Origin of the sequence: Polaromonas sp. YR568 (assembly GCF_943369675.1) — a bacterium.
Lineage (GTDB): Bacteria > Pseudomonadota > Gammaproteobacteria > Burkholderiales > Burkholderiaceae_C > Polaromonas.
The window spans coordinates 1-54,811 of sequence record NZ_CALROB020000029.1; the positions used below are offsets into that span (position 1 = coordinate 1).

Here is a 54,811-nt window from a genome sequence, read left to right on the forward strand (position 1 = left end):
GCTCACAATAAAACAGGTCAAGGACGGATTTCGGTAGAATACCGGCTTGCCTCTGTGCCTTTTGGATATATCGGGAAGCTCAAAGACCCGCTTTCCATCTTAATTTTGGGTAATACCCACTGATCCACAGATCACCCACAAGTTGTCCAGAGACAAGCAGTTTAAAATTGTGAATAAGTTGTGCATAAGATTCCTGTTGCTAGCCTGCAACGACAAAAATATGGCGATTTCGGGACTGTTCGGCTCTGGCTTTTTGCCTACAATGAAGTTCCAACTATCGCAGTTGCCATAGATTGTTGGTTCAGGGCGCGTCGCAATCGACGCGCCCTTTTTTATGGCCCCTCGCGAATTGAGTCCAATCTCTTCGCAATACTTTCAAGTACTTAGGCGTTCTCGTTGATGAATCACATCAGAAATTTTTCGATCATTGCGCACATCGATCACGGCAAGTCCACCTTGGCCGATCGGCTCATCCAGCGCTGCGGCGGTTTGCAGGACCGCGAGATGAGCGCGCAGGTTCTGGATTCGATGGATATCGAAAAAGAACGTGGGATAACCATCAAGGCGCAGACCGCCGCGCTTAAATACAAGGCACTCAACGGCGAGGTTTACAACCTCAACCTGATCGACACGCCGGGCCACGTCGACTTCTCTTATGAAGTGAGCCGCTCGCTGTCCGCATGCGAGGGCGCGCTGCTGGTGGTGGACGCGAGCCAGGGCGTGGAAGCGCAGACCGTCGCCAACTGCTACACCGCGCTGGACCTCGGCGTCGAAGTCGTGCCGGTGCTCAACAAGATGGATTTGCCGCAAGCCGACCCGGAGAACGCCAAGCAGGAAATCGAGGAAGTGATCGGCATCGACGCGACCGACGCGATTCCCTGCAGCGCCAAGACCGGCATGGGCATCGACGAAATCCTGGAGGCCGTCGTCGCCAGGATTCCGCCGCCCAAGGGCAACCCCGACGGCCCGCTGCGCGCCATGATCATCGACAGCTGGTACGACGCCTATGTGGGCGTGGTCATGCTGGTGCGCGTGGTGGACGGCCGGCTCGCCAGGGGCGACCGCATCAAGCTGATGGCCAGCGAGGCCATGTACAACGCCGAACAGCTGGGGGTCTTCACGCCGCACACCGAGCCGCGCCAGGCGCTGGAGTCTGGCGAAGTGGGCTTTGTGATTGCCGGCATCAAGGAGCTGCAGGCCGCCCGTGTGGGCGACACCGTCACGCTGATCAAGGCCGGCACGGGCGGCGCGGCTTTCACCGCCACCGAGGCGCTGCCCGGCTTCAAGGAAATTCAGCCCGCGGTCTTTGCCGGCCTGTATCCGTCCGAAGCCAGCGAATACGAATCCCTGCGCGACGCGTTGGAAAAACTCAAGCTCAACGACGCTTCGCTGCATTACGAGCCGGAAGTCAGCGAAGCGCTGGGCTTCGGCTTTCGCTGCGGTTTCCTGGGATTGCTGCATATGGAGATCGTCCAGGAGCGGCTGGAGCGGGAGTTCGACCAGGATCTGATCACGACGGCGCCCAGCGTGGTGTATGAAGTGCTTCAGTCCGACGGCCAGACCATCAAGGTCGAGAACCCGTCCAAAATTCCGGACGGTGGAAAAGTCAACGAGATCCGCGAGCCCATCGTCACCGTGCATCTCTATATGCCGCAGGACTATGTCGGCGCCGTCATGACGCTGGCCAACCAGAAGCGCGGCGTCCAGCTGAACATGGCCTACCACGGCAAGCAGGTCATGCTGACCTACGAGATGCCGCTGGGCGAGATCGTGCTGGACTTCTTCGACAAGCTCAAGTCCGTCTCGCGCGGCTACGCGTCCATGGACTACGAATTCAAGGAATTCCGGGCCTCCGACGTGGTGAAGGTCGACATCCTGCTCAACGGCGAGAAGGTGGACGCGCTGTCCATCATTGTCCACCGCAGCCAGTCGGCCTACCGCGGGCGGGCCGTGGTGGCCAAAATGCGCGAAATCATCTCGCGCCAGCAGTTCGACGTCGCGATCCAGGCGGCCATCGGAGCCAACATTATTGCGCGTGAGACAATCAAGGCCCTCCGCAAAAACGTGATCGCCAAGTGCTACGGCGGCGACATTTCACGCAAGCGCAAGCTCCTAGAGAAACAAAAAGCGGGTAAAAAACGCATGAAACAAATCGGTTCCGTTGAAGTACCCCAGGAAGCCTTCCTGGCCATTTTGCAGGTGGAAGACTGATGCGCGGCGCAATGGGCACGATCACGGCCGCAGTGCTGGCGGCATTTGTGGGCTACGGCGCCGCCTGGTATTTCGGCGCCGTCGAAGGCAACTTCTCCCTGCTGCTGTTCCTGGCCTCCGTAGTCACCGGCATCTATTGGCTGGCAGAACGCTTTTATTTCCTGCCGCAGCGCTACAAGGCCGCCGCGACGCTTGAACAAAACGCCGCCAGCCGGAAGGCGGAGCTGTCCAAAATGGGCATAGACCAGGTCGACAACGAAAGCAATCTGGTCGAAGCCAGGACCCGGCTCATCATGCAGCCCTGGTGGCTGGACTGGACCGCCGGCCTCTTTCCGGTGATCGTAGTGGTCTTCCTGCTGCGCTCCTTCCTGTTTGAGCCCTTCAAGATTCCCTCGGGCTCCATGATCCCGACCCTGCTGATCAACGACCTGATCCTGGTCAATAAATTCCACTACGGCGTGCGCCTGCCGGTGCTGAACATCAAGGTGATCGACAACCAGAGCCCGCAGCGCGGCGACGTGATGGTGTTCCGCTACCCGCCCAAGCCCAGCCTGGACTACATCAAGCGTGTGGTCGGCGTGCCCGGGGACGAGGTGGCCTACGTCAACAAGAAGCTGACCGTCAACGGCAAGCCCTTGCCCAAGACGCCGCTGCCGGACTTTTTCGACGAGGACGTGCTGCGTTACGCCAAGCAGTTCGAAGAGGTCAACGGCGGCAAAAAGTACCGCCTGCTCAATGACGACACACGGCGCGCCGGGGTGGACGAACGTGAGGTGCTGGACTTCCCCTTCAAGCAAAATTGCCGTTACAGTAGCGAGGGCATGGTCTGCAAGGTGCCCGAGGGGCAGTACTTCATGATGGGCGACAACCGTGACAATTCGCTGGACTCCCGGTATTGGGGATTTGTCCCCGAGAAAAACATCGTGGGCAAGGCCTTTTTTGTCTGGATGAATTTCGGCAACCTCAAACGTATCGGCTCTTTCGAATAACCGGCGCGGGCGGCAACGCGGCCCAGGCCGGAAGCCGTCATACTTTCTAATCAGAGCAGGAGAAAAAATGAAACGTCAGCAACGCGGTATTTCCTTCATCGGCCTTCTGTTTGTGTGCGTCTTCCTGGTCTGCGCCGGCATTCTGGCCGCCCAGGTCCTGCCGACATTGATTGAACTCCAGAACATCACCAAGGCTGTCAACAGGGCCAAGGAAGGCAGCACCGTGGTCGAGGTCAGAACCCTTTTCGACAAGTCGGCGCAGATTGACGACATCAAGTCGATCACCGGCAAAGACCTGGAAATCACCAAGGAAGGCGACAAAACCGTGGTGGCGTTCGCTTACACCCGTGAAATCCACATGGCCGGCCCCGCCTTTTTGCTGCTCAAGTACAACGGCAAATCCAAATAAGTGCGAGCCAGCGCCCCATCAAGCCCAGGCCTGCCGGCGTTGCAAAAGCGCCTGGAGCATGAGTTCTCCAACCCCAAGCTGCTGCAGCAGGCGCTGACGCACCGCAGCTTTTCGTCCGACCACAACGAGCGCATCGAATTCCTGGGCGATTCCGTCCTGAACCTGGCGGTCGCCGGTTTGCTCTATGAGCAACTGAGTGAGTTGCCCGAGGGCGATCTTTCACGCGTGCGCGCCAACCTGGTCAAGCAGGACACCCTGCACAAGCTTGCGGTGGTGCTGGGCTTGCCCGACATGGTGCGGCTGGGCGAGGGCGAGGCCAAGTCCGGCGGTCAAAAGCGGCCGTCCATCCTGGCCGATGCGCTGGAAGCCGTCATAGGCGCGGTCTACCTCGACGCGGGCTTTGAAACGGCCGCCCGGCTGGTGCACCGCCTCTTCAAGGACGTGGAGATCAACCCCCAGATGCAGGCCATCGGCAAGGATCCCAAGACCGAATTGCAGGAGTGGTTGCAAGGGCGCAAAATGAACCTGCCCATCTACCGCGTGGTGGGCACCATGGGCGCCGCCCACAAGCAGACCTTCGACGTGGAATGCGAAATCGCCGAATACGGGCGGGCCGAGCGCGGCATAGGCGGCTCTCGCCGTGCCGGAGAGCAGGCTGCCGCGGCGGCCATGCTGATGTTTGTCAAGACGCTGGATTCCTGACTCCGCGCCGGCGGCCGCCCAGGGGCTGCGGGCCAACACACCAAGATTATGAGTACAGGTAAAAAAGAACCCCAAAAGCCGGCGACCGCCGCAGCAGCAGCCACACCCGCGGCTGCGCCTAAAAAGCGCCAGCCCAAAGCCCTGGAGGCCGTCCAGCCGCCCGATGCCCTGGAAGCCATGCTGGCGCAGGCGCTGTCTTCGCGCGGCGCGGCCGTGCCCGCCCCCGACGCAGCTCCCGCGCCTCTCGCCGGCGAGCAGCGCTGCGGCCTGATCGCCATCGTCGGCAAGCCCAACGTGGGCAAGTCCACGCTGCTCAACGCACTCGTGGGGCAAAAAATCAGCATCACCTCGCGCAAGGCCCAGACCACGCGCCACCGCATCACTGGCATGCGCACCGTCAAGGCCACGCAATATGTGTTCGTGGACACGCCGGGCTTCCAGACACGGCATGGCAATGCGCTGAACCGCTCGCTGAACCGCACCGTGGTCGGCGCCGTCAACGACGTGGATTTAATCGTTTTTGTGGTCGAGGCCGGCCAGTTCAACCAGGCCGATGCCAAGGTGCTGGCGCTGCTGCCCGAAAATACCCCCGCGATCCTGCTGGCCAACAAGTTCGACCTGATACACCGGCGCGCCGAGATCGCGCCCTGGCTCAAGGAGATGCAGGAGCGGCACAATTTCGCCGAGTTCGTGCCCATGTCGGCCAACAACGCCAAGGACATCGAACGCCTGTTCGGCATCTGCGAAAAATACCTGCCGGTCCAGCCCTGGATGTACGGCGCCGACGAACTGACTGACCGCAGCGACCGCTTCATGGCCGCCGAGATCATCCGTGAAAAGCTGTTCCGCCTCACCGGCGATGAACTGCCTTACACCTCCACCGTCATCATCGACCAGTACGAGGAAGAGGGCTCCCTGCGCAAGATTGCCGCAACCATCGTGGTCGAGCGCGACGGCCACAAGGGCATGATCATTGGCGAGAAGGGCGAAAAGCTCAAACGCATAGGCACAGAGGCCCGGCATGAGCTCGAGACCCTCACGGGCGGCAAGGTGTTCCTGGAGATCTGGGTCAAGGTGCGCTCGGGCTGGGCGGACGATGAGGCCAGAGTCAAGACATTCGGGTATGAATAGAGCCCCCACGCTTTTCACTTCGCCTTCGGCTACGTGTAATGCGCTGCCCCCCGAGGGGGCGCTGCGCCTGCGGCCCGGCAAAGCCGGTTCCGCAGCCCTTGCTTGCCTTGGTTCGCTGACGTGACGAAGAGTTGTTGGTTTTTTTTCTGACGTCCCGTCATGGCTACTAAACGTATAGGCGATGAACCCGCCTACGTCCTGCACCGCTACGACTGGAGCGAGTCCAGCCTGATCCTGGAGGTGTTCACCCGCAAGTACGGTCGGGTAGCGCTGGTGGCGCGGGGCGCGAAAAAGCCCAGTTCCAGTTTCCGGCCTATCTTGCTGCCTTTGCAGCCGCTGCACATCGCTTTCGGCGGCGATGCGGAAATCCGCACCCTCAAGAGCGCCGAATGGCAGGGCGGCCATGTGATGCCGACCGGCGATGCGTTGCTGTCGGGGTATTACCTCAACGAATTGCTCATGCGCCTGATGGCGCGGGACGACCCGCACCCGGTGCTGTTCGACGCCTACGCCGCCACGGTGCAACTGATCGCCGCGCAGAGCGCCGAGACACTGCAGCTGGCCTTGCGCGCCTTTGAGCTGCGCTTGCTGCGCGACATTGGCCTCTTGCCCCTGCTGGACGCCGAAACAGCCACGCTGGCGCCGCTGGACCCGGAGACCCTCTATGTGCTGGTGCCCGAGGCGGGCCTGCGGCAGGCGCATGACGACGACCGCGTCAGCCTGCCCGGCGGGCAATGGCAGGCCTTGCAGCAGGCGCTGGGCGACGAGGCCTTGTTTTCCGACACCGTGCGGGCCTGTATCCCCGGCTTCAATGAGCTTAAAACCCAGTTGCGCGCCTTGCTGCACTACCATTGCGGCGTGAAGGTCCTGAAAACCCGGCAGATGATGATGGACCTGCAAGCTTTTTAACGAGCCACCGCCATGAAACTCCTTTCACCCGCTCCCCTCGTTCCCAACGCATTCCACAAGACGGCTTTGTCGGTCAACGTCAACAAGGTCGCGCTGCTGCGCAACACCCGCCACCTGGATATTCCCAGCGTGCGCCGCGCCGCCGAGCTGTGCCTGGAGGCCGGCGCCCAGGGCATCACGGTGCACCCTCGGCCCGACGAACGGCACATCCGCCCCGACGACGTCTTTGAACTCGCGGCGCTGATGAAGGACTGGCCGGATCGCGAATTCAACATTGAAGGCAATCCTTTCCAGAACCTCATGGGTTTTGTACACGACCTGGCGGCCCGCGGCCTGCCGCTGCACCAGTGCACCTTCGTGCCCGACAGTGAAGACCAGTTCACCAGCGACCACGGCTGGAACTTTCCCGAGGATGCCGAGCGCCTGCGGCCCCTGATCCAGCAGGTGCATGACCGCCGTGTGCGCGTCAGCCTCTTCATGGACCCGGTCCCGGAAGCGATGGCGGCCGCCAAAGCCGTGGGCGCCGACCGCGTGGAGTTCTATACGGAAACCTATGCGCGCGCCTGGGCGGGCCCCGACAAGGCCGAGGTGCTGGCCCGCTTCACCCGCGCGGGGCAGGCGGCCGCTGCAGCCGGCCTGGGCATCAATGCCGGCCACGACCTGAACCGCGACAACCTCACCGAGTTTGTGCGCGAGGTGCCCGGCGTGCTGGAAGTGTCCATAGGCCATGCGCTGATTGCCGACGCGCTGGAGCTGGGCTACGCCGCCACCGTCAGGAGCTACCTGAGTTGCATAGACCGGGCGTTCGCACCCGCATGATCTACGGTATCGGTACTGATATTTGCGACATACGCCGCATCCGCGCCAGCCTGGAAAAGCACGGTGAGCGGTTTGCCAGAAAAATCCTGGCTGACGGTGAACTCGCCACCTGGAAAGAACGCAGCGCGCGCTGGCCCGACCGCGGCGTCAGCTACCTGGCCACCCGTTTTTCCGCCAAGGAGGCCTTCAGCAAGGCGATCGGCATGGGCATGCGCATGCCCATGACCTGGCGCTCCTGTGAAATCGCCAAGGCCGCCAGCGGCAAGCCCGAAATCGTTCTGCACGGCGCCCTCAAAGCCTGGTTCGAGGCGCGCCAGCTCACCGCCCACGTCACCGTGACCGACGAGACCGATTACGCCGCCAGTTTCTGCGTGGTGGAAAAGCTCTCCTGATCCCAACTTCCCGGATTTCCTTATGACCCAGCACGCCCCCCTCATCATCGACATCGACGGTTTCTCGCTCACCAAGGCCGACCGCCGGCGTTTGAAACACCCGCTGACCGGCGGCATCATCCTGTTCGCCCGCAACTGGAAAGACCGCCGGCAACTGTCCGACCTGTGCGCCGAGATCAAGGACATCCGCGAGGACTTGCTGATCTGCGTGGACCACGAAGGCGGGCGCGTGCAGCGCTTTAAAACCGACGGCTTCACCCACCTGCCGCCCATGCGCGAGCTGGGCCTGTTGTGGATGAAAGACCAACTGGCCGCCACCAATGCCGCGACTGCCTGCGGCTATGTGCTGGGTGCTGAACTGCGCGCTTGCGGCGTCGATTTCAGCTTCACGCCTGTGCTGGATCTGGACTACGGCGAAAGCGGCGTGATCGGTGACCGCGCCTTCGGCCGCGACCCGCGCGTCGTCACGCTGCTGGCCAAAAGCCTGATGCACGGCTTGCTGCAAGCCGGCGTCGCCAACTGCGGCAAACACTTTCCCGGCCACGGTTTTGTCAAAGCCGATTCCCACACCGACATCCCCATCGACAAGCGAAGCCTCAAAGCCATCCTGGCCGACGACGCCGCGCCCTACGGCTGGCTCAACACCACGCTCACCAGCGTCATGCCCGCCCATGTGATTTACCCCAAGGTCGACGCCAGGCCGGCCGGTTTCTCCAGCCAGTGGCTGAACTTCATCCTGCGCAGCCAGCTAGGCTTTGGCGGCGCGATTTTCAGCGACGACCTCAGCATGGCCGGCGCCCGCCTGATCGATGGCCAGGAAGTCAGCTACACCGAGGCGGCCGTCACCGCGCTGAATGCCGGCTGCGACATGGTGCTGCTGTGCAACCAGTCGGTGGGCGAGGGCCAGCCGGTCGACGAACTGCTGGACGGCATGTCCGAAGCACTGCTCAAGGGCCAGTGGGAAGCCATGGAAGCCAGCGAGCTGCGGCGGCTGGCGCTGCTGCCGCAGGGCAGGGCGTTTGGCTGGGATGAGTTGATGGTGCAGCCGGCGTATATGCATGCGGTGGGGTTGATTCCCTGATGCCGCAGCCTGCGGGCTCCTGAACCTCAGGCCGCCTGGCTTCCAGGCCAGGCCAGCTTGCCCACCACGTCCACGTGCGTGAGGTAGACCCGCAGGTCAAACTCATACTGGTGATACTGCGGCTCCATGTGCGTGCACAGCTGGTAGAAAGCCTTGTCGTGGGCTTTCTCCTTGATGTGGGCCAGCTCATGGACCGTGATCATGCGCAGGAACTCCACGGGCACGTCCTTGAACAGCGTGGCGACGCGGATCTCGCGTTTGGCCTTGAGCTTGTTGCCCTGTACGCGTGACACTGTCGTGTGCGTGCCCAGCGCGTGTGCGATCACGTGGAGCTTGCTGTCGAAGGCCACCTTGGACAGGGGCTCGGAACTGCGCAGGAAATCGCTCTTGAGCGCCATGACGTAGTCGTACAGCGCCCTGTCGGTTCGCACGCCGTGGCCCTGGGGGTATTTGGCGAGCAGCACCTCGCCCAGCCGTCTCTGATCCAGCAATTGCTGCACCTGGGTCCGCAGGTTTTCGGGGTACCCGGCGAGGTATTTCAGGGGGAAGGCATCGGCCATCAGGAATTCAGGCCAGACGCCCTACCGCTTGCGCTTCAGGCCTCGCGGCGGAGGGCGGGGAACAAGATCACGTCGCGAATGCTAGGGCTGTCGGTCAGCAGCATCATCAGGCGGTCAATGCCCACGCCGCAGCCGCCGGTGGGCGGCATGCCGTATTCGAGGGCGCGCACGAAGTCGTGGTCGTAGAACATGGCTTCGTCGTCGCCGCTGTCCTTGGCCGCGACCTGGGCGTTGAAGCGGGCGGCCTGCTCTTCGGCGTCGTTGAGTTCGCTGAAGCCGTTGCCGAATTCGCGGCCGGTGATGTAGAGCTCAAAACGCTCGGTCACCTCGGGCCGGCTGTCGTTGGCGCGCGCCAGCGGGGAGATTTCCGTAGGGTGCTCCATGATGAAGGTCGGCTGCCAGAGTTTTTCTTCGACCAGTTCTTCGAAGTACAGCACCTGCAGGCTGGCCAGCGAGCGGGCCCCGAGGCGGTCTTTTTCCTCGTTCATGCCGAGCTTGCGCAGCGCGTTGGTCAGCCACGCGGTGTCGTCCACGTGCTCGCCGGCTTCGGTGTGCTTGACGATGGCCTCGCGGATGGTCAGGCGCTCAAAAGGCTGGCTGAGGTCCACGGGTTTTTCGCCGTAGGTCAGCTGTAGCGAGCCGGTGACCTTCTGGGCCACGTCGCGAATCAGCGCTTCGGTGAACGTCATCAGGTCCGAGTAGTTCCACCACGCGGCGTAGAACTCCATCATGGTGAACTCGGGGTTGTGGCGAACGCTGATGCCTTCGTTGCGGTAGCTGCGGTTGATTTCGAACACGCGCTCGAAGCCGCCGACGATGAGGCGCTTGAGGTAAAGCTCGGGCGCGATGCGCAAAAACATTTCCTGGTCGAGCGCGTTGTGGTGCGTCTTGAAGGGTTTGGCGTTGGCGCCGCCCGGGATGGGGTGCAGCATCGGCGTCTCGACTTCGAGGAACTCGTTGGCGATCATGAATTCACGGATGCTGCTGACGGCCTTGCTGCGCGATATAAAGCGCTTGCGCGCTTCCGGGTCCATGATCAGGTCCACATAACGCTGGCGGTACTTGACCTCCTGGTCGGCCATGCCGTGAAACTTGTCGGGCAGTGGGCGCAGGCTTTTTGTGACCAGCCGGATGCCGTCGGCATTGACCGAGAGTTCGCCGGTCTTGGTACGGAACAGCGTGCCGGTGGCCTCGATGATGTCGCCCAGGTCCCAGTGCTTGAAGGCGCCGTGCACTTCCTCGCCCACGCCTTCGTTGTTGATGTAGAGCTGGATGCGGCCGTTCGAAGCGCCCAGCGACGCGTCCTGGATGGTGGCGAAGCTGGCCTTGCCCATCACGCGCTTGAGCATCATGCGGCCCGCGACGTGTACCTTGAGCGCCAGTTCGTCGAGTTCTTCCTTGGTCTTGCCGTCGTATTGCTCGAACAGCGCGCCGGCGCGATGCGTCGGCTTGACGTCGTTGGGAAAAGCCACGCCCTTGCCGTCCGCCTGGTTCTTGCGCAGGGCTTTGAGCTTTTCGCGGCGCTCGATGATCAACTGGTTTTCATCTTGTGGGGCGGGTGCGGCGCTGCCGGTGGCGGGCGAAGTCGGCTGGATGGACATAAGGTCGGTGTTTCCGGAAAAGAGATCAAAAGGTGTCGGGCGCCCCGCCTTGGGTGGAAGGCCTGAAAAGCGCCGAATCGCTGATTTTAAGTTTTTACGGGGGCGTTTTGACGCGGCCGCCCGAAAAGGCGTGTTTGGCAGCGCTTACAGCGCAATACCGGTGCGCTCGAGGATGTCGCTCACCAGCTCCAGCCGCATCAAGGGGTTGTCGAGCTGCATCAGGCGTTGCTTGAGTTCCACCGGCATAGGCAGCAATTCGCACCAGCGGTTGGCGACCCAGCCGCAGTCGTCCAGGCGGTAAGGCGACAGCAGCGGCATCTGTGGCTGCGGCACCTCGCGTTGCTGCAGGCTTTTGATCAGCTTGCCCAGCGCATCGGATGTGCCCTGCAGGTCAGGCGGGATACTCACGGGCTGGTCGTCTTCCAGCCGGGTAACGTCGGCGATCCACAGTCCGTGCTTGAGTTTTTCACGGCGCGAGATTTCAAAGCGCTGCGCGCCCACGCAGCGTATGACCATGAGGCCCGGCTGCGGTATGGAAAATTCGGTGATGGTGGCCAGGGTGCCGATGCTGTTGAAAGCCTCGTGCGCGAAGCCGTCGCCCGTGGGACCAGTATCGGCGGGGCGGCGCACTTCCGAGCCTTCCGTGAGCGACACCACGCCAAAAGGGGCGCCCGCCTTGTGGCACTTGCCGATCATGTCGAGGTAGCGCACTTCAAAAATGCGCAGCGGTAAAACACCGCCTGGAAACAGCACCGCGCCCAGCGGGAAAAGGGGAAGGGAACTCAGCGTCAGGGCTTCGGGCATGGTCTCATCGCGCTTGGATTGCAGTGAGCCACATCATCCCACGCTCCCCGGGCCGCGAATATTTCATGCGCCTAATACGCCGGGCTCAAGGGGTTTTCGGGGAGGCTTGACGCCGCAAATGCAAGAGGACTGCGGCGTCCTTAGCTGACGGCGTCCGCCGGCTGCCTGAGCAGCATGGCCAGAGAGTTGGCGACGGTTTTGCGCAGTTCGCGGCGGTCGCAGATGAAGTCGATCGCGCCCTTGGTCTGCAGGAATTCGGCGCGCTGGAAGCCTTCCGGCAGCGTCACGCGCACGGTGGATTCAATGACGCGCGGGCCGGCAAAACCGATCAGGGCTTTGGGCTCGGCGATGACCACGTCACCGACAAAAGCGAAGCCGGCACTCACCCCGCCCATGGTCGGGTCGGTCAGCACGCTGATGTAAGGCAGGCCTTTTTTGGCCAGGCGGGTCAGGGCGGCATTGGTTTTGGCCATTTGCATGAGGCTCAAAAGGCCTTCCTGCATGCGCGCGCCGCCGGTGGCGGTAAAGCAGATGAAGGGCACTTTTTGCTCGATAGCCGCATGCACGCCGCGCACAAAGCGCTCGCCCACCACGCTGCCCATGCTGCCGCCCATGAAGTCGAATTCAAAGCAGGCCACGACCACGCCTATGCTGTGCACCGCGCCGCCCATGACGATCAGCGCGTCGGTTTCCTGGGTGTTTTCCAGGGCTTCCTTCAGGCGCTCGGGGTATTTGCGGCTGTCCTTGAACTTGAGGGCATCGACCGGCAGCACTTCCTGGCCGAGTTCGTAGCGGCCTTCCGGGTCCAGGAAGGCGTCCAGCCGGGCGCGCGCGCCTATGCGGTGGTGGTGGCTGCACTGCGGGCAGACGTTCTGGTTCTTTTCCAGGTCGGTCTTGTAGAGCACCGCTTCGCAGCTGGGGCATTTGATCCACAGGCCCTCGGGCACCTGGCGGCGTTCCGTCGGGTCGGTGGGGCTGATTTTGGGGGGGAGAAGTTTTTCTAGCCAAGACATGAAGTCAGTCCTTGTGGTGTCGGGCAGCGCCTGAGGCCTTGCCGGGCGAAAAGCGCAATTATGCGCCGGTTTGCCCGGTGTTCCGCCGGGCGCCGGCCCGCTTGAAAGTCAGTCCAAAGCAGTACGGATTTCCCGCAAAAATGCCTGGGCCACGGCCGCGACCTGGTCCCGCGGCTGGTTTTCGATCAGCTGGATGATCTTGCTGCCTATGACCACGGCATCGGCCACCTTGCCGATGGCCTTTGCCGTGGCCGCGTCGCGGATGCCGAAGCCCACGCCCACAGGCACATTCACATGTTTGCGAATGCGCGGCAGCATGGCCTCGACGGCGTCCACGTCCAGCGTGCCGGCGCCCGTCACGCCCTTGAGCGAGACGTAGTAGACATAGCCGCTGGCCACTTCGGCGACCTGGGCCATGCGCGCGTCGGTGCTGGTGGGTGCCAGCAGAAAGATCAGGTCCATGCCGTGGGCGCGCAGCCGCGCGGCAAATTCCACGCATTCCTCGGGCGGGTAGTCAACGATCAGCACGCCGTCCACACCGGCCTGCGCGGCATCACGGATGAAGGCGCTTTCGGTCTTGCTGCCGCCGTGCTTGATGTCGTAGCGCTCCACCGGGTTGGCATAGCCCATCAACACAACAGGCGTGGCGCTGTCCTTGGCGCGGAACTGGCGCACCATCTCCAGCACCTGGGCCAGGCCGGTGCCGAAGGACAGGGCTTTGTCGCCAGCCTTCTGGATTACCGGGCCGTCGGCGCTGGGGTCGGAAAACGGCACGCCCAGCTCGATCACGTCGGCGCCGCCGGCCACCATGGCGTGCATCAGCTCGGGCGTCACGTCGGCGAACGGGAAGCCTGCGGTGACGTAGGGGATCAAGGCCTTGCGGCCCTGGCTTTTGAGGGTGGAGAAAGTGGAGGCGATGCGGCTCATGATTGCACCCCGCTGCCCTTGGCGCCGCTGGCGTCGAAGGACGCCGCCAATGCCGCGCCGCCGCCCTTGACGGACAGGCCTCGCATCGACGGCCGGTCGTAGAAATCGGCGCCTGACAGGTCGGCCACCGTGCCGATGTCCTTGTCGCCCCGCCCCGAGAGGTTGACGAGCAGGCTCTGGTCGCTGCGCATGCTGCGCGCCATTTTCATGGCGCAGGCCACGGCGTGGCTGGATTCGAGCGCGGGAATGATGCCTTCGGTGCGGCACAGGTAGTGGAAGGCCTCCAGCGCTTCCTTGTCGGTGATGCCCACGTATTCGGCGCGGCCTATGTCCTTGAGGAAGGCGTGTTCCGGGCCGACGCCGGGGTAGTCGAGCCCGGCGCTGATGCTGTGCGTCTCGGTGACCTGGCCGTCCTCGTTTTGCAGCACGTAGGTGCGGTTGCCGTGCAGCACGCCGGGCAGGCCGCGTTGCAGCGAGGCCGAGTGCTTGCCGCTTTCCAGGCCTTCGCCGGCCGCTTCGACGCCTATCAGGCGGGTTTTGGCGTGCTGGATGTAGGGGTGGAAGATGCCCATGGCATTGCTGCCACCGCCCACGCAGGCGATCACCGCGTCGGGTTGCTTGTTGCCGATGAATTCCGGCATTTGCTGCAGGCATTCGGCGCCGATCACGCTCTGGAAGTCGCGGACCATCATGGGGTAGGGGTGCGGGCCGGCCACGGTGCCGATGATGTAGAAGGTGTTGTCCACGTTGGCGACCCAGTCGCGCATGGCCTCGTTGAGCGCGTCCTTGAGCGTCTTGCTGCCGCTTTCAACCGGCACCACGGTGGCGCCCAGCAGGTTCATGCGGTAGACGTTGGGGCTCTGGCGCTTGACGTCTTCGCTGCCCATGTAGACCACGCACTCCAGGCCGTAGCGCGCGCAGATCGTGGCGGTGGCCACGCCGTGCTGGCCGGCGCCGGTTTCGGCGATGACGCGCGGCTTGCCCATGCGGCGCGCCAGCATGGCCTGGCCTATGGTGTTGTTGATCTTGTGCGCGCCGGTGTGGTTGAGGTCCTCGCGCTTGAGGTAGATCTGTGCGCCGCCTTGCTCGCGGCTCATGCGCGCGGCGTGGTAGATCGGCGAGGGGCGGCCGACGAAATGCTTCAGCTCGGAATGGAATTCGGCGATGAACTCGGGGTCGTGCTGGTATTTCGCGTAGGCGTCTTTGAGCTCGTTGATCGCATGGGTCAGCGTTTCCGAAACAAAACTGCCGCCGTAAATTCCGAAATGGCCTGAAACGTCAGGCTGGTGGTACTCGTACATGATGGGGACTCTTTGCAAGTAACTCGTCGGCGGCACGAACGGCCGCGACGAACTGGTTGATTTTGTCGGCGCTTTTGATTCCTTTTGAAATCTCGACGCCGGAACTGACATCAACGGCCAGCGTTGTGCAACGCGGCCTGACTTGCGAAATGCCATCGATCACGTTTGCAGGCGTCAATCCACCAGACAAAACGAGGTGAGCGCTGACGTTTGGAGGAAGAAGTGACCAATTGAATGTTTTCCCGCCGCCGCCGTATCCCTCGACATGGGCGTCGAGCAGGATGGCTTGTGCGGCCTTGAAGTCCTGGGCGTATTTTACGAGATCAAAGCCGCCTGGGAAGCCCGGGGTGGTTTCGTCTGCTTTTTCACCCAGAGGAATGCGCGCCGCGCGCATGAAGGGCCGGCCGGCAGCCAGACAGGTCTCGGGGGTCTCGTCCCCATGGAATTGCAGCAAAGCGTTGGGGATGAGGGCGCAGGCGGCGCTGATTTTCTCGGCCGGCGCGTTGACGAAGAGCAGCACCGGCGTGATGAAAGGCGGCAGGCGGCGGGCCAGTTCCGCGGCCCGTTCGGCCGTGACATAACGCTGGCTGGCCTCGTACATCACAAAGCCGACAGCATCCACGCCGGCCGCCACGGCGGCGTCCACGTCTTCTTCGCGGGTCAGGCCGCAGATCTTGATGCGGGTGCGGATGCTGGGGGCTGGCGTCATGGCAACCAATCATAGGCCGCGGTGCGGCTTGGGAGGCCATAGTGGTCTTCATAGACCGGCCCCAGAAAATACAGGCCGTCTGGTGAGAAAGTGGGCGCGGCGGCATCGCGGCTGCGTGCGGCCATCACGCCTGCCAGCCAGTCCGGCGGGTAGTTTCCCTGGCCTATGGCCACCAGGCAGCCCATGATGTTACGGATCATGTGGTGCAAAAAGGCGTTGGCTTCAAACTCGAAGCGCCAGTAGCGCGCGCCCGGTACGCCACGCTGCGAAATCTCGATACGTTTGATGGTTTTGACCGGGGATTTGGCCTGGCACTGGGCGGCGCGGAAGGAACTGAAATCGTGCTCGCCCAGCAGGTGCGTGATGGCCTGCCGCATGGCCGATTCGTCCAGCGGCCGGTAGACCCAGCCGACGCGCCCGGCTTCCACGCTGGGGCGCACCGGCGACTCCAGCACCACATAGGCATAGCGGCGCGCGATGGCGCTGCCGCGGCAATGGAATTCGTCAGGAACCTCGCGCGCCCATTGCACCGCGATATCAGGTGGCAAAAAGGCATTGGTGCCGCGCACCCAGGAGGCGATGTCGCGCTGCAGGAGGGTGTCAAAGTGCACGACCTGCATCAGTCCATGCACGCCGGCGTCGGTACGGCCGGCGCACAGGGTGCGGATGGGCTGGGCGGCGAATTTACCGAGCGCCAGTTCCAGCTTGTCCTGCACCGTGTTGCCCGAAAGCTGGCTCTGCCAGCCTTCGTAGCCGCTGCCGCTGTAGCTGATGCCGAGTGCAATCCTCACAGGCGGGCACGCAGTGAACGCAGCGCGTTCAGGCTGCGCTCACGACAGGGCGTTCAGGAAGGCCTGCGCCTTGACCTTCAGCGGGCCCTTGGCTTCGGCCATGACCTCTTCGGCCAGGGACCTTGCGCCATCGGAATCGCCCAAAGAACGGAATTCTTCGGCCAGCAGGAATTTGGTTTCCAGCGGGTCGTCGGACGAAACTTCCAGCGGGAGAGCCGGGCTTTCCGTGGTCGGGCCGTTCAGGTCCAGCGATAGCGAACCGAGGTCGAACTCCAGCATGCCGCTGTCGGCCACGGCGGGCGTGGGAGCCGCCGCCACTTTCACCGGGGCCGGTTTGGGGGCGGGCGTGAAGGGTTCCGGCGTGAAGTTCAGGCCTTCGGACAGGAAGTCTTCGGGCGCAGGCGCAACCGCAACCGGCCTGGCTGCCGGCGCCGTGGGCAAGGCCACGGTGGCACTGCTGAAATCCATGTTCAGGGGGGCTGGTTCCGGCTTGACGGCCACCACCGGCGGGGCAGGTGGTGGTGGGGGCGGCGGGGCCGAGATCACCGCAGGTGTGGTGGCAGCCGTATCAGGCTCGTCATCCAGCGAGAAGTCCAGGTCGAGGTCGATATCCGTCGCAGGCGCGGGCGCCGGCGCATGAACCGGCTGCGCCACCATGGCAACGGTGCCGCCCGGGCTGAATGCCGAGGTGCCGCCGGCTTTGGCGGCGCCGCCGGGCTGGCCGCCGGGTTGGTACATCGGGTTGGCAGGATCCAGCTCACGGCCCATCTCGGTGATGTAGGCCCATTCGGGGCCGTTGCCGTGTGTCAGGTTGAAGGCTTCGATGGCGACCGTCTCAAAGGCCTTGCTGTCCCGGCGCTTGGCGTAGATTTCCATCAGCTTGGCATGGATGGCTACGCGCGTCGGGCTGGTGCGCATGGCCTCCTTCAGGATTTCTTCGGCCTGCAGGTCGCGTCCATACGCGAGGTATACATCGGCTTCGGCTACGGGGTCGACGTCGCCAGCGGCATCCAATTGACTGGGCGAATACACCAGGGACGAGCCCGTGGCGTTGCCTTCATTCGTGTCAATTCTTTGGCCGCCGCTGGCGCCGAAAAAAGAATCTGGCTGCAGCCTGCTTTCGAGGAATGAGCTGTCAACCTGGGCCCCGCCGCCGCGCTGGCGGTAGCGGTAAAAACCGAAACCGGCCAGCAACAACAGCAAACCACCGGCGATCGGCAATACCAGCGGATTCTCGAGCAATTCGTCGATCAGGCTGGGTTCAGGCGGGGGTGGTGGGACAACCACGGCCTTTTTGGGGGCTACTACGGGGGCGGCGACCACTGCACTGGCGGCGGGCGCGGGTTCGGCGGCCGCAACTGCCGGCGCCGGGCCGGCGGAAACGTCGGAGGCCGCCATCGCCGGGGAAACGGATGCCGGCAGGCTGCTGCCGGCGGCGCTGGCCGTCTGCGTCGTGGCGGGTGCCGTTGCTGCGGGGGCTGCTGTCACCGCAGGCGTCGCCGCGGCTACCGGTGCGGCGGGTGCCGGCACGGGGGCTGGGAGGACTGCGGGCGCGGGAACGGCAACAGCGGGCGCCTTGGCTGCCGGTGCCGCCGCGGGGGCTCCGCCCAGCTTGCTCAGGTCGTTGATGTTTTTGGACAGCTCCGCCACGCGGGTGGACGCTTCCTTGGCCTGGCGTTCCTTGGCGATCTTTTCTTCGGCCGCCGTGGCCGCCTTGCCCTGGACGGCGCCCTTGGAGAGCGTCAGCTTGTCGGGCGTGGTGCTGGCAGGCGCGCGGTCTTCGACCTTGGCTTGCACCTTGCCGCCGGCCTGGCGGTCGGCGCTGGCCACTTGCGTGGCCGGCACACCTTCGGCGAGCTTGCGGCGGAAGCTGTTGAAGTCCTTGCTTTGCGCCACGATGGTCTGGGTGGCTTCGGCGGCGGAAATCGCGCCGGCCGTGTCCGCGCTCGGGATATCCAGCACGGCGCCCGATTTCACGCGGTTGACGTTGCCGCCTATGAATGCGTCCGGGTTGCTGCGCAGCAGGGCCACCAGCATCTGGTCCAGCGACACGCTGGCCGGCTTGTTCTGGGCGGCGATCTTGCCGGCGGTGTCACCGGTCTTGACGGTGACCTGTTTGTCGCCGCCGGCGGGTATTTTTTCCAGAGGCGCAGCAGGGGCCTTGGCGACCGGCGCGGGCCGGGTAGCGGGGCTGGGGCCTGCTGGCGGTGAATAGGGGATGGAGGCCATGCCCCTGGCCGGTGGCGCCGCAGGGCGGGACGACAGGACGGGCGCCGTGGGGGCGATCGCTGCGCCCGAACCTGCCGAGCGCATGGCCGGCGGGTCGAACAGCATGGTGTAGTCGCGCGTAATGCGTCCGTTGGCCCAGCTGGCTTCCAGGATCAGGTCGACGAAAGGCTCGGTGACGGGCCGGTTGCTGCTCAGGCGAAGGAAGGAGCGTCCGTCGGCCCTGCGTTGCAGGCTGACTTCGACGCCGGCCGCCACACTGCCGTATTCCAGGCCGGCGGCCTTGAAGGTGTCGGGCGGTGCCACGCCGGCCTTGAGGCTTGAGGCCTCATCGGGCCGGATGTCGGCGATCTCGATTTCGGCGCGTAAGGGTTCCCCTAACGCTGATTGAACCGTGATCCGGCCCAGCGCGAGCGCATGGGCTTCCAGACTTGCCAGGCTACCCAAAAGTGCAATGGCACTTGCCAGGGCGCCGATACGCCAACGACCGCGTTTATTCATGGGGTTGTGAGCCTCCAGTGCTCGGTCTGCATGTAACTTTATTCTGCTTATGCGCACAAAAACCTCGATGCGAATTTTCGAAAAACAACCTTAACATCAAGGCATTAGGCTGACAAGCTAAGACACCACTTAAGTTTTGACACAGCGAGTTAGCAGCAACTTACAAGTTTCGGATGTTGTCTGACGACAACGTCCTGTGACATGTAGTTACGGATGCGCGGTCGTATGTTGGCAGCCGCTCACCTCCATTAGTTCAGGCCTGCAGCAGGATGCGCAGCATGCGGCGCAACGGCTCCGCCGCGCCCCACAACAGCTGGTCGCCCACGGTGAAGGCGCCCAGGTAGTCCGGCCCCATGGCCAGCTTGCGCAGGCGGCCCACGGGAATCTGCATGGTGCCGGTGACGGCCACAGGGGTGAGGTCCTTGACGGAGGCTTCGCGTGTGTTGGGCACAACTTTGACCCATTCGTTGTCCGCCGCGATCAGGGCCTCGATGTCGGCCAACGGCACGTCCTTCTTGAGTTTGAAGGTCAGCGCCTGGCTGTGGCAGCGCATGGCGCCTATGCGCACGCAGAAGCCGTCGACCGGGGTTTCGGCCGTGCCGAAGCTGGCGCCCTGGCCCAGGATCTTGTTGGTCTCTGCGCCGCCCTTCCACTCTTCCTTGCTCATGCCGTTGCCCAGGTCTTTGTCGATCCAGGGGATCAGCGAGCCGCCCAGCGGAACGCCGAAGTTGGCCGTTTCGCCGGCGCTGAGGGACTGCTGTTTGGCCAGGATGCGGCGGTCGATTTCGAGGATGGCGGATTTCGGGTCGTCCAGCAGCGTGCGGACTTCGCTGTTCAGCGTGCCGAACTGCGTGAGCAGCTCGCGCATGTGCTGCGCGCCGCCGCCGGAGGCCGCCTGGTAGGTCATGCTGGTCATCCACTCGACCAGGCCGGCCTTGTACAGCGCGCCCACGCCCATCAGCATGCAGCTGACCGTGCAGTTGCCGCCTATCCAGTTGGTGCCGCCCTTGGCCAGGGCGTTCTGGATGACGGGCAGGTTGACCGGGTCCAGGATGATGACGGCGTCGTCGTTCATGCGCAGCGTGGAGGCCGCGTCGATCCAGTGGCCCTTCCAGCCGGCCGCGCGCAGCTTGGGGAAGACTTCGGAGGTGTAGTCGCCGCCCTGGGCGGTGATGATGACGTCGCACTTCTTGAGCGCTTCAATGTCAAAGGCGTCTTTCAGCGTGGTCTCGTTCTTCGCCTGGGCGGGGGCTTTGCCGCCCGCGTTGGAGGTCGAGAAGAACACCGGCTCGATCAGGTCGAAGTCGCCTTCGGCCTGCATGCGGTCGATCAGGACCGAGCCGACCATGCCGCGCCAGCCGACGAGCCCTGTGAGATTGCCTTTGAGTTTCATTGGAACTGCCCCTTCAAAAAGTACATAAAAATGGCTTTTTGGCCCGGCTCATCGAGCCGGCGGGGCACGACGAACCAGGCTTGCTAGCCTTTAATGGTGGTCGTCTTGGTGATCTGGGCAAAAACCGGCGCCGCACGTCCCGCGCGCAGGGCGGCGGGGCAGTGGGTGAAAGCGGGGCTTTTGCGCATAGGTGTCGATTGTAGCCAGGCTTGGCTTTGCCGAGGCTGACAGCGGCCCCAAACCATAGGCAAAACCGTGGTTTGAAGCGCTTTGCGGCGAAAAAACGTCAGCCAAGCGCCTTCACGACGGCATCGCCCATCTGCACCGTGCCGACTTTGGTCGTGCCTTCGCTGTAGATGTCGGGCGTGCGCAGGCCCTGGCTCAGCACGGCGTCGACGGCTTTTTCGATGCGGGCGGCGGCTTCGGGCTGGTTCAGGCTGAAGCGCAGCATCATGGCCGCGCTCAGGATGGTGGCCAGCGGATTGGCCACACCCTTGCCGGCGATGTCCGGCGCGCTGCCGTGGCTGGGTTCGTACAGGCCCTGGTTTTTGTCGTTGAGGCTGGCCGAAGGCAGCATGCCGATGGAGCCCGTCAGCATGGCGGCGGCGTCGCTCAGGATGTCGCCGAACATATTGCCGGTGACGACCACGTCAAACTTCTTGGGCGCTTTCACCAGCTGCATGGCGGCGTTGTCCACATACATATGGTCCAGGGCGACGTCGGGGTATTCCTTGCCGACTTCGGTGACCACGTCTTTCCAGAGCTGGAAGGTTTCCAGCACGTTGGCCTTGTCGACGCTGGTCACGCGTTTGTCGCGTTTGCGGGCCGCCTGGAAGGCGACGTGGGCGATGCGCTCGATCTCGGGGCGCGAATAGCGCATGGTGTCAAAAGCCTCTTCCGAGCCGGGGAAGTGGCCGTCGGGCGAGACGCGGCGGCCGCGCGGCTGGCCGAAGTAGATGTCGCCGGTCAGCTCGCGGATGATCAGGATGTCCAGGCCGGACACCAGTTCGCGCTTGAGGCTGGAGGCGTCCACCAGCTGCGCATAGCAGATCGCCGGGCGGAAGTTGGCGAACAGCCCCAGGTTCTTGCGCAGGCCCAGGATGGCCTGCTCGGGGCGCAGCGGCCGGTCCAGCTTGTCGTATTTCCAGTCACCGACCGCGCCGAACAGCACGGCGTCGGCGTCTTTGGCGAGCTTGAGCGTGGCCTCGGGCAGCGGATGGCCGTGGGCCTCATAGGCGGCGCCGCCTACCAATGCGCTTTCGGTTTCAAACTTCAGGTCAAGCGCCTTCAAGACCTTGACGGCCTCCGCGACGATTTCGGTGCCAATGCCGTCACCCGGCAGGATTGCGATTTTCATTTTTGCTGTCTTTGTGAGGGCCGCGGCCCGTGTTGGCGGGCCGCGGCGGATGCGGGATAGGCGTTCAGCCGGCGACGGTGTGGTTCAGCCAGGGCTTGGTGGCCAGGCGCTCGGCTTCAAAAGCCTTGATCTTGTCGCTCTGGCGCAAGGTCAGGCCGATGTCGTCCAGGCCGTTGACCAGGCAGTACTTGCGGAAGGCCTGCACGTCGAAGGGGAGTTCCTCGCCCTGCGGCTTGACGATGACCTGGCGCTCCAGGTCCACCGTCAGCTGGTAGCCGGGGAAGGCCAGCGCTTCGTCGAACAGCGCGGCAACTTGCGCTTCGGGCAGCACGATGGGCAGCAGGCCGTTCTTGAAGCTGTTGTTGAAGAAGATGTCGGCATAGCTGGGCGCGATGATGGCGCGAAAGCCGTATTGGTCCAGGGCCCAGGGCGCGTGTTCGCGCGAGGAGCCGCAACCGAAGTTCTTGCGCGCCAGCAGGACGGACGCACCGGCGTAGCGCGGCTGGTTCAGCACGAAGTCGGGATTCGGCTTGCGCGAGGCCGGGTCCTGGCCTGGGAAGCCCGGGTCCAGGTAGCGCCATGCGTCAAACAGGTTGGGGCCGAAGCCCGTCTTGCGGATGGATTTGAGGAACTGCTTGGGGATGATGGCGTCGGTGTCGACGTTCTCGCGGTCCATGGGGGCGACGAGGCCCTTGTGTACGGTGAATTTTTGCATTTACTTCTTTGCGGCGTTTTCAATGGCCGAACCGGCCTTTTGCACATCCTGTCCCATGCCCTTGACGGTATTGCAACCGGCAAGGAAGAAGCCCAGGCCCATCAGGGCAAACACAGTGGCGATTTTTTTCATCAATGTTCTCCTCGGGTGTTTTGGAGTTCGCGTTGGAATTCAGGAAAATTTCCGGATATCGACAAAGTGGCCGTGCACGGCGGCAGCGGCCGCCATCGCGGGGCTGACCAGGTGGGTGCGCCCGCCCGCGCCCTGGCGGCCTTCGAAGTTGCGGTTGCTGGTGGAGGCGCAGCGCTCGCCCGGCTCCAGCCGGTCGGCGTTCATGGCCAGGCACATGGAGCAGCCCGGCTCGCGCCACTCGAAACCGGCGGCCACAAAAATCTTGTCCAGCCCTTCGCGCTCGGCCTGTTCCTTGACCAGGCCCGAGCCCGGCACGACCAGCGCGAGCTTGACGTTTTTGGCGACCTTCTGGCCAATCTTCTTGATCACGGCCGCGGCTTCGCGCATGTCTTCGATGCGGCTGTTGGTGCAGGAGCCTATGAACACCTTGTCGACGTAGAGGTCGTTGAGCGCCTTGCCGGGCTCCAGGCCCATGTACTTCAGGGCGCGCTCGATGGCGTCGCGCTTGTTGGCGTCTTTTTCCTTGTCGGGATCGGGCACGCGGTCGTCGATGGACAGCACCATTTCGGGCGAGGTGCCCCAGGTGACCTGCGGCCGGATCTGGCTCGCGTCGAGCTCAACCACCGCATCGAATTTCGCGTCGGCATCGGACTGCAGCGTGTTCCAGTACTTGGCGGCCATGTCCCATTCCACGCCGGTGGGCGACAGCAGCCGGCCTTTCACGTAGTCGATGGTCTTCTGGTCCACCGCGACCAGGCCGGCGCGCGCGCCCGCTTCAATCGCCATGTTGCAGACCGTCATGCGGCCTTCCATGCTGAGCGCGCGTATCGCCGAGCCGCCGAATTCAATCGTGTAGCCGGTGCCTCCCGCTGTTCCGATTTTTCCAATGATCGCCAGCACGATGTCCTTGCCGGTGAGGCCGGGCGCGAGTTTGCCTTCGACCTTCACGAGCATGTTCCTGGCCTTCTTGGCCAGCAGGGTCTGCGTGGCCATCACGTGCTCGACCTCGCTGGTGCCTATGCCGTGCGCCAGCGCGCCAAAGGCGCCGTGGGTGGAGGTGTGCGAGTCGCCGCAGACCACCGTCATGCCGGGCAGGGTCGCGCCGCTTTCGGGGCCGATGACGTGCACGATGCCCTGGCGCTTGGAGAGGAAGGGGAAGAAGGCGGCCGCGCCGAATTCCTTGATGTTGCTGTCCAGCGTGGTGATCTGCTCTTTGCTGACCAGGTCGGTGATGCCGTCATAGCCCAGTTCCCAGCCGGTGGTGGGCGTGTTGTGGTCGGCGGTGGCGACGATGGAGCTGATGCGCCAGACCTTGCGGCCGGCTTCGCGCAGGCCTTCAAAAGCCTGCGGGCTGGTGACTTCATGCACCAGGTGGCGGTCGATGTAGAGCACGGCCGTGCCGTCTTCTTCGGTGTGAACGACGTGCTCGTCCCAGATTTTGTCGTAGAGGGTGCGTCCCATGGTGTTCCTTCGTGGTCTCTTGTTGTCGTCTGTCGTGGGGTGATACGGGGTGAGGTGGCGGTGATTTTAGGCGGCTGCGTGGGCGGGGGCTGCGATGGTTTTGGCGGGTTTGCCCCGCGTTGTCTGTGGGACGGGTTGCACCAGGTGGTCCACCAGCAGCCGCGCCGTCAGGGGCAATGTGGAGAAGTCGCGCGCCACCAGCTGGATCTGGCGCTCCGCCCAGCTGTCCAGCAGGGGAATGGATTCGAGTTCACCGACGCCGTGCGTCAGCTCAAAGGCGCGCTGCGGCATCACGCCCACGCCCAGGCCGTTGTGGATCATGCGGCACATGGCGTCCAGGCCGGTCACGTGGATGCGCAGCTTGATGGTGCGGCCCAGCCGCGCCGCGGCCTCGCGCATAGCCAGGTAGATCGAGCTGTTGGAATGCAGGCCCACCTGGTCGTAGTCGAGTGCGGCTTCGAAGCGGATCGCACCCTGGGCGCACAAGGGGTGGCCCCGGGGAACGATGAGCACCAGCTGGTCGGTGCGGTAGGGCAGGGTCTGCAGGTCGCCCGTGCCGTCTGCGGTGTTGCAGATGCCCAGGTCGGCCGCGCCTTCCTGCACGGCGCGCACGACCTCGGTGCTCAGGTGCTCTTCGAGGTCAATCTTGATGCCGGAATGCTCGCGCGTGAAAGCGCCCAGGTCTTCGGGCAAAAACTGCACGATGGCCGAGATGCTGGCATGCACGCGCACATGGCCGCGCACGCCGTTGGCGTATTCGCTGAGCTCACTCTGCATTTTTTCGAGGCTGAACAGCACCGAGCGCGCATGGTGCAGCAGGCTTTCGCCGGCCGGCGTCAAATCGACGCCGCGCGTGTGGCGGTACAGCAGCGGCGTGTCCAGCGTGGCCTCGAGGTCGGACAGGCGCTTGCTGACGGCGGAGGCCGCGATGAACTCGCGCTCGGCTGCCTTGCCGATGCTGCCCAGCTCGCACACGGCCACAAAGAGCTGAAGCGAGGTCAGGTCAATGCGGCGGGCAAAGTTGCGTTCTGAGCTTTTCATAGGGCTTATGGCGTGGCGTCATCGTGTTCGACGACGTTGAGGCGCTATTTTGCCGCTAAGAACCGGATTTTGCCATCGCAATACGCGATGACCCGCTTGCCGATGGGCGTTTTCCGCTGAATTGCCGACCCGGGGCTCAGGCCTCAGGCCCTGCGCCCCAGCCGAACCGTGGTCACGCCCGGCCGCAGTTGCTTGACGGAGGGCATGATCAGCACGCAGCCGTCATAGGGCGCGACGATGGGCTCGCCGCCGTCCCAGGCGATGAGTTCCCCGGCCCTGGCGATGACTTCGCCACCGCGGAAATCCTGGACAAACCGGAAGGCCATGGACTTGGCCACGATGCGGTGGGTCACGACCAGGGGCCGCGGCGCCGGGACGTCCGGCAAGGTCCAGCCGGGCGGCACGTCGCCGCTTTCGATCATGCCGGAGGCGACCAGGAACCGCATCAGCGCATTGCGGGCTGTTTGAAGCGAGGACGGGTCCCAGTGCTGGCCGGCCTCCAGCAGCAGCGCAATCTCCGATCGCGCGGGATCCGCCAGCCGGTCGAAATCACGCATGCGCACGCCGTCGTCGTGCCCGGCATCCACGATCACCTGCGCGCCCAGGCCCAGCGATTGGGCGAAGTCGATGTTGCGTTGCAGCAGGCCGGTGACCAGCAGCGGCTCGCAGGGCTCGTGCATGGAATGCAGGTCCAGCAGGTAAGTGGCACGTTCGACAAAAGGCCGCAGCACCCGTGCCCGCTCCAGTTCGCTGCTTTGGCCTGAACCGCCCAGCCGTTCAAGCGACCACACGCGGTTGAAATCTTCGTCGACAAAGCGCGAGGCGTCCGGGCTGGCCGGGTCGAAGCGCGCAAAAGCCGCCACGTTGCAGAACGCGCCGGTGATGCGGCCTTTGCGTGGGCGGATGCCGCTGCCGAGGAAAGCATCCAGCGCCGTCGCGCCGGAGTATTCGTTGCCATGCACCAGCGCGGTGACCAGCACCTCGGGCCCTTGCCGCCCTGAGTCGAGCTCATGCACGTAGTCAACGCCGGTGGCGGAGGCGGCGCGGGACGTGATGGTTGGCGCTTGCAGTTGCACCGCATGCGCTTTGGCGGGAGTGTTTTCCGGCATGAGTTCAGCCATGGTTCATGGATAAAAAGTTTCGCAGCTCCGGCGTCTGCGGGTTGGTGAAGATGGCTTCCGGCGTTCCCATTTCATGCACCAGGCCCTGGTGCATGAAGATGATGCGGTCGCAGACTTTTCTGGCGAAGTTCATTTCGTGGGTCACGATCATCAGGGTAACGCCTTCCCGGGCCAGCCCTTCAATCACCTGCAGAACTTCCCCCACCAGCTCGGGGTCAAGGGCCGACGTGATTTCATCGCAAAGAATCACTTCGGGGTTCATGGCCAGCGCGCGCGCAATCGCCACCCGCTGCTGCTGGCCGCCCGACAGCTCATGGGGGTAGCTGTCGAATTTGTCTTCCAGCCCCACGCGCTTGAGCAGCTTTTCTGCGAGCGCACGGGTTTGCGCGCCCGGCAAACCTTTCACCAGCCTGGGCGCGAGCATGACGTTGCTTCCCGCGCTCATGGCCGGAAACAGGTTGAAGCTCTGGAATACCATGCCGACTTTTTGCCGCAATGCGCGCATGGCCTGCGCGTCCTGGCTTTTCACCGGCAGCCCATCGACCAGCAGTTCACCCTGCTGGAAAACCTCGAGCCCGTTCACGCAGCGCAGCAAGGTGCTTTTCCCCGAGCCGCTTTTGCCGATGATGCACACCACCTCCTTGCGCTGGATACCGAGGTCTATGCCCTTGAGCACTTCGACCGGGCCGTAGCTTTTGCGCAGTTTCTTGATTTCCACCAGGCAGGTGGGCTGGTCGTTTGTCATGGCATTCCTCAATGTTTGAAGCTGAATTTGCGCTCCAGCGCGCGGCCCCACAGGGAGCAGGGAAAACAGATCGCGAAGTACAGCAAGGCCACGACGCCGTAAACGAAGAAGGGGTCGTAGGTCACGTTGGTGATGATCTGGCCGGTTCTCGTCAGTTCGACAAATCCGATCACCGAAGCCAGGGAGGTGTTCTTGATGATCTGCACACCCAGGCCCACGGTGGGCGGAACTGAAACTTTGATGGCCTGCGGAAAGATGACGTAGCGCAGTTGTTCGCGCAGGTTCAGCGCGAGGCTGCTCGAGGCTTCCCATTGCCCCTTGGGGATGGACATCACGCTGCCGTGCCAGGTTTCCGTCAAAAAAGCGCCGGCATACAAAGACAGGCACAAGGTCGCGGCCAGCAGGGGCGAGGGATTGAGGCCGAAGAGCGCAAGGCCGAAGTAGGTCAGGAACAGCTGCATGAGCAGCGGTGTTCCCTGGAAAAGCTGCACATACCAGGTGATGGCGCGGCCCAGCGAATCCGGCTTCATGATGCGAAGCACCAGCAGTATGAGCCCCAGCAGGGAGCCGCCCGCAAAAGCGATGGCCGAAAGAAAAAGCGTCCACGGCACCGACAACAACAGGTTGCGGATGACGTCCCAGGTGCTAAAACTGCTCATCGTTTGACTTTCAGAATTTCATTCGCCCGAAGACAAAACGCGGGCCCATCCATAAAAGCAGTTTGCGCAGCAGGATGGCCAGCACGAGGTAACACGCGGTGACGGCCATGAAGGCCTCGAAGCTGCGAAAGCTTTTGCCCGCCACGAAATTGGCCGCATAGGACACTTCTTCCGCGGAGATCTGGCTGCAGACCGAAGAGGCCAGCATGATGATGACCAGCTGGCTGACCATCGCGGGCCACACGCGGGCCAGCGCCGGTGCGATCAGCACGCGGGTGAAAATCTGCCAGCGGCTCAAGGCCAGCGACTGGGCCGCTTCGATCTGCCCTTTGGGTGTGGCTTCTATCCCGGCGCGGATGATCTCGCAGGCATAGGCGCCCAGGTTGAGGACCAGGGCGACCAGGCTGGCCGGTATCGCGCTCATCTTCAGGCCGACGGATGCCACGCCGAAAAAGATGAAGAAGATCTGGATGAGGAAGGGCGTGTTGCGGAACAGCTCGACATAGCAGGCCAGCCCGGCCTTAAGCCATGCGGGTCCTTGAATCCGGCCCCAGGCGCAAGCGGCACCCAGCAAGGTGCCGGCCAGGCAGCTCACGGCGGTCAGCACGCAGGTCAGCCACAAGCCCTCCAGGAACAAGGGCCAGGCTTGCACGACGGCGGAAAAATCAAGTACCGACATGGCGATCCAATGGATAAAAGAAAAGGGGCGTTGGGTGTCTCATCATGAGGTCGTCGGGCTTTCAAACAGGTCGCGCACCAAAATATCCCCATCGAGCATGCCCAGGCGTGAAAGAAGGCTTGCCGCGGGGCCACTGCCCATGGCCGGCGTTGCGCAGGCGAGAAACTTGTCACCGATCTCCTGGTCGCTGAGCGGCGAGCCGACGGAGCCTCGCGCGGTAGCCCTGAAGCGCTGGAATACTTTCCCGCCGCGCAGATGGAGATGGACCTCCGCGCCTTCCGGCGCTGATTGACGCAGCGCCGCGTCATCCCAGAGAGGCCCTGTGCGCATTTCAACCTTCGCCATGAGTGAAACCAGTTCCCGGTTCTTCAGCAACTTCTCGTCAAGGTGTTCCAGCGTGAAATTCCCGAACTTCAAGGAGACGGCGATGGCGTACTGCATGCTGAACTGGCTCTGCTGGATCGTCTCCGGCTGGGCGTAAACCAGGTTTCTGGACACCATGGGCGGCACGTCGCACACCATGCGCTCAATGTCGTCGGGCCGGATGTTGTGCACGGCCACCAGGTGCATGAGCGCATCAACCGCGGCATGGGAAGAAAGGCAGACCGGAATCCGTTTGATGTCCACGCCCGGCTCCCGTGAAAACCAGCGAGAGCCCAGGTCATCCATCACGGCAAGATCAAACACGCTTTCATTGAACAGCCTGGCGAAGCCGTTGGTGGATTCAATCGCATCCATTGGGCCGCGCGCGCCCTGCGCCGCGAGCAGCGCGCAGGCAACGCCCGCCTCAGCGGCCCGGCCTGCCATCAAGGCCTTGCCGTCGGTTCCGAAACAGGCCTTGGTTCCGCCGGCGCCGGTGATCGCCAGGCCCAGGGCCGAGCTCATCTTCTCCGGGCCGAGTTTGAGCAAATGCGATGCGGCCACACAGGCGCCTATGGGGCCCAGCACACCGGTGGTCCACCAGCCCTGCTCGTACAGGATGTTTTTTGACGCCGCGCCTACCGCGTACTCACATTCCGATCCGGCCACAAAAGCCGTGACCAGGTCTCTGCCTGACGCGTTGACCTTTTGGCCGACCGCGATTGCTGCGGGGGCGATCACCGCGGACCCGTGCACGACACCCGCATAGCAGTTGTCGTCGAAATCAAGTGCGTGGGCCGAGGCGCCGTTGATGAAGGCCGCCGTTTGTTCCGAAACGCGCGCGCTGGTGCCAAACAGCGTCGACCAGCCGTGCGAGCCGGCCTGAAGGCCCGCCGCCATGGCGATGCGGCCCACGCGCGTCCGGGATCCCGCGATGGCAACGCCCGCGGTATCGACCAGGCTGGTTCCGGCGTGCGCCCGGACGGCCGCGGGAATGGCGCCGCCTTGCAGATCTGACGCCCAGCGGGCCAGCCTCTGGGTCACAGAGAGATGCGTCGTCGTCATCGAAATTCTTTCTGAGACATGCCTGCCCTTCCATGACCGGGCGGTAGCTGGATCAAGTCAAGTAGCGGTGTTCCCGTCGCATCTGAAAAAAAGATGGTCGACGGGAAGGATGAGGCACGCATGCCTGGGGAAAAACTTACTCCGGAAGATTGCCCGCAGGCGCGCCCAGCCATCGCTGGGAAATTTCGTCCAGCGTTCCCGCTTTTTTGGCGTCCAGGATGATCTGGTTGACCTTCGCCAGCAGCTGGGTTTCTCCTTTGGGGACGCCCACATAGCAAGGGGCGTTCGCCAGGATGACCTTCAGTTCCAGGCTCAGCGCCGGATTCTTCTGCTTGATGGCGGCGGCGACGGCCGTGCCGGTTGCAAACATCTGTGTTTGCCCCGACAGGAAAGCGGCCAGCGTGCTGTTGTTGTCTTCGAAGCGTTTGACGACGGCGGCGGGCGCAAGGCGTTGCAGCTCTTCATCCTGCATGGAGCCGCGGGTTACGGAAATGGTTTTTCCCGTGAGTTCGCCAAAGGTCTTGGCCTGCACTTCCTTGCTGCCGAAGATCGCATCAAAAAAGGGCGCATAGGCGACGCTGTAGTCGATGACTTTTTCGCGTTCGGGTGTCTTGCCAAGCGAAGAGATGGTGAGGTCGGCCTTTTGTGTTTGCAGGTAGGCGATGCGATTGGGCCCGGTGACGGGAATGAGTTCCAGCTTCACGCCCAGCTTGGTCGCGATGATGTTGGCCATCTCGATGTCATACCCTTTTGGCGCCATATCGGTGCCGACGAACCCATAAGGGGGATAGTCTGTCGGCACTGCGACGCGAATGGTTTTTCGCGACAGGATTTTGCTCAGTGCATCATCGGCTGCAACAGCTGGAAAAGCCAGCAAGCTGCTCAACAGGGCCATGCAGGCGAGTAGTGTGGATCTGCGTTTCATGTGAAGGGTTCTTTCCAGGTGGGGATTCATGATTGCCTTAACCAACCGATCTCAAGCGTTCGAATTGCCTCGCTCTTTTTTCAATGCGCCTTTAAATTCGGCACGCATCTCCAGCTCCGCGATCAAAAAAAACTTCAGCACCGGCTTCGTGGAACCAGCCAGGCGATGCACGAAAAAATTCTTCATTGCATCGCTTGTCGGGTACTTTATTGATGGTGCAAGACGCATGCCAAAAACGTTTTTTTCATTGGAGATTCATCGTGTTTTGAATATTTATTTTCTTCTTCAAAACGCATGGACCGCTATCGATGCCGCCGCGAATTTTTCAATCAGGAATGACCGCGGTGGCATCCACTTCAACAAGGTATTCAGGGCGCGCAAAAGCCGACACCACGATGCCTGTAGACACGGGGTAAACACCGGCAAGCCATTTGCCGACGACGCGATAAACGTCTTCGCGGTAGCGCGGGTCGCTGATGTACACGGTGAGTTTGCAGATGTGCTCGAGTTTTCCGCCGGCTTCTTTCATCAGCATGTCGATGTTCTTCATCGCCTGTTCCGTTTGCCCGGCAACGTCACCAATGCAAACGCTTTCGGATGTGTCGAGGTTCTGGCCAATCTGGCCGCGCAGGAACACCGTGGTCCCGCGCGCCACGACGGCCTGGCACAAATCATTGCTGATGGACTGCTCGGGGTAGGTGTCCTTGGTGTTGAATTTCCGGATGCGTGTGTGTGCCATGAATAAGCTCTTGATAGTGGGATGTGGGGAAAAAATTGGGTGCTGCCGGCGGAGGGGCGGTGTTACCTGTCGAAGTAACCGGCCTTGATGGTGCTGCCGATGAGGTTGACGATCAGGCGGCCCGCCGTCACGCAGGTCAACTTGGTGGCGGTGTCCTTGGCGGGCTGGATCTCCACGATGTCCATTCCCACCACGCGCCCTTTTTTGACGAGGCCGTGAATCAGCGCGCGTGCCTGCACGAAGTCGACGCCGCCGGGTGCGGGTCCATCCACGGCGGGCATGACGGTCGGGTCCAGGCCGTCGGCGTCGATGGTGAGGTAGTAATTGCCGCCTGAGGGAATGCGGTCCAGCACGGCCTTCATGCCGACCTCATGCAACTCGTAGGCGGAGATCAGCACGGCGCCGTAGTCGCGGGCTGCCTGGTAGTCGGCCGGGCGGCCGCTGCCCTGGGCGCGCAGGCCAATCTGCACGATGTGCTTGACGAAGGGCAGTTCCGACGCGCGCCGGATGGGGCTGGACAGGCCGTCCTTCACGCCGTTGACCTCGTCGCGCCAGTCAAGGTGTGCATCGACGTGGACCAGGGTGATGGGACCGACCTCATCGAAGGCGCGCAGGATGGGGTTGGTGATGCCGTGGTCGCCGCCCAGGACGATGGGCAGGCCGCCGCCCTTGAGGATGTGGCGCACGGCCAGTTCGGCCTTGCGGTAGTGGTCGCCCGGGATCTTCAGGTCGGGCAGCACGTCGCCGCAATCCACAAAGCGGATGTCGGTGCGGCCTTGCAGCAAGGGGCCGTCGATGTCGAAGTCGTAATGCTCGGGCGCGCGAACAATACGGTCCGTGACGTCGCGTATGGCCTGTGGCGCATTCGTCTGGTCGTTGGTGAAGCCGCGCGGGCTGTAGGCGGAGCCGAAGGGCATGCCGAGGATGGCGATGTCCGATTGCAGGCCTTCAAGCTGCGTCACCAGCTCGGAGTACAGCAAGGTCTTGTGGCCGGTGCGGGGAGGGACTGTGAGGGATTCCATGGGTGGGGCGTTGTTGTAAAAGTCAGGTTCGTCGGGGGATTCGCGGGTCTTGCATTGCACTTTAATGACCGTGAAGCAAATCAAAAAATGACTTTTTTGAGGGTGTAGTCTTAGAATTCAATACCTTTCACGACTGAACCCATGATCAAGCTCGACTTTGACGAAAAGGACCTGCGCTCTTTGCGTGTGTTCTGCAGCGTGGCGCAGGCCGGGGGGTTCGCCGCCGCCGAGAAGCAGTTGCTGATGTCAAAAGCCTCCATCAGCCGCCATGTGAGGGAGGTGGAAGAACGTTTGGGTGTGCAGCTTTGCGAACGCGGGCCAGCGGGCTTCAGGCTGACGCCGGAGGGTGAGGTGGCCGTGAAGCTGGCCTCCAGCGCGCTGCGCTCGCTGGAGCGCATACGGCCTGAAATCGATGCGGTGCACGGGGTCTTGTCGGGTTGCCTGTCCATCGGCATAGGCGAGCACGCCACTTCGCATGCGGATTTCAGGTTTCCCCAGGCGCTGGCGCGCTTGCGCGAGCGCGCGCCGAATGTGAAGCCCGAGATTTCGGTCATGACATTCCCCGAGCTCAACCAGGCCCTGCGGGAAAACCGGGTGGACATCGCCTTGCGCGGCAAGTACGTGGAGGACGGTGAGTTCAGGTATTTGCCGCTGTTCAAGGAGACGCACCGCGTCTACGTCTCAACGCTGGTCGGGGAGCAGGAGGGCAAAAAGCTGCCGCTGGTGTTTCGCATGCATCCCTATGTGCAGCAGGCGATCGACAAATGGGGCTACGAGCGTGGTCCGGCCGCCGGAGGGCTGGAGGCCATCGGTGTGCTGATCGCCACGGGTCATTACCAGGGTTTGCTGCCCACCTATTTCGGCAACCTGCTGGCCAAGCGTTATCCGCTGCGGCTTCAGGCCGGCGGCCCGGCTTTCAGCCACCCCATTTGCGCGGTCACGAATCCCGCACATCCCTTTACCCACCGCGCCGAGCTTTTCCTCAAGATTCTTGAAGAGCTCCATGCGGGCTTTGCCGAATCGTCCGGCGACACGCAGTAGCGGGCGGCGGCCACCAGAAGAGAGGACGGGACCACTGCAGGCAGAAAAGAAAAAAGCCCGCGCAAGCGGGCTTTTTCGTGGGTTGCCGGTCTGATCAGCGCTTGTCGAGCGGCTTGACCTGGCGGGTCGTCGAGCCGGTGAACAGCTGGCGCGGGCGGCCGATCTTGTACTCGGGGTCGCCGATCATTTCGTTCAGCTGGGCAATCCAGCCGACGGTGCGGGCCAGCGCGAACACGGCGGTGAACAGCGGCACGGGGATGCCGATGGCGCGCTGCACGATGCCGGAGTAGAAGTCGACGTTGGGGTAGAGCTTGCGCGAGACGAAGTAGTCGTCTTCGAGGGCGATCTTTTCCAGGGCCATGGCCAGCTTGAAGAGTGGGTCGTTCTCCAGGCCCATTTCCTTCAGCACTTCCTTGCAGGTTTCCTGCATGAGCTTGGCGCGCGGGTCGTAGTTTTTGTAGACGCGGTGGCCGAAACCCATCAGCTTGACGCCGGAGCTCTTGTCTTTCACCTGCTTGATGAATTCGCCGATTTTCTCGACGCCGCCCTGCTTCTGGATGTCGCCCAGCATGTTGAGGGCTGCCTCATTGGCGCCGCCGTGGGCCGGGCCCCAGAGGCAGGCCACACCGGCCGCGATGGCGGCGAAGGGGTTGGTGCCGGAGGAACCGCACAGGCGCACGGTGGAGGTCGAGGCGTTCTGCTCGTGGTCGGCGTGCAGGATGAAGATGCGGTCCAGCGCGCGCTCGAGCACCGGGTTGACCTTGTACTCTTCGCACGGCGTGGCGAACATCATGTGCAGGAAGTTGCCGGCGTAGCTCAGGTTGTTTTTCGGGTACATGTAGGGCTGGCCCACGGTGTACTTGTAGGCCATGGAGACCAGGGTCGGCATCTTGGCGATCAGGCGGATGGCCGAGATGTCGCGGTGTTCCGGATTGGTGATGTCGGTGCTGTCATGGTAGAAGGCCGACAGGGCGCCGACCAGGCCGGTCATGATGGCCATCGGGTGCGCGTCACGGCGGAAACCGCGCAGGAAGAACTGCATCTGCTCGTTGACCATGGTGTGGTTGGTCACGCGGTGCACGAAGTCGGTCTTCTGCGCCACGTTAGGCAGCTCTCCGTACAGCAGCAGGTGGCAGGTTTCCATGTAGTCGCAGTTGGTGGCCAGCTGCTCGATGGGGTAGCCGCGGTACAGCAACTCGCCCTTGTCGCCGTCGATGTAAGTGATCGCCGACTGGCAGGCCGCGGTCGACAGGAAACCGGGGTCATAAGTGAACATGCCGGTCTGGGCATAGAGCTTGCGGATGTCGACGACGTCCGGGCCGACATTGCCCTGGTACACCGGCAGGTCGATGCTGGGGCTGCCGTTGCTGAAGGACAGGGTGGCTTTGTTGTCAGCTAGCTTCATTTCTTGCTTCTTTCTTTCGTATCAGTGTGAATTTGGGGACGGCATGCAATCACGGGGCCGGCGCTGCGGGCTGCAGCAACTTTAAAACTTCATGGGCTTCGGAAGTAGAGGCGCTTGCCTTGGCCGCTTCATCGGGCAGCTGGGTGGCGTCTTTTCGTTTTAACAGCAGGTCCAGCAAGTCGTTGTCGGACAAATCCATTAAATCATTCAACCCTTTTGCCTGCCTGACGGTGAGCGTGGCCTCATGGCCCCGGAAGAAGCGTTCGATCAGCAGGTCGTTCTCAAGCAGGCCGCGCCGGCAACGCCACTTGAGCTTGCTCAGGGCGCGCTCGTCTAGCAATGGGTCAGGGGTAATCATGATATGCGTTTCGGCGCCGGGCCGCCCCAAGCCGAAACAGCCCCCTCGGGGGGCAGCGAATTACACGAAGTGACGAGCGTGGGGGCCATATCTTCAGACTGCTCTGAGGACCATCATCTCCTTGATCTTGCCGATGGCTTTCGTCGGGTTCAGGCCCTTGGGGCAGACGTCGACGCAGTTCATGATGGTGTGGCAGCGGAACAGGCGGTACGGGTCTTCCAGGTTGTCCAGGCGCTCGGCGGTGGCTTCGTCGCGGCTGTCGGCGATGAAGCGGTAGGCCTGCAGCAGGCCGGCCGGGCCGACGAACTTGTCGGGGTTCCACCAGAAGCTGGGGCAGGAGGTCGAGCAGCTGGCGCACAGGATGCACTCGTAAAGGCCGTTGAGTTCATCGCGCTCTTCGGGGCTCTGCAGGCGTTCCTTCTCAGGCGGCACGTTGTCGTTGATCAGGTAGGGCTTGATCGAGTTGTACTGCTTGAAGAACTGCGTCATGTCGACGATCAGGTCGCGCACCACGGGCAGGCCGGGCAGGGGCTTCAACACGATGTCGCCCTTCAAGGTCAGCATGTTGGTCAGGCAGGCCAGGCCGTTTTTGCCGTTGATGTTCATCGCGTCCGAGCCGCAGACGCCTTCGCGGCAGGAGCGGCGAAAGCTGATGGACGGATCCTGCGCCTTGAGCTTCATCAGCGCGTCCAGCAGCATGCGCTCATGGCCGTCGAGTTCGACCTCGATGGTCTGCATGTAGGGCTTGGCGTCGGTGTCCGGGTCGTAGCGGTAGATCTTGAAGGTGCGTTTGGTCATGGGGTTCTCGCTTCTTGTGGGGTCGCAGGCCGGCTGTGCGTATTTTTTCAGGTGCTTAGAACGTGCGCGTCTTCAGCGGCACGGACTCGACGGTCAGGGGCTTCATCTGCACCGGCTTGTAGGCCAGTCGGCTGCCTTCGCTGTACCACAGCGTGTGCTTGTGCCAGTCGGTGTCGTTGCGGCCGTTCGGGTGCTCGGGCGTGTCGCCGTAGTCGTCGACCGAGTGCGCGCCGCGGCTTTCCTTGCGGGCTGCGGCCGACACGATGGTGGCCTCAGCGGCTTCGATCAGGTTTTCGACTTCCAGCGCCTCGATGCGCGCGGTGTTGAAGATCTTGGACTTGTCTTTCAGGCCGATGCTGTTGACGCGCGCGCGCAGGGCGGCGATTTTCGTCACGCCTTCGTCCATGATGGCCTGGGTGCGGAACACGCCGGCGTGCTGCTGCATGGCGGCGCGCAGGTCGTTGGCCACGTCCTGGGCGTACTCGCCGTCGGTCGCGTTGTCCAGGCGCGCGATGCGGGCCAGGGTCTTGTCGGCGGCGTCGGCCGGCAGCGGCTTGTGCGTGGTGGTCTTGGCGAACTCGACGATGTGGTTGCCGGCGGCCTTGCCGAAGACCAGCAAATCCAGCAGCGAGTTGGTGCCCAGGCGGTTGGCGCCGTGCACGCTGACGCAGGAGCATTCGCCCACCGCATACAGGCCGTTGACGACCTGACTCTGGTTGTTGGCGTCCTGCGTGACGACCTGGCCGTGGATGTTGGTCGGGATGCCGCCCATCTGGTAATGAATGGTGGGCACCACGGGAATCGGCTCTTTGGTGATGTCAACGTTGGCGAAGTTATGGCCGATCTCGAACACCGAGGGCAGGCGCTTCATGATGGCGTCCACGCCCAGGTGGGTCATGTCCAGCAGGATGTAGTCCTTGTTGGGGCCGCAGCCGCGGCCTTCCTTGATTTCCTGGTCCATGGACCGCGAAACGAAGTCGCGCGGCGCCAGGTCTTTCAGCGTGGGCGCATAGCGCTCCATGAAACGTTCGCCGTTGCTGTTGCGCAAGATCGCGCCTTCACCGCGGCAGCCTTCGGTCAGCAGCACGCCTGCGCCGGCCACGCCGGTCGGGTGGAACTGCCAGAACTCCATGTCTTCCAGCGGGATGCCGGCGCGCGCCGCCATGCCCAGGCCGTCGCCGGTGTTGATGAAGGCGTTGGTCGACGCGGCAAAAATACGGCCAGCGCCGCCGGTGGCCAGCAGCGTGGTCTTGGCTTCAAAAATGTGGACGTCGCCGGTTTCCATTTCGAGGGCGGTCACGCCGACCACGTCGCCGGCGGCATCGCGGATCAGGTCCAGCGCCATCCACTCGACGAAGAAGCTGGTTTTTTCCTTGACGTTTTGCTGGTAAAGCGTGTGCAGCATGGCGTGGCCGGTGCGGTCGGCCGCGGCGCAGGCGCGCTGCACGGGCTTTTCGCCGTAGTTGGCGGTGTGGCCGCCGAAGGGGCGCTGGTAAATCGTGCCGTCGGGATTGCGGTCGAAAGGCATGCCCATGTGCTCGAGGTCGTACACGACCTTGGGCGCTTCGCGGCACATGTATTCAATCGCGTCCTGGTCGCCGAGCCAGTCGGAGCCCTTGACGGTGTCGTAGAAGTGGTAGTGCCAGTTGTCTTCGCTCATGTTGCCGAGCGAGGCGCCAATGCCGCCCTGCGCTGCGACGGTGTGCGAGCGCGTGGGGAACACTTTGGAGAGGACGGCCACGTTGAGGCCGGCGCGCGCCAACTGCAGCGATGCGCGCATGCCGGAGCCGCCGGCACCGACGATGACGACGTCAAATTTGCGCTTGGGGAGATTGGATGTTGCTGTCATGATTTTTTGTGGGGTGTCGGTCTTCTTGTCGGGTCTGCAGGTGTCAGCGGCGCGTCAGAGACGCCACAGGACCTGGATGCCCCAGCCGGCGCAAGCGACCAGCCAGACAATCGTGAAAACATTCAGTACCAGCTTGATGGAGGCCGGCTTGACGTAGTCCATCCAGATGTCGCGCATGCCGACCCACACGTGGTAGAGCAGGGCGACGATGACCACAAACGTCAGCGTCTTCATCCATTGCGACGAAAAGATGCCGGCCCATTTGTCGTAGCCGATGGGTCCTTTGCTGAGGATGACCTGGGCCAGCAGCAGCACGGTGAAGAGGGCCATCAGGGCGGCCGTGATGCGCTGCGCGAGCCAGTCGCGCAGGCCGTAATGGGCACCGACAACGATGCGTTTGGAGCCGTAGTTAACTGCCATTTTTGTGCTCCTTCAAATCAATAAAAGCCGAACAGCTTGGCGGCCAGGATCAGCGTCAGGGCCACGCTCACGACCAGCGTGAAGAGCGCCGAGGACTTGCCGAACTCCTTGCTGACGGCTGAATGGCTGGTGTCCATCCAGAGATGGCGCAGGCCGGCGATGAAGTGGTGCAGGTAGGCCCAGATCAGGGCCAGCGCGACCAGCTTCCAGAGGATGCCGGGCAGGCCCAGCATGCCGATGTTGAAGGCGGCCTTGAATTTTTCGAAGGAGATTTCCGAAGAGATCGAGGTGTCGAACATCCAGATGATGAAGGGCATCAGCAAAAACATGATGAAGCCGCTGATGCGATGGAGGATCGAGACGATGCCTGCGAGCGGAAGCCGGTAGGAGGGAAGGTCGGTGAAGGCGTTGATGTTGCGGAACTCGGGCCGCTTGGGACGCTGTTTGGATGCCAGCTCTGTCATTTTTAGGCTTTCGTGGGTGTAACTGGTGGGAACCGGGAATGCAATTACAGCTAAACAGCCGGATTCTATTGCAACGCAGCAATGAGAATACAAACGTTGTCAGCTTCCTGAGGGTTCCCGTCAACTAAGGTCGTTCTTGTAGTGATGGGTGTCGGTTCGGTACAGGCCCCGGCGCAATTCCATGGGCAGGTCGTTGTAGGTGTAGGCGGTGCGCTCCACGCTCAGCAGCGGTTCGCCTACCGCCACGCCGAGCAGCGCGGCCGACGCTTCATCGGCCGCGACGGCGCGGATCTTTTCCTCGGCGCGCACCATGCGCACGCCGAATTCGGTTTCAAACAGCGCATACATGGGGCCGCGGTGCGTGGCCAGCCGCTCGGCGGTCAGGCCCTTGAACGGACCGCCCGGCAGCCAGACGTCTTCAAGAATCGTCGGCGTGCCCTGGAAGGCCAGCACGCGGCGCAGCTGCAGCACGGCGTCGCCGGCGCGCAGCGACAGCGGCCGCGCGATGTCGGCCGGCGCGCGCAGGCGCCTGCAATCGATGATCTGCCGCTCGGCCGGGCCTTCGCTGGTGGTGTCGCCGCTGTCGGGTATCAGGCGCAGGAAGCGATACTGCACATGCTGCTCGGCATGCGTGGCCACAAAGGTGCCCTTGCCCTGGCGGCGCACCACCAGGTTCTCGGCGGCCAACTCGTCAATCGCCTTGCGCACCGTGCCCTGGCTGACGCGAAAGCGCGCGGCCAGATCCATTTCGCTGGGAATGGCTTCACCGGGCTTCCATTCGCCGGCCTGCAGGCTTTGCAGGATCAGCACCTTGATCTGCTGGTAGAGCGGGCTGAAAGCCGGTGCCACGCCCACCGCCGCGCCGGCATCGCCCGCGAGGGTGGCGCTGTCGGTCAGTGAGGACGGGTTGATGGCCATAGAGCAGCAGGTTAGCAGCAGTAACTGGCGGTTGGGGGCGGGTTAAAGCAGGTTGTATGGGTACCGCAGCAGGCACGCGGCAATCCCGGAAATTAAAGTCCGAAACAAGCCTGAATCATATCTTATATAAGACATAAGACAAATTGACGCCCGTCGCTTTTCAAGCGTAAAATCTTTGGCTGAGCCAGTGCATGGCCTGCCGTTTTGCGGTGATTTTGAGGGGTGGACAGCCCCGTCCGAACCATCTCCGAATATCCCAGGCTCGCGCCAGACATCTCACACCACATCCTCATCCAACCGATTCTTAACTTTCCTGGAGCCCTCAATCATGAGCAAAAAACCCGTCCGTGTTGCAGTCACCGGTGCAGCTGGCCAAATCGGTTACGCACTGCTGTTCCGCATTGCCTCCGGCGAAATGCTCGGCAAGGACCAGCCCGTCATCCTGCAACTGCTCGAAGTGCCTGTTGAGGGCCCGCAAAAAGCGCTCAAGGGCGTGATGATGGAACTCGACGACTGCGCCTTCCCGCTGCTGGTCGGCATGGAAGCGCACAGCGACCCGATGACGGCCTTCAAGGACGCCGACTACGCGCTGCTGGTCGGTTCGCGCCCGCGCGGCCCCGGCATGGAACGCGCCGAACTGCTGGCCGTCAACGGTGCCATCTTCACGGCGCAGGGCAAGGCGCTCAACGCCGTTGCCAGCCGCAACGTCAAGGTGCTGGTGGTCGGCAACCCCGCCAACACCAATGCCTACATCGCCATGAAGAGCGCGCCGGATCTTCCGCGCAAGAACTTCACCGCCATGCTGCGCCTGGACCACAACCGCGCCGCCAGCCAGATCGCCGCCAAGACCGGCAAGCCCGTGGCCGACATCGAAAAGCTCACCGTCTGGGGCAACCACTCGCCCACGATGTACGCCGACTACCGCTTCGCCACCATCAAGGGCGAAAGCGTCGCCAAGATGATCAACGACCAGGAATGGAACGCCAACACCTTCCTGCCCACCGTCGGCAAGCGCGGCGCCGCCATCATTGAAGCGCGCGGCCTGTCCTCGGCCGCATCGGCCGCCAACGCCGCCATCGACCACATGCGCGACTGGGCGCTGGGCACCAACGGCAAGTGGGTCACCATGGGCATCCCTTCGGACGGCCAGTACGGCATTCCCAAGGACATCATGTTCGGTTTCCCCGTGACCTGCGAAAACGGCGAGTACAAACTGGTCGAAGGCCTGGAAATCGACGCGTTCAGCCAGGAACGCATCAACAAGACGCTGGACGAGCTCAAGGGTGAGCAGGACGGCGTCAAGCACCTCCTGTAATTCAGCACGAGGCCGCCCCACACCTTGCCCGCACACCGCCGCCGTCACCCATGAGCGACTGGAACCCCGCCCTTTACAGCCGCTATGAGGACGAGCGCACGCGCCCGGCCCAGGAGCTGCTGGCGCGTGTTCCGCTGGCGCAGGCGGGCAATGTGTTCGATCTCGGCTGCGGGCCGGGCAACTCCACCGAGTTGCTGGTCCGCCGCTTTCCCGGCGCCGTGGTCACCGGCACGGACAACTCCGAAGCCATGCTGGCCAGCGCGCGCAAGCGTTTGCCGGCCTCGCGTTTCGAGTTGAGCGACATCGCCAATTGGCAGCCCGCTTCCGGCGATGCCGCACCGCAGCTCATTTATGCGAATGCGGCCCTGCAATGGGTGCCCGACCACGCCAAACTGATTCCGCGGCTGTTTGCCGCGCTGGCCCCCGGCGGCGTGCTGGCCATCCAGATGCCCGACAACCGCGACGAGCCTACACATCGCCTGATGCGTGAGCTTGCGTCCGAAGCGCCGTGGACCGACGCGATCGGTGACTATTCCAAGCTGCGCACCGAGCTGTTTTCGATAGACCGCTACTACGACCTGCTGGCCGCAGAGGCCGCGCATGTCGATGTCTGGCGCACCGCCTACCAGCACCCCATGGCCTCCGCCGCGGCGATCGTCGAATGGGTGCGCGCGACCGGCCTCAAGCCCTTTGTCGACCGCCTTCCACCGGACCTGCAGGCGAGTTATCTTGCTGGATACGAACGGCGGGTCGCACAGGCGTATCCCGTTCGCAGCGACGGAAAGCTGCTGCTGGCGTTTCCCCGCATGTTCATCGTCGCCCAACGCAAACCATGAGCGCGACCGCCGTCCATCCCGCACAAGTGCTGCTAGGCGCCCAGGCCGGTGCCATGACGCTGCCCGTCTGCGACCACTACAGCGGCGTGGAAGCGCGCATGCGCAAAAGCCTGCAACTGCAGGCAGAGATGATCGAGGAGTTCGGCGCCTGCGTGTTCGATGTGACCTTGGACTGCGAAGACGGCGCGCCCGTGGGCGGCGAGGCCGACCATGCGGCCATGGTGGTGGCGCTGGCGGCCCTTGCCAGCGACAGGGCCCGTGTCGCCGTGCGCGTGCACGCGGTCGACCACCCGGCCTTTGATGCCGACATGGCGGTGATTGCCGGCAAGCTGGCGCGCCACCTGTCGCACATCATGGTTCCCAAGGTCGAGTCGGTGGCTGATGTCATTCGCGCCGAAAAGGCGCTGCTCGCCGCCTCGGCGGCCGACTTGCCGCTGCATGTGCTGATCGAGTCGCCGCTGGCGGTGCGCAACGCCTTTGAGATCGCCTCGCACCCGCGCGTGCAGTCGCTGAGCTTCGGGCTCATGGATTTTGTGTCGGCCCACGCGGGCGCGATTCCCGCCGCCGGCATGAGCAGCCGCGGGCAGTTCACGCATCCGCTGGTGCTGCGCGCCAAACTTGAAATCGCATCGGCCTGCCACGCCTACGGCAAGGTGCCCTCTCATTGTGTTGTCACGGAATTCAAGGACATTGAAGCCATGACCGCCGCCGCACGCCATGCCGCCCGCGAACTGGGTTACACCCGGATGTGGAGCATCCACCCGAACCAGATCCGTCCCATCCTGGAGGCCTTCGCACCCGGTGAAGGCGAGATTGAGGACGCGGCAAAAATCATCACCGCCGCAGCCAGCGCAGACTGGGCCCCCATCAGCTTTGACGGCAAGCTGCACGACCGCGCGAGCTACCGCTATTTCTGGCAGGTCCTGGAGCGCGCGCACCAGACCGGCCGGGCGCTTCCTCCCGAGGCGCAACTTTATTTCCAGCCGACCACGCTTCATTGAACGCCAACCATCACCGCACGAAAGACCCCCATGAAAAACTTCAACACTTCTTTTGCCGGAACCTTGGCTACGGCCGTTCTGTTGACCGCTTCCGGCCTGGCCGTGGCCCAGACGGCCGCCCCTGCGGCCCCTGCCAAGGCTGCGGCCGTCAAGCCGGCCACGCCTGCCGCTAAACCCGCAGCGGCAAAACCGGCCGTTAAAAAGCAGCCCGTGGTCAACCCGGCCAACCGCACCAACCTGAAAAGCGCCGCCAAGAACGTGGCCGCCGGCATTGAAGCCGCAGAAGCCGCCATGTCGCCGGCCGAGCTGGCCATCGCCGAGCGCGTGCACGTCGGCAACCTGCCCTGCGAGCTGGGCTCCTCGGTCAACGTGACGGCCGATGCCAAGAACGCCGGCTACTTCGACGTGAACGGCAAAAACTTCAAGTACCGCATGTTCCCTGTGGCCACCACCACCGGCGCGATTCGCCTGGAAGACCAGAAGGCCGGCGCCGTCTGGCTGCAACTGCCCAACAAGTCCATGCTGATGAACCAGAAGCTGGGCATGCGCCTGGCCGACGACTGCATGAGCCCTGTGCAGATGAAGGTGGCTGAAGCCATCAAGCTGAACCCGCCCGCCAGCGTGCTGGACGCGCCCAAGCCAGTGGCGGCCGCTGCAGCCGCACCCGGTGCCGAGCAGCCGGCCTCGCCTTCCAAATAAAACAAACCTTTTTAATACCCACGATTTTGACTACAGGAGTAAGCAGCATGTCATCCGAGTTTTTGCAAACCTACCGCAACCACGTCGCCGAGCGCGCTGTCATCGGCATCCCGCCGCTGCCGCTGTCCGCCAAGCAGACCGGCGAAGTCATCGAGTTGCTGAAGAACCCGCCCAAGGGCGAAGAGGCCTTCCTCGTCGACCTGATCACCCACCGCGTTCCGGCAGGCGTTGACGACGCCGCCAAGGTCAAGGCCAGCTACCTGGCGGCCGTGGCCCACGGCACGGAAAAGTGCGAACTGATCTCGCGCGAAAAAGCCACGCAGTTGCTGGGCACCATGCTGGGCGGCTACAACATCAGCCCCATGGTCGCGCTGCTCGACGACGCCGAAGACAGCGTCGCCACGCAGGCCGCCAGCGGCCTGAAGAACACCCTGCTGATGTTCGACCAGTTCCACGACGTGCAGGAAAAAGCCGAAAAGGGCAACAAATACGCCAAGGCCGTGTTGCAAAGCTGGGCCGACGCCGAGTGGTTCACCAGCCGCCCCGAAGTGCCGGAATCGATCAAGCTGACCGTCTTCAAGGTGGCCGGCGAAATCAACACCGACGACCTCTCGCCCGCGCCCGACGCCTGGAGCCGCCCCGACATCCCGCTGCACGCCATCGCGATGCACAAAAATGCGCGCCCCGGCGTCACGCCCGAAGAAGACGGCAAGCGCGGCCCGGTCAAGTTCATTGAAGAACTCAAGGCCAAGGGCAACCTCGTGGCCTACGTCGGCGACGTGGTCGGCACCGGTTCCTCGCGCAAATCCGCCACCAACTCCGTGCTGTGGTGGACCGGCCAGGACATTCCCTTTGTGCCCAACAAGCGCTTCGGCGGCGTTTGCCTCGGCGGCAAGATCGCCCCGATTTTCTACAACACCATGGAAGACTCGGGCGCGCTGCCGATCGAACTCGACGTGAGCCAGATGGCCATGGGCGACGTGATCGAGCTGCGCCCCTACGACGGCAAGGCGCTCAAGGACGGCAAGGTCATCGCCGAGTTCAAGCTCAAGAGCGACGTGCTGTTCGACGAAGTGCGCGCCGGCGGCCGCATCCCGCTGATCGTCGGCCGCGGCCTGACGGCCAAGGCGCGCTTTGCGCTGGGCCTGCCGCTGTCCACCCAGTTCCGCCTGCCCGTCAGCCCTGAAGACAACGGCCGCGGCTTCACGCTGGCGCAAAAAATGGTCGGCCGCGCGGTTGGCCTGCCCGAAGGCCAGGGCGTTCGCCCCGGCACCTATTGCGAACCCAAGATGACCTCGGTCGGCTCGCAGGACACCACCGGCCCGATGACGCGCGACGAACTGAAAGACCTGGCCTGCCTGGGCTTCAGCTCCGACCTGGTCATGCAATCCTTCTGCCACACGGCGGCTTATCCCAAGCCCGTCGACGTGAAGATGCACCACGAGCTGCCCGATTTCATCAGCACCCGCGGCGGCATCTCGCTGCGCCCCGGCGACGGCATCATCCACAGCTGGCTCAACCGCATGCTGCTGCCCGACACCGTCGGAACCGGCGGCGACAGCCACACGCGTTTCCCCATCGGCATCAGCTTCCCCGCGGGCTCCGGCCTTGTGGCCTTCGGCGCCGCCACCGGCGTCATGCCGCTGGACATGCCCGAATCGGTGCTGGTGCGCTTCAAAGGCGAAATGCAGCCCGGCATCACGCTGCGCGACCTGGTGAACGCGATTCCTCTGTACGCCATCAAGGCCGGCCTGTTGACGGTTGCCAAGCAGGGCAAGAAGAACATCTTCTCGGGCCGCATCCTGGAAATCGAAGGCTTGCCCGACCTCAAGGTGGAGCAGGCGTTTGAACTCTCCGACGCCTCGGCCGAGCGTTCCGCCGGGGGCTGCACGGTGCACCTGAACAAGGAACCCATCATCGAGTACATCAACAGCAACATCACGATGCTGAAGTGGATGATCGCGACGGGCTACTCGGACGTGCGCACCATCAAACGCCGCATCCAGGCCATGGAAGCCTGGCTGGCCGACCCGCAGCTGCTCAAGGGCGACGCGGACGCCGAATACGCCGCCGTCATCGAGATCGACCTGGCCGACATCCATGAACCCATCGTGGCCTGCCCGAACGACCCGGACGACGTGAAGACCCTCAGCGAAGTGGCCGGCAGCAAGATCGATGAAGTCTTCATCGGCAGCTGCATGACCAACATCGGCCACTTCCGCGCGGCTTCCAAGCTGCTCGAAAACAAGCGCGACATTCCCGTCAAGCTGTGGATGGCGCCGCCGACCAAGATGGACGCCAAGCAACTGACCGAAGAGGGCCACTACGGCGTGCTCGGCTCGGCCGGCGCCCGCATGGAAATGCCGGGCTGCAGCCTGTGCATGGGCAACCAGGCGCAGGTCAAAGAAGGCGCGACGGTGTTCTCCACCTCCACCCGCAACTTCCCGAACCGCCTGGGCAAGAACTCCAACGTCTACCTCGGCTCCGCCGAGCTGGCCGCGATCTGCTCCAAGCTGGGCCGCATCCCCACCAAGGCCGAGTACATGGCCGACATGGGCGTGCTGACGGCTGCCAGCGCGCAGGTCTACCAGTACCTCAACTTCGACAAGGTCAAGGATTACACCGACATGGCCGACACCGTGAAAGACGGCGTGCCTGCTTGATTTTCATAGCTCGCGACGTCAATGAAAAAGCGGCCTTCGGGCCGCTTTTTTTGTGCTCAATGAACCTTGGAACTATCTTCCTCCCCATTCTTGGGGTGGGGTTGGAGCCGTTTCTACAAATTTCTGTTGCACGGTCGCTCTGGAAATTTGTTCCTCGATTATTTTGTGCCAATGCCGAGCTTCAGATTGAATATTCTTGACCGTCTCGTTTGCGCCGTTCGTGGCGACCGTTGCAACGGCGATACCTCCTTTGGTTGCTTGTTCAAGTTCACCGACTAAAGCTCTCGGCTCGGGGTGCGTCAGAATGATTCGCGTCAAAAATGACTGGGTCAGAATTAATTGAGCAGTCAAGGCATCAATACTTGCCGCCATCAAGCCACCTCCCTCAACTCATAACCAGCAATCAGCAAATCCGCAGGCAAATCAAGCCCAGCGGACAGGCGACGAATCATTTCCAATGACAAGGGACGTACCCGGTTAAGCACCTCGGCCACTCGGGCGCGTGAGCCGATATAAGGCTCCAGATCTTTGCGGGTCAAGTGGCGCGCTTCCATCACATGCAGGATCAGGCTGACCGGATCTACATCGGGCATAGCAATGTGCCTTTTTTCGTATTCTTCGACCAGCAAGCTCAGCACTTCCAGCTCATCAGCTTCAGGTGACCTGGGTTTGGCTTCCCAAATCGCGTCTATGCGCTGCAGTGCAGCGCGGTAATCGGCTTTGGTGTGGATAGGGTGGATGTTCATAATGATTTGCACCTTAAATTCAAACTTTGCTGGCATCGATCTGGTCGTACTGGCGATGGGTACCTATAAAACGGATATAGGCAATTTGCCGGTTGTAGTGCATCGCCACTACAAGCCGGTAGTCGTTTCCCTTGATGTTGAATACCACCCGGTTTCCAGCTACAAAACTGGCGTTACGGTAAGCAGACTTCACCTCTGCGGGAGACACCCAGTGGGCGCGGCTGACAATCGCATACCAGGCACTTAGCGGCTCCAGCGCGTCGGGTTGTTTGACCCAGAAGTCACGCAGGGTGCTTAAGGCAATGATTCGCATCGGCAGACTCTATCATGTTCCCGTTTTGGGAGCAATTGCGGGATTTTATGAGATGTGGTGCGGGTGCTGGTGGTTGACATCCGCTGGATGAAATGGAAGGATTGCTTGATGATGAAACAGCTGATTTTCACCTTCTTGTCCGTCACTGTGATGAGCTTGCCGCTCAGCGCCCAGCAAGCGCGCACCAACGCCTTCAACGACCCTTTCCTGCAAGTCACCTCGGCCATCGCCCAGTGCCCGGTTCCTGAGGGGCCGCTTTACACCGGGCAGGAAGTGCGCGACGTGGCCCATGTGCGGGCGCAGCACGGCGGCAGCTGCTACCGTGTGGGTCGCTGCCGGCTGGCCAACTCGTATTTGTACGACGCCGAAATCATCCCGCGCGTGTCGCAGTACATCAAGCTTGACGGCCGTTTTGACGACACCAGCGTCTGGGTGCAGGGCGAACGCCGGCTGGTGTTCCTCAAAGGCTGCGTCAGGACGCGCGAGCAGTCCGACGCGCTTGAGAAAGCCGTCTGGCTGGTCGACGACGTGATGGGCGTGGTGAATTATTTGCGTGTGGGCGACGAGCCTGTGCGTTACGTGCCGGCGCAAAAATAGAGCGGTACGCGCAACCGGCTGCTGCAAGAAAAAAGCCCTGCTGAAAACAGCAGGGCTTTTTTTCGGAATGTGACTTGCGTCAGAACTCCAACGGCAAGGGATCCGTCACCCGCAACTCCGAACCATCGACAAACTTCAGGTACCAGAACTCCGGCGACAGCGGCAGGTTGGGGCGGATGTGGCTCACATTGGCCGGCGATACATAGACCGTGCTGGCGCCGTCGTCAGGCGGCGGCGCGAGGTAGTGGCGCTTGACCGCCACCAAGCCGCCTATGGAGGCCACCACCGTGCCTATCGACTCGGTGACGGCATTGACCATGGTGCCCTGGCCCAGCATGTGGATGGTGGTCTGGCCGACCAGGTCGGGGCGCGAGGCCTCCACATACAGCACCGCGGTGGTGTTGATGCGAAGGTCGTCGGGCGCGGCCGGTTCGGTGGATTTGTTGAATGAGATAAAGGGCATGAAGTGGCACCGGTTCAGGACAGGTGCAGTTCTTTGTGCTCACCCAGCCGCGGCGGCGTTTCGCCGGTGAGCGCGGCCTTCGCCATCTTGGCCAGCTGCACCATCTTGCTTTCCTTCACGTCCCAGTATTCGGCGTGGTGGATGTGCACCGCCAGCAAGGCCAGGTCCGGGTCGTTCACGCCGGCCGGGAACCAGGCCCGGGCCACCGGGGACCAGAGATCCTCTTTTTTGGCCTGGTCTTCAGAGATGGCCGCTTGGCCCGACAGCGAAACATAGCTGTCATCGCCGGGGTCCGCGTACGAAACGTTGACGTTGCCGTCCTGTAGCAGCCGCTGCGCCAGTTCGCTTTTGCGCGAGATGAAGAAATACAGCTGCGAGCCCTCGTCAAGGGACTGGTTTTGGGTCGTCAGCGGATGGGCGTGCAGCATGCCGTTGGCATGGCGGTGCGTCAGCATGCCGAAACGTATGTCCTTGATCAATTCCCACAGCGTGTCGTGGTCGGATTTGGGTGTGCTCATGGGAACTCCTTGAAGCGTTTGTTGTGCCGTCAAGGTTGATCCTAGGAGGAGGTCGCCACGCGCCGCCTCAGCCGTCGTCGCGGGCGGCTGTCAGCAAGGGCCGACAGCCTTGCCGCCTGCCGCCCGGGAATACCCACGCCCGGACGCCGGGCAGGGCGGAAGCGGTTACCATACAGATGCAAGTAATTCGCATTTGTAATGACGGCTTGCTTACAGGCGCATTCCCGTCCGGCCCCGTGTTCCGGCCGCCTCATCCCTAAAGGTGTTCCATGAAACTCTCCCTGACATCCCTTGCCGGCGCCGTCGCGCTGGCCGCCGGCCTGCTGGCCGCGCCCCTGGCCGCCACCGCCCAGGCCGTCAAACCCTCGGCCGAAGGCATCGTGGTCTACAACGCGCAGCACGCCAGCCTGACCAAGGCCTGGGCGGACGCTTTCAGCAAGGAAACCGGGATCAAGGTCACCCTGCGCAACGGCAGCGACACCGAACTGGGCAACCAGATCGTGCAAGAGGGCGCCGCATCGCCCGCCGACGTGTTCCTGACGGAGAATTCGCCCGCCATGGCGCTGGTCGACACGGCCGGGCTGTTTGCCCCGCTGGACGCGGCCACGCTGTCTGAAGTGCCCGCCAACTTCCGCCCCGCGCATGGCCGCTGGACGGGTATTGCCGCGCGCAGCACGGTGTTCGTTTACAACAAGGCCAAGCTCACGCCGGCGCAATTGCCCAAGTCCATGCTGGACCTGGCCGCCCCCGCCTGGAAAGGCCGCTGGGCCGCTTCGCCTTCGGGCGCCGACTTCCAGGCCATCGTGAGCGCGCTGCTCGAGCTCAAGGGCGAGGCGGCCACCGCCGCCTGGCTCAAGGCCATGAAGGAAAACGCCACGCCTTACAAAGGCAACGGCACGGTGCTCAAGGCCGTCAACGCTGGCCAGATCGAGGGAGGGATCATCTACCACTATTACTACTACGGCGACCAGGCCAAGACCGGCGAGAACAGCAACAACGCCCAGCTGCATTACTTCCGCAACCAGGATGCTGGCGCTTTTGTGAGCATTTCCGGCGGCGGCGTGCTGGCTTCCAGCAAGCACCAGCCCGAAGCCCAGGCTTTTGTGAAGTGGATCGCCGGCAAGGGCGGCCAGGACATCCTGAAGACCGGCGACGCCTATGAATACGCCGTCGGCACGGGCGTGCAGTCCAACCCCAAGCTGGTGCCGCTGGCCGACCTGCAGGCGCCCAAGGTCGAGCCTTCCAAACTCAACAGCAAAAAAGTCTCCGACCTGATGACCCAGGCCGGCCTGCTGTAAATCACTTCAGGTCTGTGGATCTGATACTTCCCCTTGAGTGCCGTGCCGCTTGATGCCGACGCTGCCCTGAACCCGGCGGCTGCGGTGCTGCTGCCTTCGCCCGCTACCGGGCGGGGCGGCTGGCGCCTGTCCTGGGTGGGCGGCGCGGCGCTGGTCGTGTCGCTCCTGGCCTTGCTGCCTTTGGGCTTTGTGCTCTGGGTCGGCATCCAGACCGGCTGGGACACCGCCTCCACGCTGATCTTCAGGCCGCGCGTCGGCGAACTGCTGGTCAACACCGCGCTGCTGGTGGTGATCACGGTGCCGTTGTGCGCCGTGCTGGCCGTGGCTCTGGCCTGGCTCACGGAGCGCAGTGAGCTGCCCGGCGCGCGCACCTGGGCCTGGCTGCTGGTGGCGCCGCTCGCGGTGCCGGCCTTTGTGCACAGTTATGCGTGGATGACCGTGGCGCCCGGCCTGCACGGTCTCACGGCCGGTGTGATGGTCTCCGTCATCGCTTACTTTCCGTTTTTGTATTTGCCGGTCGCCGCGGCCTTGCGGCGCCTGGACCCGGGCATGGAAGACAGCGCCGCCTCGCTGGGCCTGGGCCCGTGGGCGGTGTTCTTTCGTGTGGTGCTGCCGCAGCTGCGGCTGGCGGTGTGCGGCGGCTCGCTGCTGGTGGGGCTGCACCTGCTCGCCGAATACGGGCTCTACGTGATGATCCGTTTCGACACCTTCACCACCGCCATCGTCGACCAGTTCCAGTCCACCTATAACGGGCCCGCCGCCAACATGCTCTCGGGCGTGCTGGTGGTGTGCTGCTTCGCGCTGCTGGGGCTGGAGTCGGCCGCGCGTGGCAAGGAGCGTTATGCCCGCGTCGGTTCCGGCGCGGCGCGCATGCCTTTCAAGCGCAGCCTGGGCCGCTTCACCGCGCTCGGCTTGCTGCTGCCCGCGCTGCTCAGCGTGCTGGCGCTGGGCGTGCCGCTGGTCACCTTGGGGCGCTGGCTGGTGGCGGGTGGCGCGGCTGTCTGGCGCTTGGATGAACTCGGCCCCTCGCTGTTCCAGACCCTGGCGCTGGCCGTGGCCGGCGCGTTGCTGACCACGGTGGCCGCCGTGCCCATGGCCTGGCTGTCGATACGCTCGCCGGGCCGCCTGCAGCGCGTGCTGGAGGCCTGCAACTACATGGTCGGCTCACTGCCCGGCGTGGTGGTGGCGCTGGCCCTCGTCACCGTCACCGTGCGACTGCCGATCTACCAGACGGCGCTCACAGTGTTGCTGGCCTACCTGCTGATGTTTTTGCCGCGTGCCCTGATCAGCCTGCGCGCCGGCATCGCCCAGGCGCCGGTGGAGCTGGAGCAGGCCGCGCGCAGCCTGGGCCGCACGCCCGCGCAGGCGCTGTGGGCCATCACGATGCGGCTGGCCGCGCCGAGTGCCGCGGCCGGCGCGGCGCTGGTGGGCCTGGGCATCACCAACGAACTCACCGCCACGCTGATGCTCGCGCCCAACGGCACGCGCACGCTGGCGACTTCCTTCTGGGCCTACAGCAGCGAGATCGACTACGCCGCCGCGGCGCCCTATGCGCTCATCATGGTGCTGCTCTCGCTGCCCATGACCTGGCTGCTCTACAACCAATCCAAACGCACGGCGGGACGATGACGCGATGACGACTTCTCTGGAACTGCAAGCCATCCGCAAACACTACGGCCCGGTGCAGGCCCTGGGCGGCGTGGACCTGCGCGTCGCGCCCGGCAGCCGCACGGCCATCGTCGGGCCCTCGGGCTCGGGCAAGACCACGCTGCTGCGCATCATCGCCGGCTTTGAAGCGCCCGACGCCGGCCGCGTCACCCTGGGCGGCCGGCAACTGGCCGACGGCCCCGACGCCGTGCCCGCGCACGAGCGCGGCATAGGCTACGTGCCGCAGGACGGCGCGCTGTTTCCGCACCTCACGATCGAAGGCAACGTCGGCTTCGGCCTGCCGCGCAACACGCCGCAACGCGCCGAGCGCATCGCCGAACTGATGGACATGGTCGCGCTGGACACCGCCATGCTGGCGCGCCGCCCGCACGAACTCTCGGGCGGCCAGCAGCAGCGCGTGGCGCTGGCGCGCGCGCTGGCCCAGCGGCCCAAGCTGATGCTGCTGGACGAGCCTTTCTCTGCCCTGGACACTGGCTTGCGCGCCAGCACGCGCAAGGCCGTGGCGCAGTTGCTGGGCGCCGCCGGCATCACCACCATCCTCGTCACGCACGACCAGGCCGAAGCGCTTTCGTTTGCCGACCAGGTGGCCGTGATGCGCAGCGGGCAACTGGTGCAGGCCGGCCGCCCGCTCGATGTGTATTTGCGGCCGCGCGATGCGGCCGTGGCCGGTTTCCTGGGCGACAGCATCGTGCTGCCCGCGCAACTGGCCGGCGGCTGGGCCGATTGCGCGCTGGGCCGCATCGCCGTCAACGACAGCGGGCGCCAGGGCGCGGCGCAGATCATGCTGCGGCCCGAGCAGCTGCAGGTGGCCGAAGTGCCGGCCGAGGCGGCGGCGCATGGTGACGCCTGCTACGGCGCGGTCACCGACACCGACTTCGGCGGCTCGGTCTGCGTGCTGTCGGTGCGCCTGGTGCGCGGCACCGGCGCGGCTGCCGCTTCACCGGCGCCGACTGCCGGGTGGGATGAACCGCTGCTGGTGCACAGCGCGGGCATCCATGCGCCTGCGCTGGGCGCCATGGTGCGCATCACGGTGGCCGGCCAGGCCCACGTTTTCAGCGCCTGAAAGCCGGGCGCTGACGGCGCCTTGCTGGCGGTGAGTCGATAGCCGCGCGCCAAGCTTTGTTACTTTTTCCCATGAGGTATTTCCGGTTTTTCGGTATATTGTGTACGGTGTACACAAGAGGGGCCATGGCCAGGCCATGGTTCCTGCTTGTGTCGCATTCACCCTCATGAACCCTCAAGCAAGGAGATTTCCCATGGCCCGTTACGTTGATGGATTTGTGCTTCCCGTTCCCGTCGAAAAAATTGACGCTTACCGCAAGCTGGCCAGCAAGGCCGGCAAGATCTGGATGGAATACGGCGCGCTTGAATACACCGAATGCATCGCCGACGACGTGCAGCCCGGCAAGCTCACCTCCTTCCCGCAAAGCGTCAAGCTCAAGAAGGACGAAGTGGTGGTGTTTTCCTGGATCACCTTCAAGTCGCGCAAGCAGCGCGACAGCATCAACAAAAAAGTCATGGCCGACCCGCGCCTGGAAGGCATGATGGACCCGAAGAACCATCCCTTTGACGGCAAGCGCATGTTCTGGGGTGGCTTCAAGACCATCGTCGAACTCTGAAGCCGGGCTGCCGACGCTAGCTTTGCGCCGCCAGCGCCTGCAGCGCCTGGCGCGTGAAGTCATCCGCCGGGAAAAACGTTTCCATCGCCAGCTCCTGCAGCGTCACATCCACCGGCGTGCCGAAGATGGTGGTGGTGCTGATGAAACTCAGCATGCCGGCCGGCGTGCGGAACAGGAAGGGCATCACCACGCCGGGGTGCTCCCCTGCCAGGTGCTCACCCATCGCTTCCTCGGGCACAGGGTAGGCCTTGAGTTCCTCCAGCAATGCCGCCAGCAGCGGGTCGGCCGTCGCCGCGACCTGCTGGCGCAGGCGCTCAAAGATATGCGCGCGCCATTGCGGCAGGTTGGCGATGCGCGGCGCCAGGCCTTTCGGGTGCAAACTTAAACGCAACACGTTCACGGGCCCTTGCAACAGCGAGGCATCGGCGCCCGCCATCAGGTGCGGCACCATGCGGTTGGCCGCCACCAGGTTCCAGTGCCGGTCCACCGCCAGGGCCGGGTAGGGCTCATGGCTTTTGAGCAGCAGTTCCACCGCCTGCCGGGCCGAGGCCAGGGCTGGGTCGTCCAGCGGCCGCTCGCGGTACATGGGCGCATAGCCGGCCGCCACCAGCAGCGCATTGCGTTCACGCAGCGGAATGTCCAGGCGCTCCGACAGCCGCAGCACCATTTCGCGGCTGGGCACGGACCGGCCGGTTTCCACAAAACTCAGGTGGCGCGTCGAGATGTCGGCCTCATGGGCCAGGTCCAGCTGGCTCAGGCGCCGGTGCTGGCGCCAGTGGCGCAGGTGCTCGCCAAAAGGCTGGGGCGCGCTGCGCGGCGCCGGGCGGCTGGGGTGATGGGTACTGGCGGTCATGGCCTCATCGTAAGGCCGCCGCGGCCGGCTTTCCATTACCTGCCAGGTCATCGCCAGGACGCCGCCGCGCGGGAATGATGGCCCCATGCACGCCGACCGGTGGCCCGGCGCGCTGACCCCTATGACCGGCTACCCGCACCATCAGGAGTTTTTCCATGTCTTCCAGTTCCATCCTGTCTTCCCCCAACTTCCTGCGCAACGTGCTGCGTGTGGATGCACTTTCCTGCATTGCCTGCGGCGTGCTGCAAGTGGCTTTCCCAGCCGCGATGGCCCGACTGCTGAACCTGCCTGAGGCTTTGGTCGCCTACAGCGGCGAGTTTTTGCTGGTCTATGCGGCGGCCGTGGTTTTTGTTTCAACGCGTAAGCCTTTGCCGCGGCCCGTTATCTGGGCGCTGGTGGCCGGCAACCTGGGCTGGGCGCTGGCTTGCGTGTTGCTGCTGCTCAGTGGCCGGGTGTCGCCGTCCGCGCTGGGCGTGGCC

General features: G+C 63.4%; 58 protein-coding genes (1 of these 58 cut by a window edge). 21 read left to right on the forward strand and 37 right to left on the reverse strand.

The features are described 5' to 3' along the window. Positions 1-399: 399 nt before the first annotated feature. From lepA to nagZ, 9 genes are all read left to right on the forward strand, one after another. On the forward strand, positions 400-2,211 hold the full coding sequence (gene lepA, locus ACLV8F_RS16145; protein WP_411885222.1) for a translation elongation factor 4: 1,812 nt from the start codon (positions 400-402) through the stop codon (positions 2,209-2,211). Positions 2,212-2,222: 11 nt separating this feature from the next. Next, on the forward strand, positions 2,223-3,200 hold the full coding sequence (lepB, locus tag ACLV8F_RS16150) for a signal peptidase I (RefSeq protein WP_411885223.1): 978 nt from the start codon (positions 2,223-2,225) through the stop codon (positions 3,198-3,200). 67 nt (positions 3,201-3,267) lie between these two features. After that, positions 3,268-3,609: a DUF4845 domain-containing protein gene (locus ACLV8F_RS16155; protein ID WP_411885224.1), complete on the forward strand. Its 342-nt coding sequence runs from the start codon at positions 3,268-3,270 to the stop codon at positions 3,607-3,609. Beyond that, positions 3,610-4,311, forward strand: a complete 702-nt coding sequence (rnc, locus tag ACLV8F_RS16160; RefSeq protein ID WP_411885225.1) for a ribonuclease III — start codon at positions 3,610-3,612, stop codon at positions 4,309-4,311. Positions 4,312-4,488: 177 nt separating this feature from the next. Further along, complete coding sequence (era, locus tag ACLV8F_RS16165) at positions 4,489-5,442, forward strand: GTPase Era (protein WP_411885290.1); 954 nt, start codon at positions 4,489-4,491, stop codon at positions 5,440-5,442. Between the two features lie 159 nt (positions 5,443-5,601). Next, on the forward strand, positions 5,602-6,351 hold the full coding sequence (gene recO / locus ACLV8F_RS16170) for a DNA repair protein RecO (protein WP_411885226.1): 750 nt from the start codon (positions 5,602-5,604) through the stop codon (positions 6,349-6,351). Between the two features lie 12 nt (positions 6,352-6,363). Then, the gene (locus tag ACLV8F_RS16175) at positions 6,364-7,170 is read left to right on the forward strand and encodes a pyridoxine 5'-phosphate synthase (RefSeq protein ID WP_411885227.1); all 807 of its coding nucleotides are present in this window, start codon (positions 6,364-6,366) and stop codon (positions 7,168-7,170) included. Further along, a complete protein-coding gene (gene acpS, locus ACLV8F_RS16180; protein WP_411885228.1) occupies positions 7,167-7,562 on the forward strand; it encodes a holo-ACP synthase in 396 nt (131 codons plus the stop codon). Before ACLV8F_RS16175 ends, acpS begins: the two co-directional genes overlap by 4 nt. A 22-nt stretch (positions 7,563-7,584) precedes the next feature. Next, positions 7,585-8,643 (forward strand): beta-N-acetylhexosaminidase, encoded by a 1,059-nt coding sequence (gene nagZ / locus ACLV8F_RS16185; protein ID WP_411885229.1) that lies wholly within the window; start codon positions 7,585-7,587, stop codon positions 8,641-8,643. 26 nt (positions 8,644-8,669) lie between these two features. Here nagZ and ACLV8F_RS16190 read toward each other — a convergent pair whose 3' ends face one another. The 24 genes from ACLV8F_RS16190 to ACLV8F_RS16305 form a co-directional block, all read right to left on the reverse strand. After that, positions 8,670-9,203, reverse strand: coding sequence for a YgjP-like metallopeptidase domain-containing protein (locus tag ACLV8F_RS16190; protein ID WP_411885230.1), 534 nt, complete (start codon positions 9,201-9,203; stop codon positions 8,670-8,672). A gap of 35 nt (positions 9,204-9,238) precedes the next feature. Further along, positions 9,239-10,804 (reverse strand): lysine--tRNA ligase, encoded by a 1,566-nt coding sequence (lysS, locus tag ACLV8F_RS16195; protein ID WP_411885231.1) that lies wholly within the window; start codon positions 10,802-10,804, stop codon positions 9,239-9,241. A gap of 144 nt (positions 10,805-10,948) precedes the next feature. Next, positions 10,949-11,608 (reverse strand): LON peptidase substrate-binding domain-containing protein, encoded by a 660-nt coding sequence (locus ACLV8F_RS16200; protein WP_411885232.1) that lies wholly within the window; start codon positions 11,606-11,608, stop codon positions 10,949-10,951. A gap of 140 nt (positions 11,609-11,748) precedes the next feature. Continuing rightward, entirely contained in the window at positions 11,749-12,621 is an 873-nt protein-coding gene (gene accD, locus ACLV8F_RS16205) for an acetyl-CoA carboxylase, carboxyltransferase subunit beta (protein ID WP_411885233.1), read from the reverse strand. A 108-nt stretch (positions 12,622-12,729) separates the two neighbouring features. Beyond that, on the reverse strand, positions 12,730-13,548 hold the full coding sequence (trpA, locus tag ACLV8F_RS16210) for a tryptophan synthase subunit alpha (RefSeq protein ID WP_411885234.1): 819 nt from the start codon (positions 13,546-13,548) through the stop codon (positions 12,730-12,732). Beyond that, the gene (gene trpB, locus ACLV8F_RS16215; protein WP_411885235.1) at positions 13,545-14,849 is read right to left on the reverse strand and encodes a tryptophan synthase subunit beta; all 1,305 of its coding nucleotides are present in this window, start codon (positions 14,847-14,849) and stop codon (positions 13,545-13,547) included. Before trpB ends, trpA begins: the two co-directional genes overlap by 4 nt. Next, positions 14,827-15,558 (reverse strand): phosphoribosylanthranilate isomerase, encoded by a 732-nt coding sequence (locus ACLV8F_RS16220; RefSeq protein ID WP_411885236.1) that lies wholly within the window; start codon positions 15,556-15,558, stop codon positions 14,827-14,829. The genes trpB and ACLV8F_RS16220 overlap by 23 nt, the downstream gene beginning before the upstream one ends. Next, a complete protein-coding gene (gene truA / locus ACLV8F_RS16225; protein WP_411885237.1) occupies positions 15,555-16,349 on the reverse strand; it encodes a tRNA pseudouridine(38-40) synthase TruA in 795 nt (264 codons plus the stop codon). The genes ACLV8F_RS16220 and truA overlap by 4 nt, the downstream gene beginning before the upstream one ends. A 39-nt stretch (positions 16,350-16,388) precedes the next feature. After that, a complete protein-coding gene (locus ACLV8F_RS16230; RefSeq protein WP_411885238.1) occupies positions 16,389-19,076 on the reverse strand; it encodes a FimV/HubP family polar landmark protein in 2,688 nt (895 codons plus the stop codon). Positions 19,077-19,329: 253 nt separating this feature from the next. Beyond that, positions 19,330-20,469, reverse strand: a complete 1,140-nt coding sequence (asd, locus tag ACLV8F_RS16235) for an aspartate-semialdehyde dehydrogenase (protein ID WP_411885239.1) — start codon at positions 20,467-20,469, stop codon at positions 19,330-19,332. Between the two features lie 286 nt (positions 20,470-20,755). Then, positions 20,756-21,826 (reverse strand): 3-isopropylmalate dehydrogenase, encoded by a 1,071-nt coding sequence (gene leuB, locus ACLV8F_RS16240; protein WP_411880250.1) that lies wholly within the window; start codon positions 21,824-21,826, stop codon positions 20,756-20,758. A gap of 64 nt (positions 21,827-21,890) precedes the next feature. Next, positions 21,891-22,541 (reverse strand): 3-isopropylmalate dehydratase small subunit, encoded by a 651-nt coding sequence (gene leuD / locus ACLV8F_RS16245; protein WP_411885240.1) that lies wholly within the window; start codon positions 22,539-22,541, stop codon positions 21,891-21,893. Further along, the gene (locus tag ACLV8F_RS16250) at positions 22,542-22,673 is read right to left on the reverse strand and encodes an entericidin A/B family lipoprotein (protein WP_411885241.1); all 132 of its coding nucleotides are present in this window, start codon (positions 22,671-22,673) and stop codon (positions 22,542-22,544) included. It abuts the gene before it with no gap. 39 nt (positions 22,674-22,712) lie between these two features. Next, positions 22,713-24,134: a 3-isopropylmalate dehydratase large subunit gene (gene leuC / locus ACLV8F_RS16255; protein ID WP_411885242.1), complete on the reverse strand. Its 1,422-nt coding sequence runs from the start codon at positions 24,132-24,134 to the stop codon at positions 22,713-22,715. Positions 24,135-24,200: 66 nt separating this feature from the next. Then, a complete protein-coding gene (locus ACLV8F_RS16260; protein ID WP_411885243.1) occupies positions 24,201-25,175 on the reverse strand; it encodes a LysR family transcriptional regulator in 975 nt (324 codons plus the stop codon). A 143-nt stretch (positions 25,176-25,318) separates the two neighbouring features. Next, positions 25,319-26,296, reverse strand: a complete 978-nt coding sequence (locus tag ACLV8F_RS16265) for a succinylglutamate desuccinylase/aspartoacylase family protein (protein WP_411885244.1) — start codon at positions 26,294-26,296, stop codon at positions 25,319-25,321. Further along, positions 26,289-27,041, reverse strand: a complete 753-nt coding sequence (locus tag ACLV8F_RS16270) for an amino acid ABC transporter ATP-binding protein (protein ID WP_411885245.1) — start codon at positions 27,039-27,041, stop codon at positions 26,289-26,291. The genes ACLV8F_RS16265 and ACLV8F_RS16270 overlap by 8 nt, the downstream gene beginning before the upstream one ends. 8 nt (positions 27,042-27,049) lie before the next feature. Continuing rightward, a complete protein-coding gene (locus tag ACLV8F_RS16275; protein WP_411885246.1) occupies positions 27,050-27,700 on the reverse strand; it encodes an amino acid ABC transporter permease in 651 nt (216 codons plus the stop codon). A gap of 10 nt (positions 27,701-27,710) precedes the next feature. Further along, complete coding sequence (locus ACLV8F_RS16280) at positions 27,711-28,379, reverse strand: amino acid ABC transporter permease (protein WP_411885247.1); 669 nt, start codon at positions 28,377-28,379, stop codon at positions 27,711-27,713. A 42-nt stretch (positions 28,380-28,421) separates the two neighbouring features. Further along, on the reverse strand, positions 28,422-29,804 hold the full coding sequence (locus tag ACLV8F_RS16285; protein ID WP_411885248.1) for an MmgE/PrpD family protein: 1,383 nt from the start codon (positions 29,802-29,804) through the stop codon (positions 28,422-28,424). 136 nt (positions 29,805-29,940) lie between these two features. After that, positions 29,941-30,729: a transporter substrate-binding domain-containing protein gene (locus ACLV8F_RS16290; protein WP_411885249.1), complete on the reverse strand. Its 789-nt coding sequence runs from the start codon at positions 30,727-30,729 to the stop codon at positions 29,941-29,943. A gap of 51 nt (positions 30,730-30,780) precedes the next feature. After that, positions 30,781-30,915, reverse strand: coding sequence for a hypothetical protein (locus ACLV8F_RS16295; RefSeq protein WP_411885250.1), 135 nt, complete (start codon positions 30,913-30,915; stop codon positions 30,781-30,783). Between the two features lie 139 nt (positions 30,916-31,054). After that, complete coding sequence (locus ACLV8F_RS16300) at positions 31,055-31,468, reverse strand: RidA family protein (RefSeq protein WP_411885251.1); 414 nt, start codon at positions 31,466-31,468, stop codon at positions 31,055-31,057. A 62-nt stretch (positions 31,469-31,530) separates the two neighbouring features. Further along, positions 31,531-32,490, reverse strand: coding sequence for an agmatinase (locus ACLV8F_RS16305; RefSeq protein WP_411885252.1), 960 nt, complete (start codon positions 32,488-32,490; stop codon positions 31,531-31,533). Between the two features lie 141 nt (positions 32,491-32,631). Here ACLV8F_RS16305 and ACLV8F_RS16310 point away from each other — a divergent pair, with 141 nt between their 5' ends. Beyond that, positions 32,632-33,531 carry a LysR family transcriptional regulator gene (locus ACLV8F_RS16310; protein ID WP_411885253.1) on the forward strand — a complete coding sequence of 300 codons (900 nt, stop codon included), beginning with the start codon at positions 32,632-32,634 and terminating at the stop codon, positions 33,529-33,531. Positions 33,532-33,625: 94 nt separating this feature from the next. On the opposite strand, the gene gltA is transcribed toward ACLV8F_RS16310, so the two are convergent. From gltA to ACLV8F_RS16345, 7 genes are all read right to left on the reverse strand, one after another. Further along, the gene (gene gltA, locus ACLV8F_RS16315) at positions 33,626-34,936 is read right to left on the reverse strand and encodes a citrate synthase (protein ID WP_411885254.1); all 1,311 of its coding nucleotides are present in this window, start codon (positions 34,934-34,936) and stop codon (positions 33,626-33,628) included. A gap of 49 nt (positions 34,937-34,985) precedes the next feature. Beyond that, positions 34,986-35,294, reverse strand: coding sequence for a succinate dehydrogenase assembly factor 2 (locus tag ACLV8F_RS16320; protein WP_411885255.1), 309 nt, complete (start codon positions 35,292-35,294; stop codon positions 34,986-34,988). A gap of 93 nt (positions 35,295-35,387) precedes the next feature. Beyond that, entirely contained in the window at positions 35,388-36,092 is a 705-nt protein-coding gene (locus tag ACLV8F_RS16325) for a succinate dehydrogenase iron-sulfur subunit (protein WP_411880265.1), read from the reverse strand. A 55-nt stretch (positions 36,093-36,147) separates the two neighbouring features. Then, positions 36,148-37,941 carry a succinate dehydrogenase flavoprotein subunit gene (sdhA, locus tag ACLV8F_RS16330; protein ID WP_411885256.1) on the reverse strand — a complete coding sequence of 598 codons (1,794 nt, stop codon included), beginning with the start codon at positions 37,939-37,941 and terminating at the stop codon, positions 36,148-36,150. Between the two features lie 54 nt (positions 37,942-37,995). Continuing rightward, positions 37,996-38,361: a succinate dehydrogenase, hydrophobic membrane anchor protein gene (sdhD, locus tag ACLV8F_RS16335; RefSeq protein WP_411885257.1), complete on the reverse strand. Its 366-nt coding sequence runs from the start codon at positions 38,359-38,361 to the stop codon at positions 37,996-37,998. A 17-nt stretch (positions 38,362-38,378) separates the two neighbouring features. Further along, complete coding sequence (gene sdhC, locus ACLV8F_RS16340) at positions 38,379-38,825, reverse strand: succinate dehydrogenase, cytochrome b556 subunit (RefSeq protein WP_411885258.1); 447 nt, start codon at positions 38,823-38,825, stop codon at positions 38,379-38,381. Positions 38,826-38,945: 120 nt separating this feature from the next. Continuing rightward, positions 38,946-39,743, reverse strand: coding sequence for a GntR family transcriptional regulator (locus tag ACLV8F_RS16345; RefSeq protein ID WP_411885259.1), 798 nt, complete (start codon positions 39,741-39,743; stop codon positions 38,946-38,948). 328 nt (positions 39,744-40,071) lie between these two features. On the opposite strand from ACLV8F_RS16345, the gene ACLV8F_RS16350 reads away from it, so the two are divergent. The 5 genes from ACLV8F_RS16350 to ACLV8F_RS16370 are packed head-to-tail and all read left to right on the forward strand — an operon-like array spanning position 40,072 to position 46,257. Then, on the forward strand, positions 40,072-41,058 hold the full coding sequence (locus ACLV8F_RS16350; protein ID WP_411885260.1) for a malate dehydrogenase: 987 nt from the start codon (positions 40,072-40,074) through the stop codon (positions 41,056-41,058). 50 nt (positions 41,059-41,108) lie between these two features. Beyond that, the gene (tam, locus tag ACLV8F_RS16355; RefSeq protein WP_411885261.1) at positions 41,109-41,894 is read left to right on the forward strand and encodes a trans-aconitate 2-methyltransferase; all 786 of its coding nucleotides are present in this window, start codon (positions 41,109-41,111) and stop codon (positions 41,892-41,894) included. Then, positions 41,891-42,895, forward strand: coding sequence for an HpcH/HpaI aldolase/citrate lyase family protein (locus tag ACLV8F_RS16360; RefSeq protein ID WP_411885262.1), 1,005 nt, complete (start codon positions 41,891-41,893; stop codon positions 42,893-42,895). Before tam ends, ACLV8F_RS16360 begins: the two co-directional genes overlap by 4 nt. 30 nt (positions 42,896-42,925) lie before the next feature. Continuing rightward, positions 42,926-43,594: a hypothetical protein gene (locus tag ACLV8F_RS16365; protein WP_411885263.1), complete on the forward strand. Its 669-nt coding sequence runs from the start codon at positions 42,926-42,928 to the stop codon at positions 43,592-43,594. 47 nt (positions 43,595-43,641) lie between these two features. Next, positions 43,642-46,257: a bifunctional aconitate hydratase 2/2-methylisocitrate dehydratase gene (locus tag ACLV8F_RS16370; protein ID WP_411885264.1), complete on the forward strand. Its 2,616-nt coding sequence runs from the start codon at positions 43,642-43,644 to the stop codon at positions 46,255-46,257. Positions 46,258-46,329: 72 nt separating this feature from the next. Here ACLV8F_RS16370 and ACLV8F_RS16375 read toward each other — a convergent pair whose 3' ends face one another. Genes ACLV8F_RS16375 through ACLV8F_RS16385 form a run of 3 tightly spaced genes read right to left on the reverse strand, consistent with a single transcriptional unit; the run spans position 46,330 to position 47,316 of the window. Then, the gene (locus ACLV8F_RS16375; protein ID WP_411885265.1) at positions 46,330-46,629 is read right to left on the reverse strand and encodes a hypothetical protein; all 300 of its coding nucleotides are present in this window, start codon (positions 46,627-46,629) and stop codon (positions 46,330-46,332) included. Next, on the reverse strand, positions 46,629-47,039 hold the full coding sequence (locus ACLV8F_RS16380; RefSeq protein ID WP_411885266.1) for a helix-turn-helix domain-containing protein: 411 nt from the start codon (positions 47,037-47,039) through the stop codon (positions 46,629-46,631). The genes ACLV8F_RS16375 and ACLV8F_RS16380 overlap by 1 nt, the downstream gene beginning before the upstream one ends. Then, positions 47,023-47,316: a type II toxin-antitoxin system HigB family toxin gene (locus tag ACLV8F_RS16385; RefSeq protein ID WP_411885267.1), complete on the reverse strand. Its 294-nt coding sequence runs from the start codon at positions 47,314-47,316 to the stop codon at positions 47,023-47,025. Before ACLV8F_RS16385 ends, ACLV8F_RS16380 begins: the two co-directional genes overlap by 17 nt. 111 nt (positions 47,317-47,427) lie before the next feature. Here ACLV8F_RS16385 and ACLV8F_RS16390 point away from each other — a divergent pair, with 111 nt between their 5' ends. Next, positions 47,428-47,913, forward strand: a complete 486-nt coding sequence (locus ACLV8F_RS16390; RefSeq protein ID WP_411885268.1) for a BON domain-containing protein — start codon at positions 47,428-47,430, stop codon at positions 47,911-47,913. A 79-nt stretch (positions 47,914-47,992) separates the two neighbouring features. Here the strand turns inward: ACLV8F_RS16390 and ACLV8F_RS16395 are convergent, their stop codons facing one another. Further along, the gene (locus tag ACLV8F_RS16395) at positions 47,993-48,376 is read right to left on the reverse strand and encodes a hypothetical protein (protein ID WP_411885269.1); all 384 of its coding nucleotides are present in this window, start codon (positions 48,374-48,376) and stop codon (positions 47,993-47,995) included. Between the two features lie 14 nt (positions 48,377-48,390). After that, entirely contained in the window at positions 48,391-48,894 is a 504-nt protein-coding gene (locus ACLV8F_RS16400; protein WP_411885270.1) for a pyridoxamine 5'-phosphate oxidase family protein, read from the reverse strand. A 269-nt stretch (positions 48,895-49,163) separates the two neighbouring features. Between ACLV8F_RS16400 and ACLV8F_RS16405 the strand changes: the two genes are divergently transcribed. From ACLV8F_RS16405 to ACLV8F_RS16420, 4 genes are all read left to right on the forward strand, one after another. Beyond that, a complete protein-coding gene (locus ACLV8F_RS16405) occupies positions 49,164-50,192 on the forward strand; it encodes an iron ABC transporter substrate-binding protein (RefSeq protein WP_411885271.1) in 1,029 nt (342 codons plus the stop codon). 42 nt (positions 50,193-50,234) lie between these two features. After that, the gene (locus tag ACLV8F_RS16410) at positions 50,235-51,821 is read left to right on the forward strand and encodes an ABC transporter permease (RefSeq protein ID WP_411885272.1); all 1,587 of its coding nucleotides are present in this window, start codon (positions 50,235-50,237) and stop codon (positions 51,819-51,821) included. 4 nt (positions 51,822-51,825) lie between these two features. Next, positions 51,826-52,923: an ABC transporter ATP-binding protein gene (locus ACLV8F_RS16415; protein ID WP_411885273.1), complete on the forward strand. Its 1,098-nt coding sequence runs from the start codon at positions 51,826-51,828 to the stop codon at positions 52,921-52,923. A 193-nt stretch (positions 52,924-53,116) separates the two neighbouring features. Continuing rightward, the gene (locus ACLV8F_RS16420; RefSeq protein WP_411885274.1) at positions 53,117-53,479 is read left to right on the forward strand and encodes a DUF1428 domain-containing protein; all 363 of its coding nucleotides are present in this window, start codon (positions 53,117-53,119) and stop codon (positions 53,477-53,479) included. 16 nt (positions 53,480-53,495) lie between these two features. Here the strand turns inward: ACLV8F_RS16420 and ACLV8F_RS16425 are convergent, their stop codons facing one another. Further along, a complete protein-coding gene (locus tag ACLV8F_RS16425; RefSeq protein WP_411885275.1) occupies positions 53,496-54,332 on the reverse strand; it encodes a helix-turn-helix domain-containing protein in 837 nt (278 codons plus the stop codon). Positions 54,333-54,487: 155 nt separating this feature from the next. Between ACLV8F_RS16425 and ACLV8F_RS16430 the strand changes: the two genes are divergently transcribed. Further along, positions 54,488-54,811: the 5' portion of a hypothetical protein gene (locus tag ACLV8F_RS16430; protein ID WP_411885276.1), read on the forward strand. The gene runs 90 nt beyond the window's last position; the window shows 324 of its 414 coding nt (coding positions 1-324); the start codon lies at positions 54,488-54,490; its stop codon lies off the right edge, out of view.

Coding starts and splice junctions, on each gene's coding strand:
- ACLV8F_RS16285 (WP_411885248.1), bottom strand. CDS start 29,804: ATGACGACGACGCATCTCTCTGTGACCCAGAGGCTGGCCCGCTGGGCG.
- sdhC (WP_411885258.1), bottom strand. CDS start 38,825: ATGACAGAGCTGGCATCCAAACAGCGTCCCAAGCGGCCCGAGTTCCGC.
- ACLV8F_RS16305 (WP_411885252.1), bottom strand. CDS start 32,490: ATGGAATCCCTCACAGTCCCTCCCCGCACCGGCCACAAGACCTTGCTG.
- ACLV8F_RS16295 (WP_411885250.1), bottom strand. CDS start 30,915: ATGAAGAATTTTTTCGTGCATCGCCTGGCTGGTTCCACGAAGCCGGTG.
- sdhD (WP_411885257.1), bottom strand. CDS start 38,361: ATGGCAGTTAACTACGGCTCCAAACGCATCGTTGTCGGTGCCCATTAC.
- ACLV8F_RS16200 (WP_411885232.1), bottom strand. CDS start 11,608: ATGCCCGAAGCCCTGACGCTGAGTTCCCTTCCCCTTTTCCCGCTGGGC.
- ACLV8F_RS16320 (WP_411885255.1), bottom strand. CDS start 35,294: ATGATTACCCCTGACCCATTGCTAGACGAGCGCGCCCTGAGCAAGCTC.
- ACLV8F_RS16365 (WP_411885263.1), top strand. CDS start 42,926: ATGAAAAACTTCAACACTTCTTTTGCCGGAACCTTGGCTACGGCCGTT.
- ACLV8F_RS16300 (WP_411885251.1), bottom strand. CDS start 31,468: ATGGCACACACACGCATCCGGAAATTCAACACCAAGGACACCTACCCC.
- nagZ (WP_411885229.1), top strand. CDS start 7,585: ATGACCCAGCACGCCCCCCTCATCATCGACATCGACGGTTTCTCGCTC.
- gltA (WP_411885254.1), bottom strand. CDS start 34,936: ATGAAGCTAGCTGACAACAAAGCCACCCTGTCCTTCAGCAACGGCAGC.
- ACLV8F_RS16345 (WP_411885259.1), bottom strand. CDS start 39,743: ATGGCCATCAACCCGTCCTCACTGACCGACAGCGCCACCCTCGCGGGC.
- leuD (WP_411885240.1), bottom strand. CDS start 22,541: ATGCAAAAATTCACCGTACACAAGGGCCTCGTCGCCCCCATGGACCGC.
- trpA (WP_411885234.1), bottom strand. CDS start 13,548: ATGAGCCGCATCGCCTCCACTTTCTCCACCCTCAAAAGCCAGGGCCGC.
- ACLV8F_RS16260 (WP_411885243.1), bottom strand. CDS start 25,175: ATGAAAAGCTCAGAACGCAACTTTGCCCGCCGCATTGACCTGACCTCG.
- ACLV8F_RS16385 (WP_411885267.1), bottom strand. CDS start 47,316: ATGCGAATCATTGCCTTAAGCACCCTGCGTGACTTCTGGGTCAAACAA.
- ACLV8F_RS16290 (WP_411885249.1), bottom strand. CDS start 30,729: ATGAAACGCAGATCCACACTACTCGCCTGCATGGCCCTGTTGAGCAGC.
- ACLV8F_RS16250 (WP_411885241.1), bottom strand. CDS start 22,673: ATGAAAAAAATCGCCACTGTGTTTGCCCTGATGGGCCTGGGCTTCTTC.
- ACLV8F_RS16175 (WP_411885227.1), top strand. CDS start 6,364: ATGAAACTCCTTTCACCCGCTCCCCTCGTTCCCAACGCATTCCACAAG.
- sdhA (WP_411885256.1), bottom strand. CDS start 37,941: ATGACAGCAACATCCAATCTCCCCAAGCGCAAATTTGACGTCGTCATC.
- leuC (WP_411885242.1), bottom strand. CDS start 24,134: ATGGGACGCACCCTCTACGACAAAATCTGGGACGAGCACGTCGTTCAC.
- ACLV8F_RS16230 (WP_411885238.1), bottom strand. CDS start 19,076: ATGAATAAACGCGGTCGTTGGCGTATCGGCGCCCTGGCAAGTGCCATT.
- ACLV8F_RS16390 (WP_411885268.1), top strand. CDS start 47,428: ATGAAACAGCTGATTTTCACCTTCTTGTCCGTCACTGTGATGAGCTTG.
- ACLV8F_RS16425 (WP_411885275.1), bottom strand. CDS start 54,332: ATGACCGCCAGTACCCATCACCCCAGCCGCCCGGCGCCGCGCAGCGCG.
- ACLV8F_RS16275 (WP_411885246.1), bottom strand. CDS start 27,700: ATGAGCAGTTTTAGCACCTGGGACGTCATCCGCAACCTGTTGTTGTCG.
- lepB (WP_411885223.1), top strand. CDS start 2,223: ATGGGCACGATCACGGCCGCAGTGCTGGCGGCATTTGTGGGCTACGGC.
- accD (WP_411885233.1), bottom strand. CDS start 12,621: ATGTCTTGGCTAGAAAAACTTCTCCCCCCCAAAATCAGCCCCACCGAC.
- ACLV8F_RS16360 (WP_411885262.1), top strand. CDS start 41,891: ATGAGCGCGACCGCCGTCCATCCCGCACAAGTGCTGCTAGGCGCCCAG.
- era (WP_411885290.1), top strand. CDS start 4,489: ATGCTGGCGCAGGCGCTGTCTTCGCGCGGCGCGGCCGTGCCCGCCCCC.
- ACLV8F_RS16310 (WP_411885253.1), top strand. CDS start 32,632: ATGATCAAGCTCGACTTTGACGAAAAGGACCTGCGCTCTTTGCGTGTG.
- ACLV8F_RS16270 (WP_411885245.1), bottom strand. CDS start 27,041: ATGACAAACGACCAGCCCACCTGCCTGGTGGAAATCAAGAAACTGCGC.
- ACLV8F_RS16280 (WP_411885247.1), bottom strand. CDS start 28,379: ATGTCGGTACTTGATTTTTCCGCCGTCGTGCAAGCCTGGCCCTTGTTC.
- ACLV8F_RS16220 (WP_411885236.1), bottom strand. CDS start 15,558: ATGACGCCAGCCCCCAGCATCCGCACCCGCATCAAGATCTGCGGCCTG.
- ACLV8F_RS16415 (WP_411885273.1), top strand. CDS start 51,826: ATGACGACTTCTCTGGAACTGCAAGCCATCCGCAAACACTACGGCCCG.
- ACLV8F_RS16375 (WP_411885265.1), bottom strand. CDS start 46,629: ATGGCGGCAAGTATTGATGCCTTGACTGCTCAATTAATTCTGACCCAG.
- lepA (WP_411885222.1), top strand. CDS start 400: ATGAATCACATCAGAAATTTTTCGATCATTGCGCACATCGATCACGGC.
- ACLV8F_RS16400 (WP_411885270.1), bottom strand. CDS start 48,894: ATGAGCACACCCAAATCCGACCACGACACGCTGTGGGAATTGATCAAG.
- lysS (WP_411885231.1), bottom strand. CDS start 10,804: ATGTCCATCCAGCCGACTTCGCCCGCCACCGGCAGCGCCGCACCCGCC.
- ACLV8F_RS16405 (WP_411885271.1), top strand. CDS start 49,164: ATGAAACTCTCCCTGACATCCCTTGCCGGCGCCGTCGCGCTGGCCGCC.
- ACLV8F_RS16370 (WP_411885264.1), top strand. CDS start 43,642: ATGTCATCCGAGTTTTTGCAAACCTACCGCAACCACGTCGCCGAGCGC.
- ACLV8F_RS16325 (WP_411880265.1), bottom strand. CDS start 36,092: ATGACCAAACGCACCTTCAAGATCTACCGCTACGACCCGGACACCGAC.
- leuB (WP_411880250.1), bottom strand. CDS start 21,826: ATGAAAATCGCAATCCTGCCGGGTGACGGCATTGGCACCGAAATCGTC.
- tam (WP_411885261.1), top strand. CDS start 41,109: ATGAGCGACTGGAACCCCGCCCTTTACAGCCGCTATGAGGACGAGCGC.
- ACLV8F_RS16265 (WP_411885244.1), bottom strand. CDS start 26,296: ATGGCTGAACTCATGCCGGAAAACACTCCCGCCAAAGCGCATGCGGTG.
- ACLV8F_RS16380 (WP_411885266.1), bottom strand. CDS start 47,039: ATGCCAGCAAAGTTTGAATTTAAGGTGCAAATCATTATGAACATCCAC.
- recO (WP_411885226.1), top strand. CDS start 5,602: ATGGCTACTAAACGTATAGGCGATGAACCCGCCTACGTCCTGCACCGC.
- ACLV8F_RS16350 (WP_411885260.1), top strand. CDS start 40,072: ATGAGCAAAAAACCCGTCCGTGTTGCAGTCACCGGTGCAGCTGGCCAA.
- ACLV8F_RS16420 (WP_411885274.1), top strand. CDS start 53,117: ATGGCCCGTTACGTTGATGGATTTGTGCTTCCCGTTCCCGTCGAAAAA.
- asd (WP_411885239.1), bottom strand. CDS start 20,469: ATGAAACTCAAAGGCAATCTCACAGGGCTCGTCGGCTGGCGCGGCATG.
- acpS (WP_411885228.1), top strand. CDS start 7,167: ATGATCTACGGTATCGGTACTGATATTTGCGACATACGCCGCATCCGC.
- ACLV8F_RS16395 (WP_411885269.1), bottom strand. CDS start 48,376: ATGCCCTTTATCTCATTCAACAAATCCACCGAACCGGCCGCGCCCGAC.
- trpB (WP_411885235.1), bottom strand. CDS start 14,849: ATGTACGAGTACCACCAGCCTGACGTTTCAGGCCATTTCGGAATTTAC.
- ACLV8F_RS16190 (WP_411885230.1), bottom strand. CDS start 9,203: ATGGCCGATGCCTTCCCCCTGAAATACCTCGCCGGGTACCCCGAAAAC.
- ACLV8F_RS16155 (WP_411885224.1), top strand. CDS start 3,268: ATGAAACGTCAGCAACGCGGTATTTCCTTCATCGGCCTTCTGTTTGTG.